The organism is Metabacillus mangrovi, from assembly GCF_009711125.1.
GTDB lineage: Bacteria > Bacillota > Bacilli > Bacillales > Bacillaceae > Metabacillus_B > Metabacillus_B mangrovi.
Genome location: NZ_WMIB01000001.1, coordinates 1 through 57,671 on the forward strand (window position 1 = coordinate 1; position 57,671 = coordinate 57,671).

A 57,671-nucleotide genomic window follows, 5' to 3' on the forward strand; every position below is an offset into this window, starting at 1 on the left:
GCTCATTTCACACCCTCGGGCCTGCAGAATGCAGGTCAGTTCTGCGTTGCGACAGGATGTCGTGCTTTTAGCAGAACATCCTTTAGAACGCCTCTCGGTCGGGTGCTCCAATGTGCCAGTCGGAGGCCCGCACGACGCGGGTCAGTTCTGCGCTGCGACAGGATGCCGCGCTTTTAGCAGAACTTCCTTAAAAAATTCCGCCTCCGCTTTTCATGTTGTCCAGCTTCGGGCGCTATGCCGCAGGCTCATATCACACCCTCGGGCCTGCAGAATGCAGGTCAGTTCTGCGTTGCGACAGGATGTCGTGCCTTTAGCAGAACTTCCTTTAGAACGCCTCTCGGTCGGGTGCTCCAATGTGCCAGTCGGAGGCCCGCACGACGCGGGTCAGTTCTGCGTTGCGACAGGATGCCGCGCTTTTAGCAGAACATCCTTAAAAAATTCCGCCTCCGCTTTTCGTGTTGTCCAGCTCCGGCGGCTAGGCCCTCGAGGTCATAAGCCATTTCACCTGCGGAAGGAAAAAGCGCCTTCCTCCGGTGAATTGTCTTATGCTTGTCGGGCCTGGGCAAGCCGCCTCCACTTTTCGTGCTTGTAATCCCTTTCTCCAATCGGGTATAATGAGCCTAAGTGACGTGGAACGGGCGAGCAAAACAGGGAGGATTTCAACGTTGAATTTGAAAATAGCAGAGAATATTAAAGTGATCGCTTTAGGCGGTGTAGGGGAAATCGGCAAAAATATGTATGTGGTCGAAGTGGACTCAGATATATTTATTGTAGATGCCGGTCTTATGCATCCTGAAGGGGAGATGCTTGGAATTGATGTCGTTATTCCAGACATATCCTATTTGATCGAAAACCGCAGCCGTGTAAAAGCCATGTTTTTAACGCATGGGCACGAGGAGAACATCGGCGGTGTTTTTTATGTCATGCAGAAATTATCCATTCCCGTATATGGAACGAAACTTACCCTGGCACTAGTTGTGGAAAAACTTAAAGAATATGGAATGAAGAATCAGTCTCTTCTGAGAGAAATTGATTCAGAGTCCAAAATTGAATTCGATTCCGCTGCCGTCACCTTTTTCCGAACTAACCACAGCATTCCAGACTCAGTAGGGGTAGCCATTCATACATCTTTGGGAGCAATCGTACATACTGGCGATTTTAAGTTTGACCAGACACCTGCCAGTAATCATGTAACAGACATCAGCAAGATGGCAACATTGGGCGATGAGGGAGTACTTTGCCTCATGTCAGACAGCACGAACGCAGAAAAGCCCGGATACAGTGCATCTGAATCCGTCGTTGGAACCGAGATCAGCGATGCTATGTACAATGCCGATGGACGAGTCATCGTTGCGGTATTCGCTTCAAACTACAGCAGGATCCAGCATGTTATCAATGCTGCCATTGAAAATGGACGCAAACTTGCGATTGTCGGCAAAAATATGCTGAATGTGATCCAGATGGCTGTCAAACTCGGTTACATCCATGTGCAGGAAGAATTGATTGTTTCGCTTCAGGAGCTCAGCAAGCTTCCGAGCCGGGAAGCGGCGATTTTAACGACCGGCACCCACGGTGAGCCGCTTGGAGCATTGAACCGGATGGCACGTCACTCCCATAAACAGCTTAACGTAACAGATGGGGACACTGTGATGATTGCGGCCACTCCGCAGCCTGGGCATGAACTGGAATTTTCAAAAACCATTGATCTGCTTTACCGTGCAGGTGCCAATGTCGTTTTCGGACAAAAACAGGTTCATGTTTCAGGGCATGGAAACCAGGAAGAGCTCAAGCTGATGCTGAACTTGATGAAGCCGAAATATTTTATGCCGGTAAACGGTGAATATAAAATGCAGGTGGCTCATGGCAAGCTTGCTCAACAGGTCGGGATCAGCAAAGAGAACATTCTTCTCATCGAAAAAGGCGACGTCGTTCAAATTAAGGAGAATGATGTGCGTGCCACTTCCAAAGTGACATCAGGAAACATTCTTATCGACGGCCTTGGTGTAGGGGACGTTGGCAACATCGTTCTGAGAGACCGCAGACTGCTCTCCCAGGACGGAATTCTGATTGTAGTGGTCACACTCGATAAAGCGAACAAGCAAGTCGTATCAGGACCTGAAATCATCTCCAGAGGATTCGTTTATGTAAGGGAATCTGAAGAACTGCTTGAAAAATCAGCGGAACTTGTAAAGAGTATTGCCGATAAATGCATGAAAGACCATCTGATTGAATGGTCTTCACTGAAACTGAACATCCGTGAAGCACTGAATCAGTATCTGTATGAGAAAACCAAACGCCGTCCGATGATCTTGCCGATCATTATGGAAGTGTAACATGAAGCCGGATCCCATGAATTGGGGTCCGGCTTGTTTTATATCACGATGCCGCTCCGATCCTTCCTTTCCTGCTCCTGCAAAAATGACAAACTGAAAGACAAACTGCATGAAAACGTGCCTCCTTTTCCATAATAAAGGCATAAGACTGAAAGGCAGGAGAGCATGATGGAATTTCCGAAGCAGCATGAACAGAATGAGGGCAGCCCCGATAAGCAAGAAGAAAAACAGGGCTCGATTGCAGAAAAAATCCAGCAGCTTGGGCAGACAAACGTTCCGCAGCTGTCGCAGGAAAGCAACATACATTGCTTGAGCATTGTTGGCCAGATTGAGGGTCACATTCAGCTTCCGCCCCAAAATAAAACGACGAAGTATGAACATGTGATTCCGCAGATCGTGGCGATCGAACAAAATCCGAAAATAGAAGGCCTTCTAATCATCCTGAACACAGTGGGAGGAGATGTCGAGGCAGGACTTGCCATTGCTGAAATGCTCGCTTCCCTTTCAAAGCCTACTGTATCCATCGTTCTTGGCGGAGGGCATTCAATCGGTGTACCAATAGCTGTTTCGTGCTCCTACTCTTTTATCGCAGAGACGGCTACGATGACCATTCATCCTGTCAGGCTGACCGGTCTAGTCATCGGCGTGCCGCAAACCTTTGAGTATCTGGATAAAATGCAGGACCGGGTTGTGAATTTTGTGACCAAGCACTCTGAAATATCAGAGGATAAATTTAAAGAGCTCATGTTTTCCAAAGGAAACCTGACACGGGACATTGGAACGAACGTCGTAGGGACCGATGCCGTTGAGTACGGGCTGATCGATGAAGTTGGAGGAGTCGGCCCAGCCATCAAAAAGCTCAACGAACTGATTGGACAGAATAAAGGAAAAGAAGACGGACAGGTGCTGCAATGATTTTATATACGACAATGCCGCATGAGCTGATTTTTGAAGGAACTGAAAAGGATGCTCCAAAGGAGCGGATGGCGGTTGTCAACGGGGTCGAAATGATTGTCCGTCCGTTCGATGATGCGACGTATGAAGTAGTAAGGGTGCTTAGCAGCAACCCTAACCATTACCTGCAGGATGACTGCATGCCCGGGCAAAAAATCCGTTCCGGCATGCTAGGATTTTAGCCGTCCGTAAGGTGTTCTGTGATATACTGAAGGTAATTGAAACAGGCAGCCTGGCGAGAGGCTGCCTGTTTCGTTTAAAGAGAGTTCAGAAATAAAAGTACAGGTGATCACATGGCAAAGAAAAAAAGAAGACAAAACAAGAAAAGCGGTTCCCGTCCGGTTTTCAAATATGAGATTACCGGTCTCGGGATGACCGCTGCTTCCATTATCGGGATGGCAAAGCTCGGGATTGCAGGTGCTGCCATCGTCCAGTTTTTCCGCTTTTTTGCAGGTGAGTGGTATATTCTCTATCTGCTTGCACTAGCGGCAGCGGGTGTATATGTATTTTGGTATAAAAAGAGCCCTGATCTTAAATCAAGGAGACTGATCGGTGCATACCTGATAACGGGTGCGGTTCTCCTGCTTACACATATCAGCCTTTTTGAAGGAGTACTGGCCCGTGGAGGAGCCGGTTCTTCAAGTGTCATCCGCAACACGTGGGAGCTTTATGTGATGCAGCTGAAAGGTGGGAACGCCTCCAGTGATCTCGGCGGCGGCATGCTCGGTGCTCTCCTGTTTGCCGCAACTTATTTCCTTTTTGCAGCAGCCGGCTCTAAGCTCGTTGCCTCAGGCATGATCATTGCGGGACTCCTGCTCATAACGGACAAGTCCCTGCAGGAGACACTGTTTAAGATTTTCGGACCGGTATTTGTTTTCTTTAAAAAGCAGTTTTTCGCATTTTTAAAGGATATGAGACAGCTTCCCGGGTCTATAAAAAAGAAAAAACAGAAGACGGCCCGGCCCGTCAACCATGAAAAGAAGACCCGCAGAGCCAGAACCTCTCCTGAAGAGGATGAGGATATTCCCGAAGAGGAAACCATCCCGGTTTCCAATTTCGACGATACCATTGAACCGATTATATCGAGCTTCGCCGACCGGGTAGAGCCGGTACAGGAACAGGAGCCTGACAAGGAAAAAGAAAAAGAAGAAGCAGAAAATGCTCCGCCTATCCAAATCAGCTTTTCAGAGCTGGAAAACAAGGATTACAAGCTACCGCCAGTTTCCCTGCTGAAGCAGCCCAAGCATAACGGCCAGGCTGCCGATAAGAAAAACATTTATGAAAATGCCCGGAAGCTCGAAAAGACCTTTCAAAGCTTTGGTGTAAAGGCAAAGGTAACGCAGGTTCATCTTGGCCCTGCTGTCACGAAATATGAGGTCTACCCGGATACCGGAGTAAAGGTAAGCAGAATTGTCAACTTGAGTGATGACCTTGCCCTTGCTCTGGCTGCAAAGGATATACGGATCGAGGCTCCGATCCCGGGGAAGTCAGCGATTGGAATCGAGGTTCCGAACTCGGAAGTCGCGATGGTGTCCCTCAGGGAAGTCATCGATAATCCAGTGAATGACCGTCCGGATGCGAAGCTTCTGATCGGACTTGGAAGGGACATATCCGGTGAAGCGGTCCTTGCCGAGATGAATAAAATGCCCCACCTGCTTGTGGCAGGTGCTACAGGAAGCGGAAAAAGTGTATGCATTAACGGAATCATCACGAGCATCCTGATGAGAGCAAAGCCGCATGAAGTTAAAATGATGATGATTGACCCGAAAATGGTTGAGTTGAACGTTTATAACGGCATTCCCCATTTGCTTGCCCCTGTAGTGACTGATCCGAAAAAAGCATCGCAGGCACTCAAAAAGGTAGTGAATGAGATGGAGAGGCGCTATGAGCTGTTCTCCCACACCGGAACGCGCAACATTGAAGGATATAACGAAAACATCAGGCGCGCGAATGCGGAAGAAGGAGAAAAACATCCTGAGCTCCCGTACATTGTAGTGATCGTAGACGAGCTGGCAGACCTGATGATGGTCGCTTCTTCAGATGTGGAGGATTCCATAACGAGGCTGTCGCAGATGGCAAGGGCAGCTGGAATCCATTTGATTATTGCGACCCAGAGGCCGTCTGTTGACGTAATAACGGGCGTGATTAAAGCAAACATTCCATCAAGAATCGCATTCAGTGTTTCCTCTATGACTGATTCAAGGACCATACTGGACATGGGCGGCGCCGAGAAACTGCTCGGCAGGGGGGATATGCTCTTCCTGCCGGTCGGGGCTTCAAAGCCTGTCAGGGTGCAGGGCGCCTTTTTATCCGATGAAGAAGTGGAAGAGGTAGTCGACTTCGTGATCGGCCAGCAGAAGGCTCAGTACCAGGAGAACATGATTCCGGCAGAAACAGCGGAGTCCGCAGCAGAAGTGAATGATGATCTGTATGAGGAAGCCGTTCAGCTTGTAGTGGATATGCAGACAGCGTCTGTCTCCATGCTGCAAAGACGGTTCCGGGTCGGTTATACAAGAGCCGCTAGACTGATTGATGCGATGGAAGAGCGGGGAGTTGTGGGACCTTATGAGGGGAGCAAACCACGCGAAGTGCTGATCAGTAAAACACAGCATGATGAAATGAGTTCCTGAACAGGAGGGGAAACCCTTCTGTTTTCTGCTTTCAATGTTTACATAATATTATTATGGATATTATTAAGGGTAAGTAAATAGTATTACGGTTATTCGACAAAATTATTAAAATTTTTATTTATTTATGAATCGAAACGTGATATATTATTTTCGATTAGAAAAGGTTAAACATCAGATGTCTGATCTTTTATAAACGGGGGCTTACTATGAGCATTAAATCAGACAACCGGCATCTGTACCTGCAGGTTATAGACCGGATTAAAGAAGATATAAAAAGCGGTGCCTATGAAGAGAAACAAAAGCTGCCCTCTGAGTTTGACCTTGCTAAAAACCTCGGAGTCAGCAGAGCGACTTTAAGGGAAGCACTGCGCATTCTGGAGGAAGAAAACGTGATCATCAGAAGGCATGGTGTCGGTACGTTTGTAAACTCCGTTCCGATGTTTACTTCCGGAATTGAACAGCTGAACAGTGTGACGGCTATGATCAAACAGGGAGGCAAGACGCCGGGAACCATCTTTTTATCCTCTTCGCTGATCGGACCGCGTGAAGAAGATGCAAATCGTTTCGGCGTTTCTGAAGAAGAAGAAATCTTCCAGGTTGAACGGGTGAGAACGGCGAATGGAGAACCGGTCGTTTACTGCCTTGACAAAATTCCAGGCACCCTGCTTCCGCACGATTTGCTTCATGAAAGTGAATCACTGTTTGAAATGATCGAAAAACTAACAGACCGCAGAATCGGCCATGCCATTACAGCGATCGAGCCGATCGGCTATCACGAAAAAATCTCCCCGATTTTGAATTGCGAACCGGAGACAGCCCTGTTGCTCCTGAAACAGCTGCATTATGATCTGAACGATCAGGCAGTCTTGTATTCTCTGAATTACTTCAGAGCAGATATGTTTTCCTTTCATGTAGTGAGAAAAAGAATTTAGCAGTTCAGCAGAGTTGGATAATCTGCTGGACGGCAGGATACAGGCGGTCTCAGTGTTAGCGAATACTGCCGTCTGACATCTGCCAAGAGGACGCCCTATTTTAGGAGGTGATGGTGGACAAGCTTTGCTCGTTATTTTCAAAAGTTTCGCAATCTTTTATCTATTATAGGGGGGAAATAGAAGATGAAAAAATGGGGTTTAGCACTATCTGCAGTTTTGGCTGCCGGAACGATTCTTGGAGCCTGCGGAAATAAATCTTCAGAATCAAACGGTTCAGCAGCAAGCGATTTCACAGTGGCCATGGTAACAGACGTAGGCGGAGTGGATGATAAGTCCTTTAACCAGTCTGCATGGGAAGGAATTGAGGAATTCGGGAAAGCAAACGACATGGAGAAGGGCAACAAAGGCTATAACTACCTTCAGTCCAAGAGTGATGCTGACTATGGAACAAACCTAAATACCCTCGTCCGTCAGAAATTCGATTTGATTTATGGAATCGGATACAAGCTGAAGCCTGCGATTGAAGATATCTCCAAGCAGCGCAAAGACTCTAAATTTGCGATCGTGGATGATGTAGTGGAGCAGCCGAATGTGGCGAGCATCACGTTCAAAGAACATGAAGGATCGTTTCTTGTAGGGGTAGCTGCAGGTCTGACAACGAAAACGAATAAAGTCGGATTCATCGGCGGAATCCAGGGCCCGCTAATCGGCAAATTTGAAGCCGGATTTGTAGAAGGGGTCAAAGCAGCGAATCCGAAAGCAGTTGTCGATGTTCAGTATGCAGGAGCATTTGATAAAGCGGATAAAGGAAAAGCGATCGCTTCTTCTATGTACGGTTCCGGTTCTGATATTATCTACCACGCAGCCGGTGCGACAGGAAACGGAGTATTCTCCGAAGCGATTGACCTGAAAAAGAAAGATCCTTCCCGTGAGCTTTATGTAATCGGAGTTGACAAGGATCAAAGCGAAGAAGGAAAAGGAAAAACGAAAGACGGCAAAGAGTTTAACATCACACTGACTTCCATGGTAAAACGAGTGGATGTAGCAGTTAAAGACCTTGCAGAAAAAACAAAGAAAGATGAATTCCCTGGCGGCAAGCTGATCGAATACGGTCTTGAAGAGGATGCGATCAGTGTAGCGAAGGGCGAGAATCTTTCTGAAGATGTTATGAAAAAAGTAGAAGAGTTTAAAGAGAAAATCAGCAAGGGTGAGATCGAAGTACCGACTGCTCCTGCTAAATAAATAGGATCTGAAAAGGCTGGATTTTCTTTCTGGCCTTTTTTAAAGCCTGCCGGTCTCTTTCTGAAAGTCTATTGGTCCGCCAATCGGTTTCCAGATGGAGATGAGGACTGAAGCCTCCATCATGAAAAAGGAGTGAAGCATCATGGAATATGTAATTGAGATGCTCGGAATCCGTAAAGAGTTTCCGGGAATTGTTGCTAATAATAATATTACCCTCCAGGTTGAAAGAGGCGAAATCCATGCTCTGCTCGGTGAGAACGGAGCCGGGAAATCAACTTTGATGAACGTTCTATTCGGCCTTTACCAGCCGGAGCGGGGAGAAATCCGCGTAAAAGGAAAAAAAGCAGAAATTACAAATCCGAACATTGCGAATGAGCTCGGAATAGGAATGGTACACCAGCATTTCATGCTTGTCAACAACTTTACCGTTACAGAAAATATTATTCTCGGAAATGAGCCTTCCAGAATGGGGAAAACCGATCTCAGGCAGGCCGAAAAACAGGTTCGGGAAATCTCGGAAAAATACGGGCTTGCCGTTGATCCTTCTGCTAAAATTGCGGATATTTCCGTAGGGATGCAGCAGCGGGTGGAAATACTGAAGACCCTTTACCGGGGTGCAGAAATCCTCATTTTTGATGAACCGACAGCGGTCCTTACCCCTCAGGAAATCAAAGAGCTTACAGCAATAATGAAAGCTTTGATTAGTGAAGGAAAGTCCATCATTCTCATCACTCATAAACTGAAGGAAATCATGGAAGTATGCCATAAAGTGACGGTGATCAGAAAGGGAGAGGGAATCGGGACACTGAATGTTTCAGAGACCAATCCAAATGAGCTTGCTTCCCTGATGGTAGGCCGTGAGGTGCTGTTTACAACGGAAAAAACGCCTGCTTCTCCAAAGGAAACGGTTTTGGAGATCAAGGAACTGACAGTCAAGGATTCTCGCCAGGTGACGGCCGTTGATGCTCTCTCGCTCGAAGTCAGAGCTGGAGAAATACTCGGCATAGCCGGTGTGGACGGGAACGGGCAGTCTGAATTGATCGAAGCGATCACCGGCCTGCGGAAACTCGATTCCGGATCGATTTTAGTGAACGGGAAAAACATTTCGAGGATGAGCCCGAGGAAGGTGGCTGAATCCGGAGTCGGCCATATCCCGCAGGACCGGCATAAGCATGGATTGGTCCTCGATTTTGCCATCGGGGAGAATATGGTCCTGCAAACCTATTATCAAAAGCCATACTCAAAAGCCGGCATTCTGCAGTTTAAGGAAATTTATAAAAAAGCGGAACAGCTGATCAGAGAATATGACGTCAGAACGCCAACTTCTACCACCCCTGCCAGAGCCCTTTCCGGAGGAAACCAGCAAAAAGCGATCATTGGCCGTGAAGTGGACAGGGATCCGGATCTGCTTATTGCCGCGCAGCCGACAAGGGGGCTGGATGTAGGGGCGATTGAATTTATCCATAGAAGGCTGATCGAGCAGCGTGACAAAGGAAAAGCCATTCTTCTGCTGTCGTTTGAGCTGGATGAGATCTTGAATGTCAGTGACCGGATCGCTGTCATTTATGAAGGCAAAATCATTGCTGTTGTGAGGCCGGAGGAAACAACGGAACAGGAGCTTGGACTCTTAATGGCCGGAAGCAGGCAGAAGAAAGAAGGGACGGCAACATGAAGGCTATCACGCGCTATATGAATTTATTAATCCCGGTAATCGCTGTTCTGCTCGGGCTGCTTATCGGAGCCATCGTTATGCTGGCCGCAGGCTATGACCCGGTTGCCGGTTACGGGGCTTTATGGAACGGAATTTTTGCAGACCCTTTTAATATCGGGGAGACCATCAGGCTGATGACACCGTATATTTTGACCGGTCTTGCCGTAGCGTTCGCTTTTAAAACAGGTTTGTTCAATATCGGAGTGGAGGGACAGGTTCTTGTAGGCTGGCTTGCTTCCGTATGGGTCGGTATTGCTTTTGATCTGCCAAAAATCATTCACCTGCCGCTTGCGATTCTGGCGGCGGCATTGGCAGGGGCGCTGTGGGGATTCATTCCGGGACTTTTAAAAGCACGCTTCCGGGTTCACGAGGTCATCGTGACGATCATGATGAACTACATTGCTCTTTACATGACGAATGCCATCATTCAATCCGTATTAACAAAGGGCAGTGATACAACCGAGGATATTAAGGCAAGTGCAAGCCTTAAGTCTGAAACGTTTGAAGGGCTTACGAATTTTTCTACAATGCATTACGGCATTTTCATATCGCTTATCGCTGCTTTTATCATGTGGTTCCTGCTTGAAAGAACGGCTAAAGGCTATGAGCTGAGAGCTGTAGGATTCAATCAGGATGCAGCTCATTATGCCGGGATGAGTGTAAACAAAAGCATCATTTTATCGATGGTGATTTCCGGTGCCTTTGCGGGAGCTGCCGGAGCAATGGAAGGTCTCGGAACGTTCCAGTTTGCTTCTGTAAAAAGCGGGTTTACGGGAATCGGGTTTGATGGAATTGCTGTAGCCCTGCTTGGCGGAAATGCGGCGATCGGCATTATTCTGTCTGCGTTTTTATTCGCCGGTTTGAAAATCGGTGCTTTGAATATGCCTTTTGAAGCCAACGTGCCAAATGAGCTTGTAGAGATTGTCATTGCCTTGATTATATTCTTTGTGGCTTCCAGCTACTTTATCCGCTGGCTGCTGCTCCGCTTTAAGAAGGGGGAGAAATAAATGACTTTACTTCAGGCTTTGCAGATCATCATTCCAGCCGCGTTATTTGTGGCAGCTCCTCTGATTTTAACAGCACTTGGCGGGGTATTCAGCGAAAAATCAGGCGTAGTAAACATCGGACTTGAAGGACTTATGGTGGTAGGTGCCTTCACCGGCATCGTTTTCAACTTGACGTTTGCAGAAGTGTTCGGGGCGATGACACCTTGGCTCGCGATCGTTGCGGCGATGGCTGCCGGCGCTCTGTTTTCCACTCTTCATGCCGTGGCCTCGATCAGCTTTCGCGCAGATCAGGTCGTCAGCGGTGTAGCGATTAACTTTCTTGCTCTCGGATTAACGCTTTTCCTCGTGAAAATCATGTATGATAAAGGGCAGACAGACAGGATCGAACAAAGCTTTGATATTATCGACATCCCGATCCTCAGCCAGATTCCGGTGATTGGACCGCTCTTTTTCAGCAATGGCTATATCACTTCCTATCTTGCGATCCTTTTATCCGTAGCGGTTTGGTACGTGATTTACAAGACCCCGTTCGGCCTTCGCTTGAGAGCGGTCGGAGAACATCCGCTGGCTGCCGATACAATGGGGATCAATGTGACGAGAATGCGCTATATCGGGGTTATTCTTTCCGGTGCGTTTGCGGGGATCGGCGGATCGATCTATGCCACAATTATTTCAAGGGACTTCAGCCACGCTACCATAAGCGGTCAGGGATTTATGGCCCTCGCAGCGATGATTTTCGGCAAGTGGCACCCGCTTGGTGCAATGGGGGCAGCTTTATTTTTCGGGCTCGCACAGGGAATCAGCATCGTGGGCGGATCCATTCCATTCTTAAAAGACATTCCGGAAGTATATCTTTTGATCCTGCCATATGTCTTGACTATTTTTGCTCTTGCCGGTTTCATTGGCAGAGCGGATGCTCCAAAAGCACTCGGTACATCTTATATTAAGGGAAAACGGTAAAAGCTGCTTCGGCAGCTTTTTTATTTTTGCTGATGGTAATTCCTGTCTGAATAATTTAAATCGGGTAACGGAACAATGACGTTATCGACTTAAAAGAGCAGGGTGAAGAAATGGCAGATACGAACAAGTTAAACTTACTAGCGTTATCATCAGTACCTCTCGTTATGACATTGGGCAACTCCATGCTGATACCCGTTCTGCCTGCTATTGAAAAAGAGCTGGGGATTTCGTCATTCCAGGTCTCGCTTATCATTACGGTTTATTCCATCGTAGCCATCCTTCTCATTCCAATCGCAGGTTATTTATCAGATAAAATCGGCAGAAAAGCTGTCATTGTTCCGTGTCTCCTGATTGCAGGTGCCGGCGGGGCACTGTCAGCGTGGGCTTCTGTCAATGCCGGCAACGCCTTTATGTGGATTATTGCTGGAAGGATCCTGCAGGGGATCGGTTCTGCAGGCGCGGCTCCTGTCGTGATCCCGCTGATAGGAGATTTATTTGAGGATGATGAACAAATCAGTTCAGGACTTGGATTGATTGAAACTGCGAACACCGCGGGAAAGGTGCTCAGTCCGATTATCGGTGCGGTACTCGCAAGCTTTGTCTGGTACTTGCCCTTTTGGTTTATTCCGTTCTTCAGTCTGGCGGGGGTACTGCTTGTTTTCTTTTTGGTTAAAGTGCCCAAAAAGAAGAAAGAACCGCAGTCATTTAAAGAGTTCCTGCATTGTGTTAAAGGCATTTTTCAAAAAAGCGGAAGATGGCTTTACGCTATTTTTGCAATTGGCGGTCTGATCATGCTGATTTTATTTGGGGTGCTGTTTTACCTCTCTGATACATTGGAGAAGAAATATGGGATTGACGGGATCGCTAAAGGATTTGTGCTCGCTGTACCGCTGCTGGCCCTGTCGATCTCTTCCTTCATCGCCGGCAAAAAAATCGGCAACAGCAAGCATTTGATGAAAATGCTGATTGTCATTGGAATGGCCCTGCTTGCACTATCCTTTGCTGCGATTCGCGTGCAGCACTCTCTTGCTTTTCTGATTGTTTTTCTGGTGATCGGGGGAATCGGGATCGGGATCGCTCTTCCTTCACTGGATGCTCTGATAACGGAAGGCATCGAACAGGAGCACAGAGGGACGATCACTTCCTTTTACAGCTCGATGCGGTTTATCGGCGTAGCGGCCGGACCGCCGCTCTATGCCGCCCTCATGGGAATCTCAGAGCATTGGATCTACTATGTGTCAGTGGGCTTCAGCCTTCTCGCTCTTCTCATCGTTCTCTTGTTTATTAAACCGGAGGATAAAGAGCAGGCTGCGAAATTAAAAACGACATAAACATCCCGGTTGGGCCCGAACATGCTGCACGCTTGCATGTTCGGGCTTTTTTTATTCCATCAGACTGGTCTGCGCTTGAGCTTTGCAGCACGGAGAACCATACGCCTGCGGTTCGCGGTGATCGCAAGGGGAATCGGATGATCCATTGCTGCGTAAAAATGGTTGACAGACAGATCTGTCCGCGTGTTTAATAGTTTATGTAGTGAATGGTTAATGAGGTGAACTAATTGGATGGGGAAAAATTGAAAGCATTTATACATAGATATGAGGAGGTCTATTTTTTTTCTGCTAAACGGGTCACGGCTCTGGTGACCGAGAAAGTACTCGAGGATATTACCATCGAGCAGTATCAGATTCTCAGGTACATAACCATGTACCCGAACTGCCAGGCCGTTATGCTGGCCGATTTGTGCGGGGTTAATAAAAGCGCGATCTCTGCAATGGTTGAAAGGCTCGTTCAAAAAGGATTCGTTGAACGGGTCCGTGATGAAAAAGACAGAAGAAATGTTTTTCTTGTCAGTACAAATAAAGGCAGAGATGTTTATGAAAAAGGGGAACAGCAGATTCAGAAATTTGTCGCAGATTACCTAACTGAGCTGACCGAAGCGGAGATTGATGGGTTTTTATCAGTGTTTGAAAAAATTTATGCCAGCATGGCTGAGAAAGAACGGGGTATGAAACATGATGAAAGGGATTATTAAGGCAAGATGGGTGCTGCTTGCAGCCTGGCTTGCTGCTGCGGTTATTCTGACGATTACCGCACCGAACATGGGAAATCTGGTAGCGGAAAAGGGGCAGATCTCCGTCCCTGACGGCTATTCATCATCTGTGGCAGGGGACCTGCTTGATGAGCAATCCTCTGAAACCGGATCTTCTCTGGCACTTGTTTTTCACAATGAGAAAAAGCTGACCTTGGATGAAAAATCAGAAATCCAAAAAGCCGCCGACCTTCTTGACAGCAAAAAGAGTGACCTCGGCATTGCATCAGTGACAACCCATTTCGATAATGAAGAGCTGGAAAAGCAAATGGTTTCTGGTGATGGGAAAACCATCCTTATAGCACTTTCGCTGGAAGAAGGCGGAAAGTCCGCTGCGGATAAAGCGGAAGATATCAAGAGAGAGCTTAAGACTTACAGTGTCGAGCATTACATGACCGGCAGCGAGCTTATCGATCAGGATGTTGTGGACAGTTCACAGGAGGGCCTCAAAAAGACGGAATACATTACTGTCGCCTTTATTTTAATTGTTCTTGTTCTCGTGTTCCGTTCGCTTGTCGCACCTGTCATACCGCTCATTACGGTTGGAGTGGCCTATATGGTCAGTCAGTCGGCTGTTGCCTATTTTGTAGAATATTTTAATTTTCCGCTCTCCACCTTTACACAGATTTTTATGGTGGCGGTGATGTTTGGAATCGGAACAGATTACTGTATCCTCCTCCTCAGCCGGTTTAAAGAGGAACTTGGAAATGGTTCAGAAAAAACGGAAGCGGTTATCAAAACGTTCAAAACAGCTGGAAGAACAGTGATATACAGCGGACTCGCAGTGTTCGCCGGGTTTGCTTCCATCGCTTTTGCAGAATTCAAGCTTTACCAGTCTGCGGTAGCGGTGGCAGTCGGAATTGCGTTTCTCATCCTCGCTTTGGTCACAATCGTGCCATTCTTTATGATGGTTCTCGGCAGCAGACTCTTCTGGCCGCTGAAAGGAAACATCGAGCATTCTGAAAGCCGTTCATGGGAATGGGCGGGGCGCTTTTCCTTCAAAAGGCCTTTGGTTGCGCTGCTGATCATTGCTGCAATGATTGCTCCCGCCCTTGTCCAGTACGATGGGAGTCTCTCCTTCAACTCACTTGATGAAATCGGGGATCAATATGAATCTGTAAAGGCGTTCAATATCATTTCAGACAGCTTTGGACCCGGAGAATCCCTTCCGGCAACGATTGTAATCAAAGATGATCAGGCTCTGAACAACAAAGAAAGCCTGGCTGTCATCGAAAAAATCAGTAAAGACCTTAATCAGATTGAAGATGTCGATAAAGTAAGAAGTGCCACAAGGCCCTTGGGGGATGAACTGGAAGACCTTGAGGTAGCCAGTCAGGCTGAGGAACTCGAGAAAGGCCTGAGTGAGGGGAACAAAGGTCTTCAGGAAATCGGGGATGGCCTCAATGATGCAGCAGAGCAGCTTTCAGGGTCCGAACCTCAGCTGAAAGAGGCGACTGCGGGGATTGACCAGCTTATCAGCGGCTCCAATGAATTAAAAAACGGAGTCAATTCTGTAGAAACAGCTTTAAAGGAAATCGAGAACGGCATGAACCAGGGTACAGCCGGTGCCATGGAAATTAAAAAACAAGTGGATGCTGCCAGGACCAGCGTAGACCAGCTGACTAAAGGAAGCAGTGCCATTCTTACGGGTTACCAGCAGGCTGAGACGCAGCTGGGTGAACTATCAAAGGGTCTTGCAGCCGTCAATCAAGGTGTAAAAGATTCACAGGAAGCGATCTCAGGCTTAAAGACACCTCTAAACAGTCTGGCTGAAAACCCTGCTTATCCGGGACTTCAAAATGATCCTGACTTCCAAACCGTTTACGGGACCGTTCTTGGATTGGAGGAAGGCATTACAGCACTCAGTGAGGCGTCTGAAACTCTTTCGGGAGGCTTGAACGCAGCACTTCCGGGAATCACAAAGGCAAATGCCGGACTGAGTGAAGTGAATAAGGGACAGCAGGAATTCAGTAAAGGACTCGGACAGCTTTCTGCAGGACTGGGTGAGCTTTCCAAAGGGTTGGAAGCTGCATCAGGCGGCCAGAACAAAGTGATTTCCAGCCTGCCCGCCATTTCAGACGGAGCGGGAGAGCTTGCTGAAGGGCAGACCGCCCTTAAAGAGGGATTAAGTCCATTTTCCGATCAGCTTGGGATCCTCACGAAAGGTCTTGATGACAGTGCTGAAGGTTTGAGCCAGGTATCAGGAGGTCTGAATGAGGCCAGCTCCTATCTTACAGGTCTGGCCAAGTCAAATACGGAAGGATTTTACCTGCCTGATGAGGTCCTTAAAAACGGCGAGTTTCAGCAGGTCTTTAACGAGTATATGTCCGAAGACAAAACGCTGACGACAATGGACATCATTCTGAAGGTAAATCCATATTCCAATGAAGCTCTTTCCAAAATGGACGAAGTCGAAGACTCTGTTAAACGGGCGGTAAAAGGAACGGAGCTTGAAAATGCCACTGTGGGAGTTTCCGGCGTTACAAGCACCTATGCCGACCTGAAGGAAATATCGGATTCGGATTACACCCGGACTGTACTTTTCATGATTGCTGCAATCCTCATCATACTCGCAGTATTGCTGAAATCGTTTGTGATGCCGGTGTATCTGGTCGGCTCGCTATTGATTACCTACTACTCAGCAAGTGCGATCTCAGAATGGATATTTACGGATCTGATGGGGTATGACGGCATAAACTGGGCCGTTCCTTTCTTCGGATTTGTCATATTGATGGCACTCGGCATCGATTATTCCATTTTCCTGATGGACCGGTTTAACGAATACAAGGACCTTGATGTCAAATCAGCCATGATTGCCGCCATGAAGAACATGGGTACCGTCATCATATCCGCTGCCATCATTCTTGCGGGTACGTTTGCCGCGATGCTGCCGTCCGGCGTGCTCTCGCTTCTGCAGATTGCAACACTTGTGCTGACGGGATTGATCCTCTACGCATTTGTGATCTTGCCGATTTTCGTACCTGTTATGGTTAAGGTATTTGATAAAGCAAACTGGTGGCCGTTCATGGGAAAACGGGATCAGTCATAAGAGGAAGATACGCCGGATGAGATCCGGCGTATTTTGCATACAGTCAAGGAATAGGCTATAACATTGCGGGATGTTTTCAACCTGCCGCAATAATAAAAGGTCTTCGTATTTCCTAAATGTTCCTCCAGTTGATATAATTACTGTTACGGTTGATTACATCAATAAATGGCTACACTACAAAGGAAAATCCTGAATCAGAGGAGTGAACGCATGGCTTACTTTACCGAAAACCAATCAAAGGTAAATGGAATGACGGTCCATACCATTAAAACGGATAAATACAAAACCAATACGCTCGTTTTGAAAATGATGGCTCCGCTGAAAGAGGAAGATGTGACAAAGAGAGCAATCCTTCCATATGTCCTGCAGAGGGCAACGGAAAGATTCCGGAAAACGTCCGAGCTGAGAAACTATTTGGATGAGCTGTACGGCGCCTCTCTTTTTGCCGATCTTTCCAAAAAGGTAGAAAACCATATCATTACCTTCCGCATGGAAGCAGCAAATGAAAAGTTTTTATCGGAAAAGACTCCTTTGCTCGAGGATGCGATCCGCCTGCTTTCGGATATCCTGCTGCGCCCGCTTGCTGCGAATGACCGGTTTGATCCTGAGATCGTTAAAGAAGAGACGAGGACGCTGAAACAGCGCATCCAGGCGGCATATGATGATAAAATGCGCTATTCCAATCTCAGGCTTGTTCAGGAAATGTGCGAAGGGGAGCCATATGCCCTGCATGTGAACGGTGAAATTGACCAGGCGGACAGCCTGACTCCGGAATCCATTTATGAATATTATCAAAAATCCTTAAAAGAAGATAAGCTGGATTTATACTTGATCGGAGATTTTGAAGAAGAGGAAGCACGGGGCATGATCGAGCGCCACTTCGATTTCCCTGCCAATGCCCATGCGTATCCGGAAAAAGAACCGCAGTCACGCAAAAGCATTGAACCAAAAGAAGTAATAGATGAAGAGGATGTAAAACAGGGGAAGCTTAACATTGGCTACAGAACCAATTGTGTTTACAGCGATCACGGCTATTATGCCCTTCAGGTGTTTAACGGGGTATTCGGCGGCTTCTCCCACTCCAAGCTTTTTATCAACGTGAGGGAAAAAGCAAGTCTCGCGTACTATGCAGCCTCACGGGTAGAATCGCATAAAGGGCTGCTTATGGTCATGTCTGGGATTGAAGTAGGCAACTTCGACCAGGCAGTAACAATTATAAAAGAACAGATGCAGGCGATGAAGAACGGAGATTTTACAGAGGACGACCTCGCCCAGACGAAGGGTGTCATCCGTAATCAGCTGCTTGAAACCATCGACACAAGCTATGGGCTCAGCGAACTGCTTTACCAGAATGCTGCAGCCAATACAGAACGCTCTTTTGAAGAGCTGCTGGACGGTATCTCTTCAGTGACAAAAGAAGAAGTAATAAAGGCTGCCGAACAAATTGAACTGGATACCATCTACTTTCTTAAAGGAACGGGGGCTTAAAAATGGCAAAACCGATGCAATTCGAACAGCTTCAGGAAGAGCTTTATCATGAAGTGATGGAGAACGGATTAAATGTGTATGTCCTTCCGAAAAAAGGGTTCAACAAAACATACGCAACGTTTACGACCCGGTACGGTTCCATTGATAACGAATTCGTTCCGCTCGGACAAAACGACATGAAAAAGGTACCGGATGGCATCGCCCACTTTTTAGAGCATAAGCTTTTTGAAAAAGAAGACGGGGATGTATTCCAGCAGTTCAGCAAACAAGGTGCGTCCTCTAATGCGTTTACTTCCTTCACCAGGACGGCCTACTTATTCTCAAGCACGTCTGATGCGGATCAAAACCTAGAAACGCTGATCGATTTCGTGCAGGATCCTTATTTTACAGAGAAATCAGTGGATAAGGAGAAAGGGATCATCGGCCAGGAAATCAATATGTATGAGGATAATCCCGACTGGAGGCTTTATTTTGGCCTGATCTCAAGCATGTATGAAAAGCACCCGGTAAAAATTGATATCGCTGGAACTGTAGAATCCATATCCCACATTACGAAGGATCTGCTCTACGAGTGCTATCACACCTTTTACCACCCAAGCAACATGCTCCTTTTCATCACAGGTCCGGTAGACCCTGCCGAGGTTTTGAAGCAGGTAAGGGATAACCAGCAGAAAAAAACCTTTGAAAAACCGGAACTGATCAAGCGGCCGGAGCTTTCTGAAAAAAGGGAAGTAAGCAAAAAAGACGAAAAACTCGCGATGAACGTCCAGTCCTCGAAATGCCTAATCGGCATAAAAGCACCGGAGACCGGCTTATCCGGCAAAGAGCTTCTGAAAAAAGAACTGACAGCAAACCTCGTGCTTGACGTTCTTTTCGGAAAAAGCTCAGATGCTTTTCAGAGCATGTACAGCAGCGGACTCATCGACGATACATTCAGCTATGATTATACCGAAGAGGAAAGCTTTGGCTTTGGCATGATCGGCGGCGATACCGACCAGCCTGAAGAGCTGGCAGCGAAGACGAAAGAGGTCCTTTTTGCAGCAAGGGAAGCGGGCATTGATGAAAAAAGACTGAAAACCGCCATCAAAAAAAGGATCGGTGCGTTCCTGAGGGCTGCCAATTCACCTGAATACATCGCCAACCAATTCACACGTTATGCTTTCAACGATATGAACCTTTTTGATGTGGTTCCTGTCCTTGAAGGCATCCAGAAAAAGGATGCGGATGAATTGCTTCAGATCCTGGCTGATGAAGACCAGCTCACCGTGTTCACGATCGTCCCAAAAGATAAAAAGACAAAAACCGCCGGCTGACTTCAGCCGGTATTTCTTTGAGGAGAGGAGAGGGCGGAATGAAACATGCGCTCATAACCGGCGCAAGCGGGGGAATAGGTTCTTCTGCCGCCATCAGGCTGAGCCGGGAAGGATACAGCCTTTATCTGCATTACTGCAGAAACGCCAAAAAAGCAGACGAATTAAAAGAAAAGCTGGAAGCAGAAGGGATACGATGCAGAACGATCCAATCCGACCTTTCAGCGCCGGACGGTCCTGACCGGCTGCTGAACCAGATCGAAGACCCGATTGACCTTGTCGTCTTATCAAGCGGGACGGCGCCATACGGGCTGATCACCGATCTGAGTGATCAAGAAGCAGCAGCCCAAATCCAGCTGCATGTCACAAGCCCATTTCTGCTTGTAAAAAAACTAACTCCCGGGATGGTGGCAAGAAAAGCCGGAAACATTGTGTTCATCACATCCATTTGGGGAGAAACAGGAGCCTCCTGCGAGGTCCTCTATTCGATGGCTAAAGGCGGCCAAAACCTGTTTGTCAAAGCGCTCGCGAAGGAACTCGCCCCAAGCGGCATCCGCGTAAACGCCGTTTCCCCGGGAGCAGTTTCAACAGACATGCTTGCCTCCTTTACCACGGAAGAACTATCGGCACTGCAGGAGGAGATCCCCGCAGGAAGAATCGGCAAGCCCGAAGAAGTCGCTGAAGCAGTTGCCTTTCTGGCCTCAGAAAAAGCCTCCTACATTACAGGTCACATTCTTTCAGTCAACGGAGGATGGAACTGAAAAACATGCATAAATTTCTCCCGTTCAGCAAAACTAACGTTGTAATTCATTTTGAGGACTGGAGGAATGACAATGTCCGTATTGAACAACTGGGATTCCTGGAAAAACTTCCTTGGGGACCGTCTTCACCATGCAGAAAACAGCGGAATGAGCCGCGAGACCGTTTCCGGCCTGGCATATGAAATCGGAGGATACCTGGCCAATCAGGTTGAATCCAAAAACGACCAGGAAAAAGTATTGGCTGATCTCTGGAGCGTAGCAAGCGAAGAAGAACAGCATGCAATCGCCAACATGATGGTGAAGCTTGTAAGCAACAACGGTACAGAAGGTCAAGGTACCCACTGAACCGGAAAGAGAGGCTGAAGCCTCTCTTTTTTTATGGAACGGGGCTTCCGTAGGATGCAGAATAAGAGGGCTGACCGGACTAGTCAAGATTGATGACGGATGGCAAGTAGCTGGAGGGATCGGACAAATTAGCGGCAGGAACGGACAAATTAAGATCGGTGACGGACAAAATAAGCAGCCTTCCGGACAGATAACTGGAGCTAACGGACAAATAACTGGGATCGGACAAATTAGCGGCAGGAACGGACAATTTAAGATCGGTGACGGACAAAATAAGCAGTTTGACGGCCAGATAAATGGGGCTAACGGACAAATAAATGGGAACGGACAAATTCGCGGCAGGAACGGACAAATTAAGATCGGTGACGGACAAAATAAGCAGTTTGACGGACAGATAACTGGTGCTAACGGACAAATAAATGGGATCGGACAAATAAGCAGCAGGAACGGACAAATTAAGATCGGTGACGGACAAAATATGCAGCCTGACGGACAGATAACTGGTGCTAACGGACAAATAAATGGAATCGGACAAATAAGCAGCAGGAACGGACAAATTAAGCGCTGTGACGGACAAATTAAGTGCGTTAACGGGAAATAATCCGCCTGCCAGCCACCCCTCATCCTCATCTGTATGCAGACTGCAATGCAGTAAAACCCCGCCTTCTCCACTGCCTGTTTGCTACTGTGAACTTCTTAGTATCCAAAGTCAGCCATTCTCCATGTTCTTCCTCCATTAAAAGGTTTAGGCAATTCTTCTTTCTAAATACAGAAAAATGCTTTATTATAAGTTTATAGGTACAGATCGCCTCAATCGAAAGGGGGATTCTTCTTGCAAAAGGAAGAATGGTACTTGGAGTATGAAATTCAGAAAAACCGGCCTGGTCTTCTTGGGGACGTATCGTCTCTTCTAGGGATGCTCTCTATTAACATCGTCACGATAAATGGTGTAGATGATTCCCGGCGGGGTCTGCTGCTTAAATGTGAACACAATGATCAAATCAAGCGACTTGAATCGATTTTACATACAATGGATACGATTACGGTTACCAAGTTAAGAAAACCGAAATTGCGCGACCGCCTGGCGGTCAGGCATGGACGATATATACAGCGTGATGCGGATGATAAAAAGACATTTCGCTTTGTAAGAGATGAACTGGGTCTTCTCGTTGATTTTATGGCAGAGCTGATGAAGCAGGACGGACATAAGCTGATTGGGATACGGGGGATGCCGCGTGTCGGCAAAACGGAGTCGATTGTCGCCTCCAGTGTATGCGCAAACAAACGATGGCTGTTTGTTTCTTCCACTTTGCTGAAACAAACGCTGCGGAGCCAGCTGATTGCTGACGAGTATGATTCCAACAACCTTTTTATCATTGACGGTATCGTGTCGACACGGAGAGGTACGGAACGCCATTTGCAGCTTGTACGGGAAATTATGCGCCTTTCGGCTACGAAAATTGTCGAACATCCAGATATTTTCGTGCAGAATACCGAATATTCGCTGGATGATTTTGATTACATTATTGAGCTTCGCAATGATCCCGATGAGGAGATTACATATGAGGATGCCGAGGAGCCGCAGATGTTTGACCAATCGGCGTTTTCTGGATTTGATTTTTAATTATGGAAGGTGTTATGTTTGAGTGAATTAGGAAACCGCCTGAAGCAAGCGAGGGAAGAGAAGCAGCTGACACTGGATGATTTGCAGTCATTGACGAAAATCCAGAAAAGATATCTGATCGGAATTGAAGAAGGCAATTACAAAATCATGCCGGGCAAATTTTACGTCCGCGCTTTTATTAAGCAGTACGCAGAAGCTGTCGGACTTGATCCGGACGAGCTTTTTGAACAATACCGGAGCGATGTGCCTGATAACGGCCACGATGAAGAACTTCCAGGCCAGCTTTCCAGAGTCCAGTCACAAAGAGAGCTTCCGGAAACGGCTTCAAAGGCCATTGATCTGCTTCCTAAATTGATTGTTATTGTATTAATCATTGCTGCAGCAGTAGTGCTGTGGATCATCGGCCAGAACTTTACAGGCGCCGAAAAGCCTAAAACCTCTCAGCCCGAAGCGGAGTCAATCGGCTCTGAAGTGAAAATGGATGATTCGCTTAAAGAGACTGAAAATGATAAAGAGGAGGAGAAGCCTGCCCAGGATCCTCCTGCTGAAAAGGCTGAACCCCCAAAAGAAGAGAAGCCTGCAGTATCAGTCAGCGGAAAAGCAACAGGGAGCGGTACTTCTGAGTACACGGTAACCGGTGCAGATCAATTGCAGATTGAATTAACAGGAAAAGGTTCTGCCTGGATTTCAGTAACAAGCGGAAAACAATCTCTTTATACCGGAACGCTGAAAAAAGGCACGACCGAAAAAGTAAACGCGGGCAGCCTAAAAGAAGCGAGAATCCGTATTGGAAATACAACAAATACAGATATTAAAGTAAACGGACAGCCGCTGAAATATGTCATTCAGCCTTCCGAACGCATGACCCAGACGATTACTCTTACTAAATCAGAAAAGCCATCAAGCTGATGGCTTTTCTTCCATTAAACGCATTGGAAGAGAAGGAGAATGAATGATGAATTTGCCTAATAAAATAACCGTTTCACGAATCCTGCTGATCCCGGTTTTCATGCTTATTATGCTTGCACCGCTGGACTGGGGGACCATCAGCCTGGCCGGCACTGAAATGCCTGTTACCCAGTTTGCCGGCGCCCTGCTGTTTATTTTAGCGTCCGTTACAGACTGGATAGACGGATACTATGCCCGTAAATACAATATGGTAACCAATCTTGGGAAGTTTCTGGATCCGCTGGCTGATAAGCTCCTCGTATCGGCAGCATTGATTATTCTCGTGGAGCTTCAGCTTGCTCCTTCCTGGATGGTTATCATTATCATAAGCAGGGAATTTGCAGTTACAGGGCTGCGGCTGATTTTGGCAAATGAAGGAGAAGTAGTGGCTGCCAACATGCTCGGCAAAATTAAAACATGGACGCAGATCATTGCGATTTCCCTTCTTCTGCTGAATAACTTCCCGTTCGAACCGCTCAATTTCCCGCTGGCGGATATTGCACTTTGGATTGCGGTCCTGTTTACAGTCATCTCGGGCTGGGATTATTTTGCGAAAAATAAAAAGGCCTTTCTGAACTCAAAATAATTAGCAAAGAGGGATTGTATGGATACAAAAACTGAAATTATTGCAGTAGGCTCCGAGCTCCTTCTTGGCCAGATCGCAAACACGAACGCCCAATTCATTTCATCTGAACTTGCCGAAATGGGGTTTAATACTTATTACCATACAGTTGCGGGCGATAACGCGGAAAGACTTACAGCTGCGATTGAAACAGCACGATCAAGATCAAATGTGATCATCTTCACTGGAGGACTCGGTCCGACGAAAGATGATCTGACAAAAGAAACAATCGCGGCAAACCTGAACCGGAGACTGGTGATGGATGAAGAAGCGATGGCATCGATCGAACGGTACTTTAAAAAAATAGACCGTAAAATGTCAGAAAACAACAGGAAACAGGCACTTGTGCTTGAGGGTTCCAGAATACTGAAAAACGAGACCGGCATGGCTCCCGGCATGGCTTTTGAATCGGAGGGAATCCACTATATTCTGCTGCCGGGCCCGCCATCTGAAATGCGCCCGATGTTCTCGAATTACGCCAGGCCGTATCTTTTGGAACAGCTTGGAGAACAGGAACAGATTATCTCCCGTGTCCTCCGGTATTTTGCAATAGGAGAATCCCAGCTTGAAGCAGAGCTTGAGGATTTGATCGATTCCCAATCCAACCCGACGATCGCGCCGCTTGCCGGGGAAGGGGAAGTGACCCTCAGACTGACATGCCGGCATAAAGAGGCGACCACAGCGGTTCAGCTTCTTAATGAGACAGAACAGAAGATAAATGAAAGAGTCGGAGAGTACTTTTACGGCTATGAAAATACGAGCATCATGCAGGTTCTTACCGATGAACTGATGGAGCGGAAGATTACGATTGCATCTGCTGAAAGCCTGACCGGCGGATTGTTTTCGGAACAGCTCACTACCGTCAAGGGGACATCAAGTGTTCTGATGGGAGGCATCGTCTGCTATACAAACGAGATGAAAGAGAACGTGCTGCGAGTTGATCCTGAAACTCTGGAAAAAGAAGGAGCAGTCAGTGAACAATGTGCAAGAGAACTTGCAGAGAACATCAGAAGCATCGCCGGAAGTGATATCGGTATAAGCTTTACCGGTGAAGCGGGTCCTGAACCAATGGAGGGTCATCCTGCAGGCACTGTGTTTATCGGGATTGCCTCCTCAGAAGAAACGGAGGTCCACAGGCTGGCCCTGGCTGGAAGCCGTGACGGGATCAGAAAAAGGTCTGTCAAATATGGATGCCGGCTATTGCTGAAGCACCTGCAAAAACATACAGCTCTCTGAAGCTGTATGTTTTTTTTGGACTTAAATTGGCTTTGATATTATAATTTTCCCTATAGCAAAAGAACATTTTTCATAGAGCAAATCAGAGAAATAATCGAATAAATGTTCGCCTTTTTTCTTGGCAAACGAGGTGAAATAGGATATAGTATTAGTAGGTTAAGAATATGAGGAGGAACGATAGATGAATGACCGTCAAGCAGCCTTGGATATGGCTTTAAAACAAATAGAAAAGCAGTTTGGTAAAGGTTCGATTATGAAGCTTGGAGAACAGACAGACCGTAAAGTTTCTACGGTGCCAAGCGGATCGCTCGCATTGGATGTAGCTCTGGGAATAGGCGGATATCCACGCGGCCGTATTATTGAAATCTACGGGCCGGAGAGCTCAGGTAAAACGACTGTAGCCCTTCACGCCATTGCCGAGGTTCAGCGCCAGGGGGGACAGGCTGCATTTATTGATGCCGAGCATGCCCTTGATCCGGTTTATGCGCAAAAACTTGGAGTTAACATCGATGAACTCCTTCTATCCCAGCCGGATACCGGTGAACAGGCACTTGAAATTGCCGAGGCCCTTGTCCGAAGCGGAGCAGTTGACATCCTGGTTATCGATTCAGTGGCAGCACTTGTGCCTAAAGCAGAGATTGAAGGAGAAATGGGAGACTCCCATGTCGGGCTTCAGGCTCGCCTGATGTCCCAGGCTCTCAGAAAATTATCCGGTGCCATCAGCAAGTCTAAAACGATCGCCATTTTCATTAACCAAATACGTGAAAAAGTAGGCGTTATGTTCGGGAATCCTGAAACTACACCGGGTGGACGGGCTCTGAAATTCTATTCTTCTGTCCGCCTCGAAGTGCGCCGTGCCGAGCAGCTCAAGCAGGGGAACGATGTAATGGGGAACAAAACAAAAATTAAAGTGGTTAAAAATAAAGTTGCTCCTCCATTCAGAACAGCTGAAGTTGATATTATGTACGGTGAAGGGATCTCCAGAGAAGGGGAAATCATCGACATGGGAACGGATCTCGATATCGTTCAGAAGAGCGGTTCCTGGTATTCCTTCAATGAGGACCGTCTCGGACAGGGACGCGAGAATTCGAAGCAGTTCCTGAAGGAAAATACCAATATTGCATCTATTATTCATAAGCAAATCAGGGACCATTATAATCTTGATGCAGAGGTTGAGGCTCCTGCTGAAGATGAAGAGCTGTTTGAACTGGAAGACTAAGAACGATCCGGAAAGAGGGGGAAACCCCTCTTTTTATTATGGGGAAAGTAGAGGGGTCAAGCGTGACGGCAGAGCGGGATGCTGAACGAAACACTATACACTGTAAAGTATATACTCACCCGCGGGACACAGCGGTTTGGAAGCAAAAGTTCTGCCTGCCAGCCTGAAACTGCGACGATTTTGGAGGAAACGGGCCAAACAGGCAGAATGACTGGCTTGACAAGTATTTTTTACAACTATACAATGAAATTGTGTATTTTGTTTTATTTTTAGTATTTTTTAACAAAGGCTTGATGATTTTGGCTAAAGCAACTTTTGATTGCTTTTAGCTTCAACTAAAATCATCCTGAAAAAAACTTGTGCAGTATATTGAGGAAATCTTTGAAACAATGTACGTGCCGACACATTATTTGCAAGTAATGTTCATAGCAAGAGGAGGTGAGATAATGGACGCAACACTTATCATCTCCATTTTGCTTGGCCTAATCGTAGGTGTCGTTGTTGGCTATTTTGTTCGCAAATCGATTGCTGAAGCGAAGATTGCCGGTGCAAGAAGTGCAGCCGAGCAAATTCTTGATGAAGGAAAACGCGAAGCTGAAGCAGCTAAGAAAGAAGCGATGCTTGAAGCGAAAGATGAGATTCACAAGCTTCGAACGGATGCCGAACAAGAAATTCGTGATCGTCGAAACGAGCTGCAAAAACAGGAAAACCGATTGTTGCAAAAAGAGGAAAACCTTGACCGGAAAGATGACTCCCTGGATAAAAGGGAAGGCATTCTGGACCGCAAGGAAAGCTCTTTAGCTGAAAGACAACAACATATTGAAGAGACGGAAAGCAAAGTGGATGAGATGATTCGCAGGCAGCAGTTAGAACTTGAGCGGGTATCTGGCCTATCAAGGGATTCTGCCAGACAGATCATTCTTGACAAGGTAGAAAATGAGCTTTCCCATGATCTCGCTGTCATGATTAAGGAGAGCGAGACCCGTGCGAAGGAAGAAGCGGATAAACGGGCAAAAGAGATTCTTTCACTGGCCCTGCAGCGCTGTGCTGCAGACCATGTGGCAGAAACGACAGTATCCGTTGTCAACCTTCCGAATGATGAAATGAAAGGCCGCATCATCGGGAGGGAAGGACGCAACATCCGGACGCTGGAAACTCTTACGGGTATTGATTTGATTATCGATGATACTCCGGAAGCAGTTATCCTCTCAGGCTTCGATCCGATCCGAAGGGAGACGGCAAGAATTGCCCTGGACAAGCTCGTTCAGGATGGCCGTATTCATCCTGCCCGGATTGAGGAGATGGTTGAGAAGTCCCGCCGTGAAGTTGATGAGTTCATCCGGGAAACCGGGGAACAAACAACATTTGAAGTCGGTGTGCATGGCCTTCATCCGGATCTGATCAAAATTCTCGGCCGTCTGAAATTCAGAACGAGTTACGGCCAGAATGTTCTGAAGCATTCGATGGAGGTAGCTTACCTTTCAGGACTGATGGCGGCAGAGCTTGGAGAAGATGTTACGCTCGCCAAACGGGCAGGTCTTCTTCATGATATCGGAAAAGCAATCGATCATGAAGTGGAAGGAAGCCACGTCGAGATCGGCGTTGAGCTGGCCGGCAAGTATAAGGAGCATCCGGTAGTTATCAACAGCATCGCTTCCCACCATGGAGATCAGGAGCCGACTTCGATCATCGCGGTCATTGTCGCTGCTGCTGATGCATTATCTGCTGCAAGACCTGGTGCAAGAAGCGAGACGCTTGAGAACTACATCCGCCGTCTTGAAAAGCTTGAGGAGATTTCCGAGTCTTATGAAGGCGTGGAAAAATCCTTTGCTATTCAGGCTGGCCGCGAGGTACGGATCATGGTCAAACCGGACAGCATCGATGACCTTCAGGCCCACAGACTGGCGCGTGATATCCGGAAGAGGATCGAGGAAGAACTCGATTATCCGGGCCACATCAAAGTCACTGTCATAAGAGAAACAAGAGCTGTTGAATACGCAAAATAACCCTTTCTGCAGCTTTAAACAAATGCAGGTGAGGGCAAAATAAAGCGGTGCATTGCGCCGCTTTATTTTTTTTTCAATCCCCTTAGGAAAGGAATCAAATGATGAAACTATTGTTTATTGGAGATATTGTCGGATCACCGGGACGGGAAATGCTGAAAACCTATTTGCCAAGACTGAAATCAAGTTACCGCCCCGACTGCACAATCGTGAATGGAGAGAATGCAGCCCACGGAAAAGGACTCACTGAAAAAAACTTCCATGAGCTTGTGGAAGCGGGTGCCCAGGTGGTTACAATGGGGAACCATACGTGGGATAAAAGGGAAATAACAGACTACATAGATAAGACTCCAAATTTGATCAGGCCGGCTAATTATCCAGAAGGGACTCCTGGTAAGGGCATGTTTTTTCAAAAAATGGGTAATAAAGAAATAGCCGTGATAAACCTGCAGGGACGCACCTTTCTGCCGGCCATTGACTGTCCTTTCAGAAAAGCGGATGAACTTGTAGAAGAGGCAAGAAAGAGAACACCCTATATTTTTGTGGATTTCCATGCAGAAGCGACGAGTGAGAAGCAGGCTATGGGATGGTATCTTGACGGAAGAGTATCAGCAGTAGTCGGAACTCATACGCATGTGCAGACCGCCGATGAAAGAGTTTTGGCAAAGGGAACCGCCTATATCTCGGATGCAGGGATGACCGGTCCATATGATGGCGTGCTGGGAGTTGCCCAGGAACCGGTGATCAGGCGCTTCTTAACCAGTCTTCCAGCAAGGTTTGACGTAGCGGAAGGAAGAACCCAGCTATGCGGGGCAGTCATTACTCTGGATAGCAAAACAGGGATGGCGCAGTCGATTAAACGGATTTTAATCAATGATGACCATCCATATTTTGATTGAATTTTTCGAAAAAACGGCTGTTAAGGCAGGAATACCACTTTGCACTAGTGAATATAAGTAGTATTGGAATGAATAGCCAATTGTTCAAAGTGAAGGGGATGCGTTTTGAACAGGATTTACCAGCGGTTGGCCCAATGATCTTCTGCGATCCTTGGAAATGAATAAGGGGGAAAACAGTAATGGAAATATTAAAAGTTTCAGCCAAGTCCAATCCTAATTCCGTAGCTGGAGCACTTGCAGGAGTTCTCCGTGAACGCGGAAACGCTGAAATCCAGGCAATCGGAGCGGGTGCACTTAACCAGGCAGTGAAAGCGGTAGCGATTGCAAGAGGTTTTGTAGCCCCTAGCGGAGTCGATTTAATTTGTATTCCGGCATTTACTGATATTTTGATTGATGGCGAAGAACGGACAGCGATCAAGCTGATTGTAGAACCGCGCTGAATAAATAAGGGAGGCTGACCGGCTACGGCATGACCATACCGCCAAACGGCATGGACATGCTGTGGGTTCGGCGGCCTCTTTATTTATATAAGAGAACAGCGGTTTGGATAAGGAGACAGGGATGCTGAAAATCTTTGATGCACATTGCGACATGCTCCTCAAACTATGGCAGAATCCGGCGGCCGATCCTTGGGATGGTGCCGGTCTTCATACCAATTTAAAGAAAATGGTTTCACATGGTGCCAAAATCCAGTCAATGGCTGTTTTTGCACCGCCCGAACTGCCGCTTGTTGATGCGTATCGGGCTGCCGAAGCCCAGATTCAAATTCTTAAAGACAAAATTCTCAAACATCATCCGCAATTTAAGCTGATCACTTCAAAAAACCAGGCAGATCAGCTGAAAAATGATGAAATCGGCCTGATTCTTGCTCTTGAAGGGTGTGACTGCCTCGGTCACCAGCCGGAAAAAGCCGCCGTTTTCCATAACCAGGGTGTAAGAATTTTTAACCTGACCTGGAACTATGCTAACTTTTTTGCAGATGGAGCTCTTGAAACACGGAATGCAGGACTCAGCAAATATGGAGAAAAGCTTGCAGAAGCGATTGGGGAGCTCGGCGGATGGATTGATGTATCTCATCTGAATGAAAGAAGCTTCTGGGACGTCCTTGAGAAGGGGAAGCATGTAGCAGCCACCCATTCCAATTGCCATGCTCTAATGCCGCATCCGAGAAACCTCAGAGATTCTCAGATTCAGGCGCTTATTGAAAGGGATGCTCCGATTGGCATCACCTTTGTTCCTGATTTTACAAGCAGGCAAAAGCCATCGATCGCAAAGCTTCTTCTGCACCTTGAACACATTTGTTCGCTGGGGGGAGCACATCACGCAGGCTTTGGGTCCGATTTTGACGGAATCGAAGAAACCATTCCCGGATTGGGCGGATATGAAGAATACGATCACCTGCTGAACGAGTTGTACAAAAGATATCCGGCAGATCTTGCGGATGGATTCGTATACAGGAACTTTGCGGACCGAATTCCATTTTAATTTTTCGGAAAAATTAAAAAACTTGTTGAGGTTTATCCTTTGCAAAGCTAAAATGAAAGCGTTTCGTACATAAAGCGAAAGAGAAGGGGGTCAATGGATGATTCATCAGCTGTCATGGAAAGTCGGCGGCCAGCAGGGAGAAGGGATTGAATCGACAGGAGAGGTTTTTTCCGTCGCTTTGAACAGGCTGGGCTATTATTTATATGGATACAGGCATTTTTCTTCGAGAATTAAAGGAGGCCATACAAATAACAAGATCCGGGTCAGTACGTCTCAGGTCAGGGCGATCTCTGATGATTTGGATATCCTGGTCGCTTTTGATCAGGAAACGATTGACGTGAATGCGGAAGAATTGAAAAAAGACGGCATAATCCTCGCTGATTCGAAGTTCGATCCGGTCCTGCCGAATCCGGAAACGGCCGTTCTTTATGCTATCCCGTTTACAGACCTGGCAGCTGAGCTTGGAACCCCGCTTATGAAAAATATGGTGGCGATTGGTGCAACGAGTGCGATTCTGGACTTGGATCCTTCCGATTTTTATGAAGTCGTAGAGGAGATTTATGGACGGAAAGGCCCGAAGATCGTCAATATGAACATGATGGCCATACAAAAAGGAGCGTCTTATTTACAGGAGGAGCTTACCTTTAGCAGAAAAGATCTCTTTTTAGAAAAGGCAGTCAAGAAAAAGCGCATGTTCATGATCGGAAATGATGCCATTGCACTCGGGGCACTGGCAGGCGGAGCGAGATTTATGGCTGCCTATCCGATTACACCTGCTTCAGAGATCATGGAATATTTAATCAAAAAACTTCCGGACTTCGGCGGGGCTGTTATCCAGACAGAAGATGAAATTGCCGCCTGCACGATGGCAATCGGTGCAAATTATGCCGGGACGAGGACGTTCACCGCTTCAGCAGGACCCGGCCTCTCTTTGATGATGGAAGCAATCGGTCTCGCAGGCATTACGGAAACGCCGCTTGTAATCGTAGATACCCAGAGGGGCGGGCCGAGTACCGGCTTGCCGACAAAGCAGGAGCAATCTGATCTGATGGCCATGATTTACGGTACACATGGTGAGATACCCAAAATCGTGATGGCGCCGAGCACAGTCCAGGAAGCCTTTTATGATACTGTAGAGGCTTTTAACTTAGCTGAAGAATTCCAATGCCCTGTAATCCTCCTTTCCGACCTGCAGCTTTCCCTTGGCAAACAGACAGTCGAGCCCCTCGAGTATAAGCATGTACAGATCAGGAGGGGAGCCCTGATTGAAGAGAACGGTATTCCTGAACAGACTGGAAAGCAGTATTTTAAACGCTATGAAAATACCGTTTCCGGTGTCTCTCCGCGCGTCCTTCCGGGAATGAAGAACGGCATTCATCATGTGACAGGGGTCGAGCATGATGAGACTGGAAAGCCTTCTGAGGCAGCCCCGAACCGGCAGCTTCAAATGGACAAAAGATTCCGGAAGATGGAGAATCTCGTTTTTCCGGTCCCGGTTTACAAAAATGTTAAGCATGCAAACGCTGATCTGCTGCTGGTCGGCTTTAATTCCACAAGGGGTGTGATCGAAGAAGTGATGGTGAGGCTCGAGGAGGAGGGAATCACGGCCAATCATGCCCATATCCGTCTCCTGCATCCGTTTCCTGCGGCTGAATTTTCCGCGATTGCCTCTTCAGCTGGACGTGTGGTTGTCATAGAAAACAATGCGACGGGCCAGCTCGCAAATATCATTAAGATGAATGCAGACTGCCGTGAAAAAGTGGTAAGCATTTTGAAATACGATGGGAACCCGTTTTTGCCAGGTGAAGTGTATGAAAAATGCAGGGAGCTGATCTGATGGCTACTTTCAAAGAATTCCGTAACGATGTCAAACCAAACTGGTGTCCGGGCTGCGGGGATTTCTCTGTTCAGGCAGCGATCCAGCGGGCTGCTGCCAATCAAGGGCTCGAGCCTGATCAGCTGGCTGTCATCTCTGGCATCGGCTGCTCCGGCAGGATTTCTGGCTATATCAACTCTTATGGCTTTCATGGGATACATGGCAGATCCCTTCCCATTGCACAGGGGGTGAAGATGTCCAATCGTGATCTGACTGTCATCGCATCGGGCGGCGACGGGGACGGGTTTGCGATCGGCATGGGCCACACCATTCATGCGATGAGAAGAAACATTGATCTAACGTATATCGTGATGGACAACCAAATCTATGGACTGACTAAAGGTCAGACTTCCCCGAGGAGCGAAGCAGGATTTGTCACGAAAAGCACACCAGGAGGATCCATTGAGCCGTCACTGTCCGTAATGGAGATGGCGCTGACAGCTGGAGCCACGTTTATTGCCCAAAGCTTCTCCACTGATTTAAAAGATCTGACTTCTTTAATCGAGCAGGGCATCAGTCATAAAGGATTCTCGTTTATCAACGTGTTCAGCCCATGTGTCACTTATAATAAAATCAACACATACGACTGGTTCAAAGAGAATCTGACAAAATTAAGCACGATTCCTGATTACGATCCATCAGACAGGGCAGGAGCTATGCAGACCCTCATGCGCCACGATGGCCTGGTCACAGGCCTCATCTACCAGGACTCCGGGAGGGCCTCTTATCAGGAGCTGGTTAAAGGATACAGCGCAAGCCCGCTTGCCGGAGCGGATCTGGAATTGGGAGAAGAGGCTTTTAATCGTCTGACAGCTGAATTTATGTGAACCTGCGTCTTAAACAAAGGCGCTTTTTTCTTATTTCACGGCAAAACGAAAAAAATTTCTGTCTTTTTTCCCTCGATGGGCAGGTGTCTTTCTCGTGTGGACTGAACTATTTACAACACTCTTCTGGAATGATACGCTTTCAATGGTTATACAGTATGACTGGACAGGAGAGTGTTCACGTTGAACGGAAAAATGAAAGCGCTTGTAAAGCACCGTGAAGGATTTGGTGCCCAGCTGCAGATGGTTGACATTCCTCACATAAAAGATGATGAAGTATTGATAAAGGTGAAAGCGACCTCCATATGCGGAACAGATGTCCATATTTACACGTGGGATCAATGGTCGCAGAGCAGGGTGAAGCCTCCCTATGTGTTCGGCCATGAGTTTTCGGGCGAGGTCGTAGAGATCGGAAGCAAAGTGACCAGTGTCGTCCCGGGTGACCATGTATCCGCAGAGACTCATCTCGTGTGCGGCCAGTGCCCTCAATGTCTGACTGGAAATGCACACATATGCAAGGATACGAAGATTATCGGTGTGGACACTAATGGCTGTTTTGCTGAATATGTGGCTCTTCCTGCATCCAACCTTTGGAAAAATCCGAAAGATATGCCCTGGGATACGGCCTCTATCCAGGAGCCGATGGGGAACGCAGTGCATACCGTCCTTGCAGGAGAAACAGCAGGTAAATCCATCGCCGTCATCGGATGCGGACCGATTGGCATTATGGCAGCAGGCGTTGCGAAAGCAGCAGGTGCCTCCCAAGTGATTGCGATTGATCTGAACAGCTACAGACTCGGCCTGGCCGAAGCGATGGGAGCCACAACACTTATTCATGCGGGAGAGACGGATCCCGTCCAGAGAGTCATGGAGCTGACTGGCGGGAACGGAGTGGATGTGGTCTGTGAAATGTCCGGACATCCGGTTGCGATGGACCAGGGCTTTAAAATGGTCACAAATGGCGGAAGAGTATCCATTCTCAGTCTGCCGGTGCAGCCTGTGCAAATCGATGTAACAAATGATATCGTATTTAAAGGGATTACCGTTCAGGGAATCACCGGCCGTAAGATGTACGGAACATGGCAGCAGGTGTCAAATCTTTTGAAATCAGGCCAGGTTAAAACAGAACCTGTCATCACTCATCATCTGAAGCTGGAAGATTTTGAACAGGGCTTCGACCTGATGATCCAGGGCAAATGCGGAAAAGTTGTGCTTCAGCCATCATAAACAGGAGGGATTTCAATGAAGGGCTTTGAATTTTTGCAAACAGAACTTGATGAAATGAAAACCCAGGGCACATTCAGAAAACTGGTACCGCTTCAATCCGAACAGGGATCAAAAGTAACCATTAACGGGAAAGAAGTCATTCAGCTTTCATCCAACAACTACTTAGGGCTGACCTCTCATCCACGCCTGCGCAAGGCAGCAGTTGAGGCCGCAGAAAGGTACGGAGCAGGAACTGGCTCGGTCCGTACCATCGCGGGCACTTTTTCCATGCATGAGGAATTGGAAATTAAACTTGCCGAATTTAAGCATACTGAAGCAGCACTTGTTTTCCAGTCAGGCTTCACAACGAATCAGGGCGTTCTTTCTTCGATACTGACAGGAGAAGATGTGGTGATTTCTGATGCATTGAATCATGCATCGATCATAGACGGCATCCGCTTGACCAAAGCTGCTAGAAAAGTGTACAAGCATGTCGATATGGAAGACCTCGAGAGGGCGTTAAAGGAATCTGCCGGTTACCGCGTCCGCCTGATCGTCACAGATGGGGTTTTTTCCATGGATGGCAACATCGCACCGCTGCCTGAAATTGTGGAATTGGCCGAAAAATACGATGCGCTCGTAATGGTGGATGATGCCCATGCTTCGGGTGTACTCGGCAAGAATGGGAGAGGGACGGTTAACCACTTCGGACTTGACGGCCGCGTACATATTCAGGTCGGAACACTGAGCAAGGCGATCGGCGTACTTGGGGGCTATGTAGCCAGCACCCGCACATTGATCGACTACTTGATCCATAAAGGCCGCCCCTTCCTGTTCAGCACATCTCACCCGCCGGCTGTGACAGCAGCGTGTACGGAGGCCATTGACGTTCTCCTTGAGGAGCCGGAACTGATTGAAACGCTGTGGGAAAACGCCCGTTTCTTTAAAGAGGGCCTGCAAAAGCTCGGTTTTGATACAGGAGTAAGCGAAACCCCTGTGACCCCGGTCATCGTAGGCGACGAAGCAAAATGCCACCAGTTCTCAGACAAACTGCTCGAGTATGGGGTTTTTGCACAGGGAATCGCTTTCCCGACAGTCGCGAAAGGACAGGCACGGGTCAGAACAATCGTGACTGCCCAGCATTCCCGTGAAGAACTGCAGGAAGCACTGGATCTTTTTGAAAAAGCGGCTAAAGAACTTGATATTCTGTAAAAAGGAGAAGGCATCGCGCCTTCTCTTTTTACTAGCAGGGGAGCGGTTTTATGAAAAGGCATGAAACACAGAAACTTGAGAATGGTAAAGAAGATTCCAGCGTATATTCTCCAACGGAAAAATTCGAACAGTCTCAGGGAGCGGGCCCGCTGAATAAGGAGGGACTTAAACGGATAAATGGCTTTCCAAAAGCCATTAAATTTATTGGCATCCTGTTGTTCGGAGGGCTTGGGCTGATGATCGCGATCGCTTTATTTTTGCAGATTTTTCTAAAATAGAGAAGGATTCGGATCGGCATCTATTGTACGGCTGTCTATTAGAAGTTATACTATAGTATTGAAAACTCTAATTTCTACAGTCGTCAGCCGATGCTGACTGCAGCGATAAAGCAGTAAGTGAAAGGAGCATTCTCCATGAACGAGAAACAGCGCGAGGAAAACAGCCAGGTAAACCCTGAAGCTAAAAAAACAGAAAAAGACTACAGCAAATATTTTCAGGCTGTATATATGCCGCCTTCATTAAAAGATGCAAAAAAACGAGGCAAAGAAGACGTTCAGTATCAAAGTGATTTTTCCATCCCCGAAGAATTCAAAGGCCTTGGAAACGGCAAGAAATTTTACATCCGTACATACGGATGCCAGATGAACGAACATGATACAGAAGTCATGGCTGGTATTTTTGCAGCCTTGGGCTATGAAGCTACCGATTCCACGGAAGATGCAGACGTCATCCTGCTGAACACGTGTGCGATCCGGGAAAATGCTGAAAATAAAGTGTTTGGGGAGATCGGGCATCTAAAGCCGCTCAAGCTCGAAAAACCGGGGCTGCTCGTTGGAGTTTGCGGCTGTATGTCACAGGAAGAATCGGTCGTAAACAAAATCATGCAGAAGCATCCGCATATCGATATGATCTTTGGGACCCACAATATCCACCGCCTGCCGCACATTTTAAAAGAAGCTTACCTTTCAAAAGAGATGGTCATCGAGGTTTGGTCTAAAGAAGGCGACGTCATCGAGAACCTGCCGAGAGTACGGAAAGGGACGACTAAAGGCTGGGTGAACATCATGTATGGCTGTGATAAATTCTGCACGTACTGCATCGTCCCGTATACACGCGGAAAAGAGCGGAGCCGCCGTCCGGAAGAAATCATTCATGAAGTGCGGCAGCTTGCCGCGCAAGGATATCAGGAAATCACTCTTCTCGGCCAGAACGTAAATGCTTATGGTAAAGACTTCAAAGATCTAGACTATGGCCTTGGGGATTTAATGGACGAACTGCGAAAAATCGATATTCCGAGAATCCGCTTCACAACAAGTCATCCCCGTGACTTCGATGACAGGCTGATCGAAGTTCTCGCTAAGGGCGGTAACCTGCTCGATCATATTCATCTGCCGGTTCAATCCGGAAGCTCGGAAGTGCTGAAGCTGATGGCAAGAAAATATACGCGGGAGCACTATATAGAGCTTGTCCGTAAGATCAGGACTGCTATGCCGAACGCGACCCTTACTACTGATATTATTGTAGGGTTCCCGAACGAGACCGATGAGCAGTTCGAAGAGACCCTCTCCCTATACAGGGAAGTGGAGTATGACAGTGCCTATACCTTCATTTACTCCCCGCGCGAAGGTACGCCTGCCGCAAAAATGCAGGATAATGTGCCGATGAGAGTCAAAAAGGAACGCCTTCAGCGTCTGAACAGCTTAGTGAAAGAAATTTCTGCCAAGAAAATGAAGGAATATGAGGGGAAGGTTGTCGAAGTATTAGTCGAGGGCGAGAGCAAAAACAACCCGGATGTTCTTGCCGGCTATACGGAAAAAAGCAAACTCGTCAACTTCCGCGGTCCAAGAGAAACGATCGGCAACATCGTGAAGGTAAAAGTCACGAAAGCCAAGACCTGGTCGCTTGACGGAGAGATGGCAGAAGAAGCGATTGAGGTGAAGTAGAGGATGACACAGTTTACTAAGGAAGAAATCGTGGCACGGGCAAGAGAATTAGCCCAGATGATCTCTGAAACAGAAGAAGTCGATTTTTTCAAAAAGGCAGAAGCGCAGCTGAACGGCAATGAAAAAGTCCGCAGTATGATCGCGAGCATCAAGAGCCTGCAAAAACAAGCGGTCAATTTCCAGCATTACGGAAAAACCGAAGCACTGAAGCAAGTCGAAGAAAAGATCGACCGCATCCAGGAAGAGCTGGACGAGCTGCCGATCATTCAGGAATTTAAAGACTCCCAGGTGGAAGTGAACGATCTGCTTCAGCTTGTTGCCAATACCATTTCCAACCAGGTAACCGACCGTATCATCGAAACAACGGGCGGCGACCTGCTCGCAGGCGAAACCGGCTCAAAAGTAAAAAACAGCCCCGGCGGAAGCTGCTGAATAAAATAGGGATAAAGACTGCCAGGAAACCGGCAGTCTTTTTTCTTTGGATTGAGAAAGCTGTTTGGTTTAGAGACGAAAACATTTCATTCTTGCGGTTTCTTGGTTAGCTGCCTGAGAGGTGAAAAGAGATTGGTACGTGAACATGTTAAGTTGGCACGTAACCTGTGGTTTCCGGCACGAAAGTCGATGGTTCCGGCGTGTAACCCGAGGATATGGGCACGTAAAAAGAGATTGGCACGTAATCTCTGGTTTTCGGCACGAAACTGGGTGGTTCCGGCACGTAAACGAAAGATCCCGGCACGTAAAAAAAGTTTGGCACATAAACATCTGATGTTGGCACGTAATCTCTGGTTTTCGGCATGAAACTGGGTGGTTCCTGCACGTAAACGAAGGATCCCGGCACGTAAAAAAGTTTGGCACGTTGCACTCAGTTTCGCTATCCAGCTCCGAGCGCTAGCCGTTCGGACGCTTCGCTCCTTCGGTCGAGGGCCCGCAGGAGGCGGGTCCGTTCTGCGTTGCGGCAGGATGCCGCGCCTTTAGCAGAACTTCCTTACTAGAAGCGCCCTTCCAACTAATGCATACCAATTATTTTCGTTGCACTTGGTTTCGCTATCCAGCTCCGGCGGCTAGCTCTTCGGCCGCTTCGCTCTCTCGGTCAGGGGCCCGCAGGATGCGGGTCAATTCTGCGTTGCGACAGGACGTCGCGCACTTAGCAGAATATCCTTAAAAGCGCCCCTCGGTCGAGAGCTCCACCGTCCTTCAGAGCTAAGCAAGCCGCCTTCCAAGTAATGCATACTAAATCTTTTCCGTTGCACTCAGTTTCGCTATCCAGCTCCGGCGGCTAGCTCTTCGGCCGCTTCGCTCTCTCGGTCAGGGCAAAAAGCGCCCTTCGGTCGAGAGCTCCACCGTCCTTCAGAGCTAAGCAAGCCGCCTTCCAAGTATGCATACTAAATCTTTTCCGTTGCACTTGGTTTCGCTATCCAGCTCCGGGCGCTAGGGCGCAGGGTCATTTCGCTCCCTCGGTCGAGGCAAAGTGCGCCTCTCGGTCGAGAGCTCCAATGTCCCAGTCGCCCAGAGCAAGCGCCCTTCGCTTTTATTTTTTAGGCACATTTTTTTGGGCTCATGCATACATATGAAGTAGGAACGTCATGGACTAAGCAGACATGTGTGCTTTGTTCCGTGTGAATAAAAGAAGGATCAATATGAACCCAGCATACGATGGAATGAATATTGATTGAGGAGGGTATGCTTGAATGTCTGAGTATAGAGAAATCATTACTAAAGCGGTTGTAGCGAAGGGGCGCAAGTTCACTCAATGCACGCACACGATCTCCCCGTCTCAAAGACCAACCAGTATTTTAGGCGGCTGGATTATCAACCATAAATATGAACCGCACAAAGTTGGTAAAACAGTCGAGGTTGCCGGTACGTACGATATTAATGTCTGGTATTCGTATGATGATAATACGAAGACAGAGGTCGTAACAGAACGGGTCAAGTATGTGGACACGATCAAACTCAAATACAGAGACAACAATTTCCTTGATGATGATCATGAGGTATGTGCAAAAGTGCTGCAGCAGCCAAACTGTCTGGAGGTTACGATTTCTCCGAACGGGAACAAGATCATTGTTCAGGCTGAGCGTGAAGTGATGGCCGAGGTGATCGGCGAGACAAAGGTTTGTGTCCTGGTGCATACAGGGGATACGAATGATGAGGATGAGTGGGAAGAAGATCTTGAGGATGAGTTCGAGGATTTAAATCCTGAATTTTTAGGCGGAGAAGCAGAAGAGTAAAAAACTAGGAAGCTGTCCTTCCTAGTTTTTTTGTGCCCATTTTTCCCCGGGGTAAAACGGAGGCTTGGTATGTTATAATAAAGAGTGTTTTTGATTAGGATAGGCAATGGGGGATATACATGGCTACTTACACGCCGATGATGCAGCAATATTTAAAGATTAAGGCAGAGTACGAGGATGCCTTTTTGTTTTTTAGATTAGGAGATTTTTATGAGATGTTCTTTGAAGATGCAGTGAATGCGTCTCAGGAACTGGAGATTACCCTGACGAGCAGGGATGGCGGATCCAGCGAACGGATTCCGATGTGCGGGGTTCCGTATCATTCTGCTCCCAATTACATAGAACAGCTGATTCAAAAAGGATATAAAGTGGCCATCTGCGAACAGACGGAAGATCCGAAGCAGGCAAAAGGTGTTGTTCGGCGCGAAGTGGTCCAGCTGATTACTCCCGGAACGGTCATGGAAGGAAAAGGCGTGTCCGAAAAGGAAAACAATTTCCTTGTCAGCGTCACGGTGCTTGAAGATGGATTCGGCTTTGCTGTTGCTGATGTGACAACCGGGGAAAACAGCGTGACCAAAACGGAAAGGTTCGATGAAGTACTGAATGAGATCTATTCACTTGGAGCGAAAGAAGCGGTCATCGAGAGCACGATGGCAGAAGATTTTCAAAAACAGATGAGGGACCGGTGCGGAGTTGCGGTCTCCTATGAAAATGAAGATTCGGTCGAAGGTGAAGCACTGTCCCTTCTGCACCCGATCAGCAGTCCTGACCTGAAAAGGTCTTTCGCGCGCCTGTTCCATTACATGATCCGGACACAGAAGAGGAGCCTAGAACACCTGCAGGAAGTGCAGCAGTATGAGCTCAGCTCGTTCCTTAAAATGGATCTGTATTCCAAGCGCAACCTGGAGCTGACAGAGACGATCCGCAGTACAGGTAAGAAAGGCTCTCTCCTGTGGCTTCTGGATGAGACGAAAACCGCGATGGGAGGAAGGCTGTTAAAGCAATGGATGGACAGGCCGCTGATCGACCGCAGGAAAATAGAAGAGCGGCTTGAAATGACCGAGGTGCTTTTGCAGAAGTTTTTTGAAAGAGAGGATATCCGTGAAGGGCTGAAGGAAGTGTATGATCTGGAGAGACTGGCGGGAAGGGTCGCCTATGGAAACGTAAACGCCCGTGACCTGATCCAGCTGAAAAAGTCCCTGCAGCGGATCCCTTCCCTTACAGAGCTTGTAAAGGCACTGGAGCATCCTTTTGCTGAGAAGCTTGCTGAAAAAATGGATCCTTGCGAAAGCCTGGAGGAACTCCTTGAAGCATCATTGGTCGAGCAGCCTCCGATCTCAGTCAAAGAGGGCAATATGATGAAGGATGGCTATAACAGCCAGCTTGATCAATACCGGGATGCGGGCAGAAACGGCAAGACGTGGATTGCCGAGCTTGAGGCTAGCGAAAGAGAGCGGACCGGGATCCGTTCCCTCAAAGTGGGTTACAATCGAGTTTTCGGGTATTACATTGAAATCACAAGAGCGAATCTTCATCTTCTGCCTGAAGGCACGTATGAACGAAAACAGACCTTGACGAATGCCGAACGGTTTATTACCCCGGATCTGAAGGAAAAAGAAGCGCTCATACTGGAAGCAGAAGATAATATGTCCCAGCTCGAGTATGAGCTGTTCCTTGGACTGCGGGAGCAGGTCCGTGAATTTATCCCGCGGCTGCAGTCACTTGCCAAATGCATCAGCGAGCTGGATGTGCTTCAGTGCTTCGCTGCGGTCAGTGATAAACGGCGCTATACACGACCTGTTTTTTCAGATGGTGAAATGGACATTACCGGCGGGCGCCATCCTGTTGTCGAGAAAGTCCTGCAGACACAGGAGTATGTACCGAATGACTGCAGAATGGGCAATGAGATGGAGCGCAGCATCCTGCTGATCACCGGCCCTAACATGTCCGGTAAGAGCACCTATATGAGGCAGGTGGCCCTGACGGCAATCCTTGCCCAGATCGGCTGTTTTGTTCCGGCAGAAAAAGCTGTATTGCCTGTGTTTGACCAGATATTTACACGAATCGGCGCTGCAGATGATCTCATTTCCGGCCAAAGTACATTCATGGTTGAAATGCTGGAAGCCAGGAATGCAATCGTTCACGCTACCGGGAAGAGCCTGATCCTGTTCGATGAAATCGGGAGGGGGACGTCCACTTATGACGGAATGGCTCTCGCTCAGGCGATGATTGAATACATTCATAACCATATCGGGGCTAAAACTCTTTTTTCTACTCATTATCATGAACTAACCGTCCTTGATCAGGCGCTCAAGTCCTTGTCAAACGTGCACGTCAGGGCAGTTGAACGGAACGGCCGGGTCGTGTTCCTTCATAAAATCGCAGAAGGGCCTGCTGATAAAAGCTACGGGATCCATGTAGCAGAGCTTGCAGAACTTCCTGCTGAACTGATCCAGAGAGCACAGGAGATCCTTGAGAAACTCGAGAAACAGCCGAAACCTTCTCAGGAAAATGCTCCAGAGCCTCCTGCTGCTGTTCATGATGAAGAAGCCCAGCTTTCATTTTTTGCAGAAGGAAATCCAAGGAAAAAGCGGAAGCAGGATGCCGGGGATCACAGCCTGAAATCTGCTCTGCTTGAGCTGAATCTGCTTGAAATGACGCCGCTTGAAGCCATGAATAAGCTTTTTGAGCTGCAGAAAAAAGCCAGATAACAGAAAGGAGCCAAAAGACCATGGGCAAGATTGTTCTGCTCGATGACCAGCTCAGCAATAAAATTGCCGCAGGGGAAGTGGTTGAAAGGCCCGCCTCTGTTGTCAAAGAGCTGACTGAAAACGCGATTGACGCAAACAGCACCGTCATTGAGATTCAAATAGAAGAAGCGGGGCTTGGATCAATCCGCATCATTGATAATGGCGACGGAATCGAACCGGAAGACTGTCTGAATGCTTTCCAGCGGCATGCGACAAGTAAAATTAAAGATGAAAATGATCTGTTCCGGATCCGCACCCTTGGATTCAGGGGGGAGGCATTGCCGAGTATTGCTTCTGTCGCACACGTCGAAATGAAGACGAGCAGCGGCAGGACAGAAGGAACGTATATAAAGCTTGCCGGCGGAAAGATAGAGGATCACACGGCCGCCTCCAGCAGAAAAGGAACGGATATCACCGTTTCCAATCTGTTTTTCAATACTCCAGCCCGGCTGAAATATATGAAAACCGTGCATACAGAATTGGGGAACATCAGTGATACCGTCAACCGTCTCGCTATGGCAAATGCCGGTATATCGTTCAAGCTTGTCCACAATGGCAAAACCCTGCTGCACACGAACGGGAATGGAGATGTCCGGCAGGTTATTGCGGCAATCTATGGACTGCCGGCTGCAAAAAAAATGATACCTGTCTCTATGGAGTCACTGGACTTTCAAGTTAAAGGATTTGCCGCGATGCCGGAAGTGACCAGAGCATCCCGCAATTACATTTCTACGATCATCAACGGCCGCTTTGTCAAAAATTATGCACTCACGAAAGCGATCATGGAAGGCTATCATACCCTTTTACCGATCGGACGCTACCCGATCATTTACCTGGATATAAGGATGGATCCGCTTCTCGTGGATGTGAACGTCCATCCATCAAAAATGGAAGTCAGGCTAAGCAAGGAAGCGGAGCTTTTTGAACTCGTATCAGGCGGAATAAAAGCAGCTTTTAAAAAAGAAACGCTCATCCCCGGTTCCGGTTTTCAGAAAGCGAAGCCGGCCATACAAAAGGATGAGCAGCAATATTTATCCTTCGAAGAAAAACGGGAGGAAAGCAAGCCTGACCCTGCGGTCACGGATTATCGAAAGGTACTGGAAAAAAGACCGGAAGAAGTGCCTGACGCACCGTCCTTTGGATGGCCTGAGCCTGTTGTTCCGGTTGAAACCACGGAGCATACAATCAGGGAAACCCCTGCAGATGAGGCTCCGGAAAAAGCAGAGCCGCGGGTGCCTCCTCTATATCCGATCGGACAGATGCACGGCACGTATATCCTTGCCCAAAATGAGACTGGTCTTTATATGATTGACCAGCACGCTGCCCAAGAGAGGATCAAATATGAATACTTCCGGGATAAAGTCGGCCGGGCGGAAAAGGAAGTACAGGAAATGCTTGTGCCGATAACCCTCCATTATTCGCATGACGAATCCATCCGGATCAGCGAGCATATCGGCTCGCTTGCAGAAGTAGGTGTCTTTCTGGAGCCGTTTGGCGGAAGCAGCTTTATCATCCGGTCCCACCCTCAGTGGTTTCCTGCCGGCAGGGAGCAGTTTGTGATTGAAGAGATGATCCAGCAGGTTCTGGACTTGAAAAGGCCGGATGTGAAAAAACTGCGTGAAGAGGCTGCCATTCTGATGAGCTGCAAGGCATCGATAAAGGCAAACCGTTACTTGAGGCAAGACGAAATGACCGCTCTTCTCGATGAGCTCAGAAGATCGGAAGACCCGTTCACCTGTCCGCACGGCAGGCCGGTGATCATCCATTTTACTACCTATGAGATGGAAAAAATGTTTAAACGAATCATGTAGCGTTTCCGTCACACTGTCTGAAGCTCCTGTGTACCCTGTTTGTATAAGATAAGGGAGGGGGAGTTTGATGAGAGCTGTGTTTGCACCGCCTCATTGTCCTTCGCACAGCCATGTTTTTCTGATCGAGACATCAACTGCTGAAGGGCACAGTCATGTTATGGACGGTTTTACAAAGCCGGTCAACGGAAATGCCTTTGACCGCCATACCCATTTTTACAGCGGCATAAGCTCTTATGAAGAGAAGCATTATCACAGGTTTTACGGCCAGACCGGACCCGCTGTACCCCTGCCGGATGGGACTCATTACCACAGTATGGAGGGCAGGACGTATTTCAACTATAACCAGCCGCCCGGTACGGTCACAGGCGGCGTGCAATATGCAGAGGGAGTGGTGGAGCGCCATTACCATCTGTTCAGCGGAATGACCGGAAATCCGGTGGGAATCGACCAGCCCGGATGGTATAGATGGCCCGTTTACTGGCGATAATGGGTACGCGGCCTGAAATCATGCTATACTGGGTTCTGGATTGCAGGAATTGAGAGAGTGATGAAGTTTGTCTGAAAAACAAAATGTGCTGGTCATTATCGGACCGACAGGGGTTGGCAAAACCAGTCTGAGTCTTGATGCAGCAGAGCGATACAACGGAGAAATTATCAGCGGGGATTCCATGCAGATCTACCGCGGCATGGATATTGGAACCGCAAAAATCAGAAAAGAAGAGATGAGGGGCATTCCCCATCATCTCATTGATATCAGGGATCCTGATGAAAGCTTCTCGGCAGCCGATTTTAAGGAGCTTGCCCGGGGGGCTGTAGAGGATATTGCTTCTAGAGGGAAGCTCCCGATTATCGCAGGGGGCACGGGACTTTATATTCAGTCGCTGCTGTATGATTACAGCTTTTCCGAACAGCCCTCTGACCCTGAATACCGGCAAGAGCTGGAGAAGGCAGCGGAAGAAAAAGGTGCGGAGTATGTCCACGGCCTGCTTCAGGCAGCGGATCCGGAATCAGCTGAGCGCATTCATCCGAATAACGAAAGACGAGTCATCCGTGCTCTGGAAATTTACAGAAGTTCAGGGAAAACGATGACGGAGCAGCTGGCGGCCCAGAAGCGGGAGGAACACTTCCAATCTGCAATTATAGGCTTGACGATGGACCGTGAAACCCTGTACTATCGAATTAACCGGCGGGTTGAAGCGATGATGGAACAGGGGCTTGAGGAAGAAGTATCCCGGCTCTACGGATCCGGGCTGCGGAATACCCAGTCTGTTCAGGCAATCGGCTATAAAGAACTGTACGAATTTCTTGAAGGCCGGGTCTCTCTGGATGAAGCATGCGAAAACCTGAAGCAGAATTCCAGAAGATATGCGAAACGGCAGCTTACCTGGTTCCGGAACAAAATGGACGTTCAATGGTTTGATTTGACTCCTCCGGCGGATTATGAAAAGAAGCTTGACGAAATTTTTACATACATTGCAGGAAAGCTTCATCTTTAATCGAATAGTAACTTTATAGAGACATGAGGAGGACAAAACATGAAACAAGCAATCAATATTCAGGATCAGTTTTTGAACCAGCTGCGCAAGGATGGAGTTTTTGTCACCGTATTTCTTCTCAACGGATTTCAGTTGAGAGGACTGGTAAAAGGATTTGACAATTTCACTGTGATGCTTGAAACCGAAGGCAAGCAGCAGTTAATTTATAAGCACGCCATCTCAACCTTTGCACCTCAGAAAAACATCCAGCTTGAAACCGAATAATTGACATTTGTCCTGTTACCGCATGCCGCCCGGCATGCGGTTTTTATTTAGGATCCGGTGAGTTTCCCTGCGCAGCTGCCAGTCTTACTGGAAGATGGAAGGCGGGCACTTGATTTGCAGGGGTTGTACACCGGCAGAGAGTGAATACATATTAGAAGATACAGGAAAACAATAGGCATCTGTCACGGCTGGTGCCCAGCCGGCGTATAGTAATGGAGAAAGCTGAGGTGAAACTCTTGGATCAGGCAGTTACTTACAAAAATAACGGACAGATCAATATCATATTAAACGGCCAGTCTAAATCAGCTAGGGAAGCAGAAGGGAAAGGCTATGACCTTGTCCTGCCGAAAGCGGATTTCAAGCATGCCATTCTCAGACAAATAGAAGATGAAATGAGCGCATTAGTCGGAATGGAGGAAATGAAAAAAAACATAAAAGAAATTTATGCCTGGATCTTTGTCAGCCAGAAACGGGAGGAGCAGGGCCTGAAGGCTGGAAAGCAGGCTCTTCATATGATGTTTAAAGGGAATCCCGGTACCGGGAAAACAACGGTGGCCCGGCTGATCGGCAAATTGTTCTGCCAGATGAATGTTTTGTCAAAAGGCCACTTGATCGAAGCGGAACGGGCAGATTTAGTAGGGGAGTATATCGGCCATACCGCCCAAAAGACACGGGATTTGATAAAAAGATCCCTTGGAGGCATCCTCTTCATCGATGAGGCATACTCTCTCGCCCGCGGGGGTGAAAAGGACTTTGGAAAAGAGGCCATCGACACGCTTGTAAAGCATATGGAGGATAAGCAGCACGAATTTATTCTGATCCTCGCAGGCTACTCCAGGGAGATGGACCATTTTCTTTCACTCAATCCCGGGCTGCATTCCAGGTTTCCTCTCGTGATCGATTTTCCGGATTATTCCGTAGACCAGCTGATGGACATATCCAGGAGAATGATCGAGGAGAGAGAATATGTCTGGAGCAGGGAAGCGGAGTGGAAGCTCAGAGATTATCTGATGACAGTTAAAAGCATGACCCAGCCGTCAAAATTCAGCAACGGAAGGTTTATCAGAAACGTGATTGAAAAATCGATCAGGGCACAGGCGATGCGGCTTCTTCTCGCTGACCGTTATACGAAGGAAGAATTGATTACAATTAAGGCCCAGGACCTGCAAATCCGGGAAGAAAAGCCGCTCTGAGCGGTTTTTTTTATGGAAATATAATGATTCCCGAAAGGATATTTGCAGATAATGTTGAAATTGTGTGAATCTTGTCAATAAACTGGTTTGTTTTTGATGAAAACGGGTAAATGGGTAGAGGGGAAGACTCACTTTTTAATGATATGATTAAAAAGAAATCTGAATGTTGCGAAAGATGGGAGGAAGGTTTTTGAAAAATTCTCGGTGGAACATCATGAAAATCCTTACGGCTGCAATGCTGCTGCTATTGGCGGGCTGCGGGCAGGGAGGAAGCGGGAAAGCGCAGATTGACTTTATGTGGTTCTCCGACGGCGGGGAAGGCGAAGTTATGAAGGATATTATTGAAGAATATGAAAAGCAGCATCCGGAAGTGGATATTAATCTTGTGGAAGTTGCTTTCAAGGATGTAAAAACAAAGCTTAAAACGATGATTGCAGGAGGCAAACCCCCGGCAATGGTAAGGATTAATGATACATATGAATTTGCTGATTATGCGATTGACCTGACGGATTATGTCGGAGATCAGGACAAGTTCACAAGCCAGTTTGAAGATTCCATAAAACCGTTCTACGTTATCAACGACCGGATTATCGCCGCTCCAATGGACATAACCGCGAACGGTATGTATTACAATAAGGACCTTTTTAAAAAGGCGGGAGTGGAAGTCCCTCAGTCACCGGATGAAATCTGGACGTGGGGAGAGTTCCGCGAAGCTCTTAGTAAAATCAAAGATTCCGGTGAAGCGCGCTACCCGATGGTGTGGGATTTTTCCGGCCACCGCTGGTCGACCATGATGTATGAATATGGCGGACAATTGTTCAGCGAAGATCTGAAAAAGGCAGAAGTCAACAGCCCTGAGGCCGTTAAAGCGCTCAAAGAATTTAAAGCGATGCACGAGGAGGGCCTCATGCCGGATTCGGTATGGCTGGGCGGGGAAAACCCGAACAATCTGTTCCGCTCTGGTACAGTTGCTGTTCATCTGGCGGGCAACTGGATGATGGGAAGCTATAAAGATATTACCCATTTTGACTGGGGAGTAACCTATCTGCCTCAGGAGGACAGGCGTTCATCAGTCCCGGGCGGAAAATACGTGATGGGCATGAAGGGTACGGGTGTCGAAAAAGAGACTGCAGAATTTATCAAATATCTATCTACAAAAGAAGTAAATGCGGAATACATTGAGCGTTCGCTTTTCCTCAGTGCGAGGAAGGATAATAAGAATTTAAGTTATCCGCTCGATGACAAGATGTTTGAAGTATTCACTGATGAGTTCAAAAACACAGCTCCGGAAGCAGCGCGTGACTGGTCATACCAGCAGGTTATATCCAAAAATGCGGGTGACCTGACGACAGGGATCTCCAAAGCGCTTAAAGGAGAGTCCACACCGCAGGAAGCACTCGATGAAGTGGCTAAAATCTTCAATGAGACAATTGCGCAGAACAGTGAAAAGCCATAAAGGAGGGTGAAAAACAATGGTGGTGGAAAAGTCAAAAGCGGTCTCGGTGCCGATTAAGAAAACAAAAGTCCAGTCAATGAAAAAAGAGCAGAGCAGAAGAAAATGGGCACCTTATCTATTCGTTCTTCCCAATTTGCTCATATTCCTGACGTTTATCATTATTCCGGCTCTGATGGGTCTGGTCTATTCATTCACAAGATACAATGGCGTTTCTGAGATGACCTTTATCGGACTGGAAAACTACGTCCGGCTATTCAACAATCCGGAATTCTGGAAGATCATGATGAACACCATCTATTATGCAGCATTGGTCGTTCCGCTCGTTTTTGCAATCTCACTCGGCATTGCCGTTTTGATGATTAAAGAAATGAGGGCGAGAGGCATTTTCAGAGCCATCATATTCTGGCCGACGATGATCTCATTCATTATTGTCGGTCTGTCCTGGAAATGGATTTTCGGAGACAGTTTCGGCATCATCACGTACTTGCTGGAAGCATGGGGCCTGCCTTCGGTAAAATGGCTGTCGGATCCCGCTGTAGCAAAAATCACCATCGTTATTGCGACGATTTGGGCAAGGGTCGGGTTTTTTATGGTCATCTTTATTGCAGGCCTTCAGGCGATACCCGCTTCTTATTACGAAGCTGCACAGATTGATGGGGCGAACCGCCGCCAGCTTTTCTGGAAAATTACGTTTCCGCTGTTGAAGCCGACGAGTCTGCTCGTGTTTATGCTGTTGATCGTCGAGTCTGTCAAAGCCTATCCGCTCATTTTCTCCCTTACCGGAGGAGGGCCGGCTAATGAAACGAAACTAATGGTCCAGTACATCTTTGAGTTCGGGTTCACGAAGAGTGAGGTCGGATATGCAAGCGCCATGTCGGTCATATTGTTCCTGCTGATCGGGATTTTCACCCTGATTCAATTCAAGTGGGCGAACGGAGGTAAAATCGATTGACACAGAGAGCCGGATTTTTTACGTATTTTGCTTTGATACTGCTGGCATTGCTTTTTATCGCCCCTGTATTTTGGATTTTCCTTTCTTCATTGAAAGGACCGATCGACTTGTATGCCTGGCCGCCTAAATTCCTGCCGGAGTCCTTTTCTCTTGAAAACTTTATCGCGGCGTTCAGCAAAGGGAATTTCGGGCTTTACTTCTTTAACAGCGCTGTTGTAGCGGTGGCAGCCACTCTTTTGACGCTTTTGATCAATACGATGGCCGGGTATGCGCTCTCAAAGTTCCGGTTCAAGGGAGATACCCTGATCCTGTTCCTGTTTCTTTCGACTTTAATGATTCCCATTGAGGTCATCATGACGCCGATTTTTACTGTCATCAGCAAGCTCGGACTGTATAACAATCTGCTCGGACTGATCATTCCGCCGGCTGCCACGCCGATGGGAGTGTTCCTGATCAGACAGTACCTTCTGACCGTGCCGGATGATCTGCTGGAAGCAGCAAGGATGGATGGAGCCGGTGAGTGGAGAATTTTCTGGACGATCATTGTTCCGATTGCAAAGCCGGTTATCGCGGTGCTGACGATTTTCTCCTTTATGTGGAGATGGGATGATTTTATCTGGCCGCTGATTGTCATCAGTGATCCATCCAAGTACACGATTCAGCTGGCACTGGCGAATTTCATCGGAGAGTTCAGGGTGGACTGGGGCAGCCTGCTTGCCATGTCTGTGGTCACAATGATCCCGATCCTGATAGTCTTCCTTATTTTCCAAAAACAGTTCATCAAAGGAATTGCTACGTCGGGAATGAAAGACTAATAGAAAAAAAGCGCAGATTCTGCGCTTTTTTTATTGTTCAAGATGGCGGTCGCGATCATAAAAGCTTCTGGTGGGCAGTCTCCATTGATACGTATAGGAAAGGATCCGGAGCAGGGTAATAGCCGCGAACAGGGTATACAGTTCGAGCGGGGACTGGCCCCACCCCAGCCCGATCGCCAATCCGCCGATAATGGCCCAGACAGCATAGATTTCAGAACGGAGGACGAGCGGTTTCCTGCGCGCGAGCACATCCCGGATGATTCCGCCGCCGCTCCCGGTTAAAACGGCTGCAACGATAACCGCGCTCAGGGGATGTCCCATGTTCGCAGCATACAGTGCACCCTGGATGGCGAATGCAGACAGACCGATCGCATCTGTAATGTTCCCCCACCTGTTCCAATGCTTGAGCAGCCTTTGCGGGAAAAGAAAGACCGCTGTGATAAAAAACAGGGCGATCTGAAAATACAGTCCCTGCTCCCATAATGCTGAGACCGGTACGCCGATAAGCAAGTTCCGTATCGCGCCCCCGCCAAACGCTGTCACAATTCCAAGTATATAAACGCCAAAGATATCGTACTCTTCTTCCATGGCCACAATGGCCCCGCTGATGGCAAAAGCTGCTGTGCCGATCATGCTTAATACTTCCCAAGTCATCGCTTTCTCCTTTTCATGTTCAACCGTATCGATTTTAGCTTCTGTTCCCCAATTTATCAATGATTTTTTTAAAAACCGGTGCAAAAATGGTATGATAAGTTTAATCTTACATTTAAGCGGCTGCAAAAGCATTTGCAAGTGTCCGCTAAAAAGGCAGGAATGACGATTGAACGAATTTTCACATACACAGCCTGAGAAGGCGATTATTGTCGGGTGCCAGCTTTCTTTCGTGTCGGATGAGCAGTTCCGCTATTCAATGGAAGAGCTGGTTTCCCTTATTAAAACAGCAAAAGGCCAGTCCATCGCTTCTGTAACCCAGAAACGGGACCGTCTTCATCCGGCTACCTGCATTGGGAAAGGAAAGCTTGAAGAATTGAAGGCGCTCACCGAAGAGTATGAACCGGATGCAGTGATCTTCAACGGCGAGCTTTCGCCGAGCCAGATCAGGAACCTGCAGCGGGAGCTAGATGTGAAGGTGATCGACCGCACGCAGCTCATTCTTGATATTTTTGCCCAGCGTGCCCAGACCCGTGAAGGAAAGCTGCAGGTTGAGCTTGCCCAGCTCGATTATCTGCTTCCAAGGCTAAGCGGGCAGGGGATCCATCTTTCCAGGCAGGGAGGCGGAATCGGCACGAGAGGTCCGGGTGAAACCCAGCTTGAGACAGACAGACGGTACATTAACAGGCGGATGGTGGAGATCAAGCAACAACTGCAGACGGTCATAAGCCACCGGGAAAGGTACCGGGAGAGGCGTAAACGGAATAAAGCGTTCCAAATCGCACTTGTGGGCTACACGAATGCCGGAAAATCCACCCTGTTTAACCGGCTGACAGAAGCAGACAGCTTTGAAGAGAATCTGTTATTTGCAACACTGGACCCGATGACCCGGAAAATCAAACTTCCGAGCGGCTATCAGGCTCTTCTGACAGATACGGTCGGGTTCATACAGGATCTGCCGACAACATTGGTTGCAGCCTTCCGTTCTACGCTGGAGGAGGCAAAAGAAGCAGATTTTATTCTCCATGTGGTGGATACGTCCAGTGAGGACAGCATAAACCATGAAAAGACGGTTTTCGGGCTGCTCAATGAATTGGAAGCAAGCCGCATTCCAAGACTGACCATCTACAATAAAAAGGACGAGATGCTTCCGGATTTCACACCCAATACGGCTGACCCCTACCTCATTATGAGTGCCTTGAACCCCGGGGATATCAGCGCATTAAGAGAGAAGATCGAAGAACGGGTCATACAGGAAATGGTTCCGTACAGCCTGGAACTTCCGCCTGATCAGGGAAGAATGATTTCTCAGCTGAAGCAGGATACGATCGTACAGACATTCTTTTTTAATGAAGACAAAGGGATCTATGAAATCAGCGGGTATGCCCAGGAAAACGATGCAAAAATTTCAGCACAGAATACTGCAGACAAGGATGAATGGTAAATGCTTGAACAGTTACACAATAAAGAAGTTCTTACAAAGCTGGTAAAAGAAACAGAGCAGCAGATTGCGGAGATTCACCGGAAGATCGATGAACGGATTGAATCCAATCAATACAGGGTGCTTCAGAGCTATCAGAAACATAAAGTAAGTGATTCTCACTTTATTCCTTCAACCGGCTACGGGTATGATGATAGCGGAAGGGATACGCTTGAGAAGATCTATGCAGAAGTATTCGGAGGAGAGGCGGCCCTGGTCCGCCCGCAGATTATATCGGGGACCCATGCGATTTCCATCGCACTCTTTGGCGTGCTAAGACCAGGTGATGAGCTGATCTATATGACAGGAAGGCCTTATGATACGCTTGAAGAAATTGTGGGCATCCGGGGCAGCGGCAGCGGGTCCCTTAAGGAGTTCGGCATCTCTTATCAGACCGTTGACCTCCAGGCAGACGGCAAGCCGGACTTGCAGGCTCTCAAAACGGCGATCAGCAGCAAAACGAAGATGGTCGGCATCCAGCGCTCGAAAGGGTATGCGAACCGTCCTTCCTTTACGATATCGGAAATCCGTGAAATGATCACATTTGTGAAATCCATCAATCCGGAAATCGTCGTTTTCGTTGACAACTGCTATGGTGAATTTATTGAAGAAATGGAACCTTGCCACGCCGGAGCGGATCTGATTGCCGGTTCACTGATCAAAAACCCTGGCGGGGGACTCGCTAAAACAGGCGGCTACATCGCCGGAAAAAAAGAATGGGTTGAGGCCTGTTCATTCAGGATGACTTCACCGGGCATCGGTGCAGAAGCCGGGGCTTCTTTATACAGTCTTCAGGAAATGTACCAGGGCTTTTTCCTTGCTCCGCATGTGGCGGGTCAGGCGTTAAAAGGCGCCGTTTTTACAGCGGCCCTTCTTGAAAAAGCGGGTATGAGAACGTCTCCTTCATGGGATGCACAACGGACAGACTTGATTCAAAGTGTTATTTTTGATGATCCAGAGCGGATGATTGCCTTCTGCCAGGCCATACAATATGCTTCCCCAATCAATTCCCACGTCACTCCGTATCCAAGTTATATGCCCGGCTACGAGGATGATGTGATCATGGCAGCGGGAACATTCATACAGGGAGCGAGCATAGAGCTTACAGCTGATGGGCCGCTAAGACCGCCTTATACTGCTTATGTTCAGGGCGGGCTGACTTATTCGCATGTAAAAATCGCGGTTTGCTCAAGCCTTGACAGGTTGTTCAGCCAGGAGCTCATCAAACTTTAAAGGACGGGAGACCCCGTTCTTTTTTGTGCATTTTTCCCGGAGTTATCCTGTATAAGGAAGAATGCTAGGTAAATAGAATTTTAATGTTAGGTATTCTTACATTAACTTGACACATTATATAACATTGCATATAATAGCATTAAGATTTGATAAGGAGGAAAAAGGAATGGGTGATACAATTCGACGCTCAATGCCTTTGTTTCCAATCGGGATTGTCATGCAGCTTACGGAATTGTCTGCAAGACAGATCCGTTATTATGAGGAGCATGAACTGATTTTCCCTGCCCGTACAGAAGGGAACCGGCGCCTGTTTTCGTTTAACGATGTCGATCAGCTGCTGGAAATCAAGAGCCTGATTGAACAGGGTGTCAATCTTGCGGGTATTAAACAAATCTTTAAACGGAAAGATTTGCCGGCACCTGCACAGGCTGAGCCTGTCAAAGCAGAAAAGCCGGATCTTACAGATGAAGAGCTGAGGAAGCTCCTTAGAGCCGAAATGGTTCAAAGCGGAAATTCCCGCAGGACCTCACTGAGGCAGGGAGATATGTCCAGGTTCTTCCACTGATTATGTGAGCATCAATTAAAAATATATTGTATTCAATTGGGAGGAAATGATTATGTCAAAGTATACCAAGGAAGACATCGTAAAGTTAGTAGACGAAAACAACGTCAAGTACATCCGCCTGCAATTCACGGATATCCTGGGCACGATCAAAAACGTTGAAATTCCGGTAAGCCAGCTTGAAAAAGCGCTGGACAACAAAATGATGTTCGACGGATCTTCCATTGAAGGCTTCGTACGTATTGAAGAATCCGATATGAACCTATACCCGGACCTTGATACATTCGTCATTTTTCCTTGGACATCCGAAAAAGGGAAAGTTGCCCGCTTCATCTGTGACATTTACAATCCGGATGGCACTCCGTTCGAAGGAGATCCGCGTGCGAACCTCAAACGCGTTCTTGGAGAAATGGAAGAGCTTGGCTTTACAGATTTCAACCTTGGGCCTGAACCTGAATTCTTCCTCTTCAAATTGGATCAAAGAGGCGAACCGACTCTTGAATTAAATGATAAAGGCGGATATTTTGACCTTGCTCCAACAGATCTTGGTGAAAACTGCCGCCGCGACATCGTGCTGGAGCTTGAAGAGATGGGCTTTGAAATTGAAGCATCCCACCATGAAGTGGCTCCTGGACAGCATGAGATCGACTTTAAATATGCGAGTGCAATCAGAGCATGTGATGACATCCAGACATTTAAGCTTGTTGTTAAAACCATCGCCCGCAAGCATGGCCTGCATGCTACGTTCATGCCGAAGCCGCTGTTCGGTGTTAACGGATCCGGTATGCACTGCAACCTTTCTCTCTTCAAAGAAGGAAAAAATGCTTTCTATGATGAGAATGGAGATCTGCAGCTGAGTGAAACAGCACGCCAGTTCATCGCCGGCATCATCAAGAACGCGACGGGCTTCACAGCTGTGACGAACCCGACAGTTAACTCTTACAAGCGTCTTGTACCAGGCTACGAAGCTCCTTGCTATGTGGCATGGTCCGCCCGTAACCGCAGCCCGCTGATCCGGATCCCTGCATCCCGGGGCATCTCTACACGTGTAGAAGTCCGCAGCGTTGACCCTGCAGCGAACCCATACCTTGCAATGGCAGTTCTTCTGGCAGCTGGACTTGATGGAATCAAGAACGGCCTGACTCCGCCAAAGCCGATCGACCGCAACATCTATGTGATGAACAAAGAAGAGCGCCTGGAAAACGGCATCGTCGATCTTCCATCCACACTGGCTGGAGCACTCGATGCGCTTAAAGCCAATGACGTAATCGTAAAAGCGCTTGGAGAGCATTTGTTCGAGCACTTTATCGAAGCGAAAGAAATCGAATGGGATATGTTCCGTACGCAAGTGCACCCTTGGGAGCGAGAGCAGTACATGAGCATGTACTAAGACCCAAAACCCCCTTGGCACAATTGGTGTCAGGGGGTTTTTTTGCAGTTTGGTTAGTCCAAAACCAGTGTAGCTGAAAGAGGCTTTATGTAGAATGCTGTCGAATTACTTAGAGGAAAAAGGGAAGTTAAAAAGGTTTTAAAGGATACATGAGACAAGAAAAATGAATAATGAACTGGGAGAAAATTGATGTCTCAAAATGACATTGTATTAGTTACTACAGCAACCATCATACAGGATGAAGAAGTTTTAATCATAAAGGAGAATAAACCTGCCGCATTAAATAAGTGGACCTTTCCGGGTGGTCATATTGAATATGGCGAGGACATTCTTTATGCTGCTCAAAGGGAAGTAAAAGAGGAAACAGGATACGACATAAATCTGATTGGTACTACTGGCGTATATAATTTTTTAAGCAACATCAGCAGTCAAGTAATCATGTTTCATTTTATTGGTGAAATTACGGGTGGCCGGTTACATCTTGATGAGGAGGGGATTACCGGCAGTATGTGGATTAAACTGAGCGACTTTGCTCAATTTAAGGATGATGAATTAAGAGAACCACAGGTAATAAAGCAAATCATAAGGAACTTACTAAATGAAGAGGTGCATCCAATCAGTATTTATCATGAAAAACTAGCCAGGTAATTCAATTCAGCACCGGCATGCTGGTGAATGATCATGTCCTTATGAAAAGCGCGGAACTGCGCCTCCTGAAAGGGAATATCAGAGAAGCATTCAAATCATTTGACCAGAATAGAAACGTATAGTAAGATAGTTGACGAGTCAATGATTGACCTATCAATTATATAAAAGTCTATATAGTAAGGGAGGATGCCATTGAGAGAATGCTGTGCTGAGGACGAGGAATTGTTTCACAGACTTTATGAGATCAATAAAAGCATCGTTCCTAAATTTGAACGCTGCACTGGGCTGAGCCAGTCCCGCCTGGAAATCCTTCATAAACTTTACGAAAAAGAGGAAATGACTCAGCGGGAGTTGCAGAAGGCTGTCTTGATCGATCATGCAGCTGTCACGAGACACATTAAGCAGCTTGAGGATAGGGGAAGTGTTTCCCGCCGCAAAAACCCTGAGGATACCCGCTTTACCTACGTGAAGCTGACGGATGAGGGCCGAAGAAAAATGGCTGCTTACCGGGAGGAGAAACAGAGATTTGTTTCGAATGTGCTTAAAGGCTTCACAAAGGAAGAACGGAACAGTCTTAAGGGCATGCTATCCAGGCTGCAGCAGAATATAGAAGAAATTGATTGAGGAAACCAACATCTTAGATGAACAAAAGGAGAATGGATTATGAAAACTAATGACTTTACTCAAATCGTCACAGGGCGCCGCTCAATCCGCAGCTACGACCCTGCTGTAAAAATCAGCAAAGAGGAAATGACAGAGATTTTGACAGAAGCAGCACTTGCACCATCATCTGTTAACATGCAGCCTTGGCGCTTTCTCGTTATTGATTCT

The 57,671-nt window shown here is 47.6% G+C and carries 51 protein-coding genes (1 of these 51 running past the window's edge); 49 read left to right on the top strand and 2 right to left on the bottom strand.

Annotated elements, in window-relative coordinates; genetic code table 11:
• Positions 1-665 precede the first annotated feature (665 nt).
• The 16 genes from GKZ89_RS00005 (at position 666) to GKZ89_RS00080 (ending at position 20,811) form a co-directional block, all read left to right on the top strand.
• Positions 666-2,333 (top strand): ribonuclease J, encoded by a 1,668-nt coding sequence (locus GKZ89_RS00005; RefSeq protein WP_241680086.1) that lies wholly within the window; start codon positions 666-668, stop codon positions 2,331-2,333.
• Between the two features lie 168 nt (positions 2,334-2,501).
• Positions 2,502-3,248 (top strand): ClpP family protease, encoded by a 747-nt coding sequence (locus GKZ89_RS00010; RefSeq protein WP_155110339.1) that lies wholly within the window; start codon positions 2,502-2,504, stop codon positions 3,246-3,248.
• Positions 3,245-3,469 (top strand): YlzJ-like family protein, encoded by a 225-nt coding sequence (locus GKZ89_RS00015; RefSeq protein WP_155110340.1) that lies wholly within the window; start codon positions 3,245-3,247, stop codon positions 3,467-3,469. Before GKZ89_RS00010 ends, GKZ89_RS00015 begins: the two co-directional genes overlap by 4 nt.
• 111 nt (positions 3,470-3,580) lie before the next feature.
• The gene (locus tag GKZ89_RS00020; protein WP_155110341.1) at positions 3,581-5,917 is read left to right on the top strand and encodes a DNA translocase FtsK; all 2,337 of its coding nucleotides are present in this window, start codon (positions 3,581-3,583) and stop codon (positions 5,915-5,917) included.
• 206 nt (positions 5,918-6,123) lie between these two features.
• Positions 6,124-6,849 (top strand): GntR family transcriptional regulator, encoded by a 726-nt coding sequence (locus tag GKZ89_RS00025; RefSeq protein ID WP_155110342.1) that lies wholly within the window; start codon positions 6,124-6,126, stop codon positions 6,847-6,849.
• A 183-nt stretch (positions 6,850-7,032) separates the two neighbouring features.
• Entirely contained in the window at positions 7,033-8,091 is a 1,059-nt protein-coding gene (locus tag GKZ89_RS00030) for a BMP family lipoprotein (protein WP_155110343.1), read from the top strand.
• 142 nt (positions 8,092-8,233) lie between these two features.
• Entirely contained in the window at positions 8,234-9,763 is a 1,530-nt protein-coding gene (locus tag GKZ89_RS00035) for an ABC transporter ATP-binding protein (protein ID WP_155110344.1), read from the top strand.
• On the top strand, positions 9,760-10,809 hold the full coding sequence (locus GKZ89_RS00040) for an ABC transporter permease (protein ID WP_155110345.1): 1,050 nt from the start codon (positions 9,760-9,762) through the stop codon (positions 10,807-10,809). The genes GKZ89_RS00035 and GKZ89_RS00040 overlap by 4 nt, the downstream gene beginning before the upstream one ends.
• Positions 10,810-11,769 carry an ABC transporter permease gene (locus GKZ89_RS00045; protein ID WP_155110346.1) on the top strand — a complete coding sequence of 320 codons (960 nt, stop codon included), beginning with the start codon at positions 10,810-10,812 and terminating at the stop codon, positions 11,767-11,769.
• A 110-nt stretch (positions 11,770-11,879) separates the two neighbouring features.
• A complete protein-coding gene (gene bcbE / locus GKZ89_RS00050) occupies positions 11,880-13,100 on the top strand; it encodes a bacillibactin exporter BcbE (protein WP_241680087.1) in 1,221 nt (406 codons plus the stop codon).
• A 227-nt stretch (positions 13,101-13,327) separates the two neighbouring features.
• Positions 13,328-13,801, top strand: a complete 474-nt coding sequence (locus GKZ89_RS00055; RefSeq protein ID WP_155110347.1) for a MarR family winged helix-turn-helix transcriptional regulator — start codon at positions 13,328-13,330, stop codon at positions 13,799-13,801.
• The gene (locus GKZ89_RS00060) at positions 13,782-16,907 is read left to right on the top strand and encodes an efflux RND transporter permease subunit (protein WP_338324864.1); all 3,126 of its coding nucleotides are present in this window, start codon (positions 13,782-13,784) and stop codon (positions 16,905-16,907) included. The genes GKZ89_RS00055 and GKZ89_RS00060 overlap by 20 nt, the downstream gene beginning before the upstream one ends.
• A gap of 210 nt (positions 16,908-17,117) precedes the next feature.
• Positions 17,118-18,395 (top strand): EF-P 5-aminopentanol modification-associated protein YfmF, encoded by a 1,278-nt coding sequence (yfmF, locus tag GKZ89_RS00065; RefSeq protein WP_155110348.1) that lies wholly within the window; start codon positions 17,118-17,120, stop codon positions 18,393-18,395.
• Between the two features lie 2 nt (positions 18,396-18,397).
• Entirely contained in the window at positions 18,398-19,708 is a 1,311-nt protein-coding gene (yfmH, locus tag GKZ89_RS00070) for an EF-P 5-aminopentanol modification-associated protein YfmH (protein WP_155110349.1), read from the top strand.
• Positions 19,709-19,746: 38 nt separating this feature from the next.
• Positions 19,747-20,466, top strand: a complete 720-nt coding sequence (gene ymfI, locus GKZ89_RS00075; RefSeq protein ID WP_155110350.1) for an elongation factor P 5-aminopentanone reductase — start codon at positions 19,747-19,749, stop codon at positions 20,464-20,466.
• Between the two features lie 72 nt (positions 20,467-20,538).
• Positions 20,539-20,811, top strand: coding sequence for a DUF3243 domain-containing protein (locus tag GKZ89_RS00080; protein ID WP_155110351.1), 273 nt, complete (start codon positions 20,539-20,541; stop codon positions 20,809-20,811).
• Between the two features lie 79 nt (positions 20,812-20,890).
• Here GKZ89_RS00080 and GKZ89_RS00085 read toward each other — a convergent pair whose 3' ends face one another.
• Positions 20,891-21,388, bottom strand: a complete 498-nt coding sequence (locus tag GKZ89_RS00085) for a hypothetical protein (RefSeq protein ID WP_155110352.1) — start codon at positions 21,386-21,388, stop codon at positions 20,891-20,893.
• A 255-nt stretch (positions 21,389-21,643) separates the two neighbouring features.
• Between GKZ89_RS00085 and GKZ89_RS00090 the strand changes: the two genes are divergently transcribed.
• The 26 genes from GKZ89_RS00090 to GKZ89_RS00215 all read left to right on the top strand — a co-directional run bounded on the left by GKZ89_RS00090 (position 21,644) and on the right by GKZ89_RS00215 (position 50,876).
• On the top strand, positions 21,644-22,435 hold the full coding sequence (locus GKZ89_RS00090) for a YmfK family protein (RefSeq protein WP_155110353.1): 792 nt from the start codon (positions 21,644-21,646) through the stop codon (positions 22,433-22,435).
• A gap of 18 nt (positions 22,436-22,453) precedes the next feature.
• Positions 22,454-23,344, top strand: coding sequence for a helix-turn-helix domain-containing protein (locus tag GKZ89_RS00095; RefSeq protein ID WP_155110354.1), 891 nt, complete (start codon positions 22,454-22,456; stop codon positions 23,342-23,344).
• A gap of 46 nt (positions 23,345-23,390) precedes the next feature.
• On the top strand, positions 23,391-23,969 hold the full coding sequence (pgsA, locus tag GKZ89_RS00100) for a CDP-diacylglycerol--glycerol-3-phosphate 3-phosphatidyltransferase (RefSeq protein ID WP_155110355.1): 579 nt from the start codon (positions 23,391-23,393) through the stop codon (positions 23,967-23,969).
• Between the two features lie 18 nt (positions 23,970-23,987).
• Positions 23,988-25,241 carry a competence/damage-inducible protein A gene (locus tag GKZ89_RS00105; RefSeq protein WP_155110356.1) on the top strand — a complete coding sequence of 418 codons (1,254 nt, stop codon included), beginning with the start codon at positions 23,988-23,990 and terminating at the stop codon, positions 25,239-25,241.
• A 181-nt stretch (positions 25,242-25,422) separates the two neighbouring features.
• A complete protein-coding gene (gene recA / locus GKZ89_RS00110; RefSeq protein ID WP_155110357.1) occupies positions 25,423-26,460 on the top strand; it encodes a recombinase RecA in 1,038 nt (345 codons plus the stop codon).
• A 446-nt stretch (positions 26,461-26,906) separates the two neighbouring features.
• Positions 26,907-28,466, top strand: coding sequence for a ribonuclease Y (gene rny, locus GKZ89_RS00115; RefSeq protein ID WP_155110358.1), 1,560 nt, complete (start codon positions 26,907-26,909; stop codon positions 28,464-28,466).
• Positions 28,467-28,567: 101 nt separating this feature from the next.
• Entirely contained in the window at positions 28,568-29,362 is a 795-nt protein-coding gene (locus tag GKZ89_RS00120; protein ID WP_155111053.1) for a TIGR00282 family metallophosphoesterase, read from the top strand.
• 179 nt (positions 29,363-29,541) lie between these two features.
• Complete coding sequence (gene spoVS, locus GKZ89_RS00125; RefSeq protein ID WP_009330666.1) at positions 29,542-29,802, top strand: stage V sporulation protein SpoVS; 261 nt, start codon at positions 29,542-29,544, stop codon at positions 29,800-29,802.
• 121 nt (positions 29,803-29,923) lie between these two features.
• Positions 29,924-30,847, top strand: a complete 924-nt coding sequence (locus tag GKZ89_RS00130) for a dipeptidase (protein WP_155110359.1) — start codon at positions 29,924-29,926, stop codon at positions 30,845-30,847.
• A 97-nt stretch (positions 30,848-30,944) separates the two neighbouring features.
• The gene (locus GKZ89_RS00135; RefSeq protein ID WP_155110360.1) at positions 30,945-32,684 is read left to right on the top strand and encodes a 2-oxoacid:acceptor oxidoreductase subunit alpha; all 1,740 of its coding nucleotides are present in this window, start codon (positions 30,945-30,947) and stop codon (positions 32,682-32,684) included.
• Positions 32,684-33,550 (top strand): 2-oxoacid:ferredoxin oxidoreductase subunit beta, encoded by an 867-nt coding sequence (locus tag GKZ89_RS00140; RefSeq protein WP_155110361.1) that lies wholly within the window; start codon positions 32,684-32,686, stop codon positions 33,548-33,550. Before GKZ89_RS00135 ends, GKZ89_RS00140 begins: the two co-directional genes overlap by 1 nt.
• 180 nt (positions 33,551-33,730) lie before the next feature.
• The gene (gene tdh / locus GKZ89_RS00145; RefSeq protein WP_155110362.1) at positions 33,731-34,774 is read left to right on the top strand and encodes an L-threonine 3-dehydrogenase; all 1,044 of its coding nucleotides are present in this window, start codon (positions 33,731-33,733) and stop codon (positions 34,772-34,774) included.
• 15 nt (positions 34,775-34,789) lie between these two features.
• Entirely contained in the window at positions 34,790-35,965 is a 1,176-nt protein-coding gene (locus GKZ89_RS00150; protein WP_155110363.1) for a glycine C-acetyltransferase, read from the top strand.
• Positions 35,966-36,015: 50 nt separating this feature from the next.
• Positions 36,016-36,243 carry a hypothetical protein gene (locus tag GKZ89_RS00155; RefSeq protein ID WP_155110364.1) on the top strand — a complete coding sequence of 76 codons (228 nt, stop codon included), beginning with the start codon at positions 36,016-36,018 and terminating at the stop codon, positions 36,241-36,243.
• A 135-nt stretch (positions 36,244-36,378) separates the two neighbouring features.
• Positions 36,379-37,908 carry a tRNA (N6-isopentenyl adenosine(37)-C2)-methylthiotransferase MiaB gene (gene miaB, locus GKZ89_RS00160; protein WP_155110365.1) on the top strand — a complete coding sequence of 510 codons (1,530 nt, stop codon included), beginning with the start codon at positions 36,379-36,381 and terminating at the stop codon, positions 37,906-37,908.
• A 3-nt stretch (positions 37,909-37,911) separates the two neighbouring features.
• Entirely contained in the window at positions 37,912-38,340 is a 429-nt protein-coding gene (gene ricA / locus GKZ89_RS00165) for a regulatory iron-sulfur-containing complex subunit RicA (protein ID WP_155110366.1), read from the top strand.
• A gap of 1,256 nt (positions 38,341-39,596) precedes the next feature.
• Positions 39,597-40,139: an outer spore coat protein CotE gene (cotE, locus tag GKZ89_RS00170; RefSeq protein ID WP_155110367.1), complete on the top strand. Its 543-nt coding sequence runs from the start codon at positions 39,597-39,599 to the stop codon at positions 40,137-40,139.
• Positions 40,140-40,258: 119 nt separating this feature from the next.
• Positions 40,259-42,850 carry a DNA mismatch repair protein MutS gene (gene mutS / locus GKZ89_RS00175; RefSeq protein WP_155110368.1) on the top strand — a complete coding sequence of 864 codons (2,592 nt, stop codon included), beginning with the start codon at positions 40,259-40,261 and terminating at the stop codon, positions 42,848-42,850.
• A 20-nt stretch (positions 42,851-42,870) separates the two neighbouring features.
• Positions 42,871-44,700: a DNA mismatch repair endonuclease MutL gene (mutL, locus tag GKZ89_RS00180; protein ID WP_155110369.1), complete on the top strand. Its 1,830-nt coding sequence runs from the start codon at positions 42,871-42,873 to the stop codon at positions 44,698-44,700.
• Between the two features lie 67 nt (positions 44,701-44,767).
• On the top strand, positions 44,768-45,187 hold the full coding sequence (locus tag GKZ89_RS00185) for a YmaF family protein (protein WP_155110370.1): 420 nt from the start codon (positions 44,768-44,770) through the stop codon (positions 45,185-45,187).
• Positions 45,188-45,254: 67 nt separating this feature from the next.
• Positions 45,255-46,196, top strand: a complete 942-nt coding sequence (miaA, locus tag GKZ89_RS00190; protein ID WP_155110371.1) for a tRNA (adenosine(37)-N6)-dimethylallyltransferase MiaA — start codon at positions 45,255-45,257, stop codon at positions 46,194-46,196.
• A 39-nt stretch (positions 46,197-46,235) separates the two neighbouring features.
• Positions 46,236-46,460 carry an RNA chaperone Hfq gene (gene hfq / locus GKZ89_RS00195; protein WP_155110372.1) on the top strand — a complete coding sequence of 75 codons (225 nt, stop codon included), beginning with the start codon at positions 46,236-46,238 and terminating at the stop codon, positions 46,458-46,460.
• Positions 46,461-46,672: 212 nt separating this feature from the next.
• Positions 46,673-47,653, top strand: a complete 981-nt coding sequence (gene spoVK, locus GKZ89_RS00200; RefSeq protein ID WP_155110373.1) for a stage V sporulation protein K — start codon at positions 46,673-46,675, stop codon at positions 47,651-47,653.
• 190 nt (positions 47,654-47,843) lie between these two features.
• Positions 47,844-49,109, top strand: coding sequence for an ABC transporter substrate-binding protein (locus GKZ89_RS00205; protein WP_241680088.1), 1,266 nt, complete (start codon positions 47,844-47,846; stop codon positions 49,107-49,109).
• 16 nt (positions 49,110-49,125) lie between these two features.
• On the top strand, positions 49,126-50,061 hold the full coding sequence (locus GKZ89_RS00210; protein WP_206672147.1) for a carbohydrate ABC transporter permease: 936 nt from the start codon (positions 49,126-49,128) through the stop codon (positions 50,059-50,061).
• Positions 50,058-50,876 (top strand): carbohydrate ABC transporter permease, encoded by an 819-nt coding sequence (locus GKZ89_RS00215; protein ID WP_155110374.1) that lies wholly within the window; start codon positions 50,058-50,060, stop codon positions 50,874-50,876. The genes GKZ89_RS00210 and GKZ89_RS00215 overlap by 4 nt, the downstream gene beginning before the upstream one ends.
• Before the next feature lie 30 nt (positions 50,877-50,906).
• On the opposite strand, the gene GKZ89_RS00220 is transcribed toward GKZ89_RS00215, so the two are convergent.
• Positions 50,907-51,530, bottom strand: coding sequence for a trimeric intracellular cation channel family protein (locus GKZ89_RS00220; RefSeq protein WP_155110375.1), 624 nt, complete (start codon positions 51,528-51,530; stop codon positions 50,907-50,909).
• A gap of 166 nt (positions 51,531-51,696) precedes the next feature.
• Here GKZ89_RS00220 and hflX point away from each other — a divergent pair, with 166 nt between their 5' ends.
• From hflX to GKZ89_RS00255, 7 genes are all read left to right on the top strand, one after another.
• Positions 51,697-52,971: a GTPase HflX gene (hflX, locus tag GKZ89_RS00225; protein ID WP_155110376.1), complete on the top strand. Its 1,275-nt coding sequence runs from the start codon at positions 51,697-51,699 to the stop codon at positions 52,969-52,971.
• Entirely contained in the window at positions 52,972-54,240 is a 1,269-nt protein-coding gene (locus GKZ89_RS00230; RefSeq protein ID WP_155110377.1) for a methionine gamma-lyase family protein, read from the top strand.
• Positions 54,241-54,406: 166 nt separating this feature from the next.
• A complete protein-coding gene (locus GKZ89_RS00235; protein WP_155110378.1) occupies positions 54,407-54,805 on the top strand; it encodes a MerR family transcriptional regulator in 399 nt (132 codons plus the stop codon).
• Between the two features lie 52 nt (positions 54,806-54,857).
• Positions 54,858-56,192: a type I glutamate--ammonia ligase gene (glnA, locus tag GKZ89_RS00240; RefSeq protein ID WP_155110379.1), complete on the top strand. Its 1,335-nt coding sequence runs from the start codon at positions 54,858-54,860 to the stop codon at positions 56,190-56,192.
• Between the two features lie 189 nt (positions 56,193-56,381).
• Entirely contained in the window at positions 56,382-56,840 is a 459-nt protein-coding gene (locus GKZ89_RS00245) for an NUDIX hydrolase (RefSeq protein ID WP_155110380.1), read from the top strand.
• Positions 56,841-57,026: 186 nt separating this feature from the next.
• On the top strand, positions 57,027-57,464 hold the full coding sequence (locus GKZ89_RS00250) for a MarR family winged helix-turn-helix transcriptional regulator (protein ID WP_430696416.1): 438 nt from the start codon (positions 57,027-57,029) through the stop codon (positions 57,462-57,464).
• A gap of 36 nt (positions 57,465-57,500) precedes the next feature.
• Positions 57,501-57,671 carry the 5' portion of a nitroreductase family protein gene (locus tag GKZ89_RS00255; RefSeq protein WP_162356426.1) on the top strand. The gene runs 459 nt beyond the window's last position, so the window shows 171 of its 630 coding nt (coding positions 1-171); its start codon is at positions 57,501-57,503; its stop codon lies off the right edge, out of view.

Excerpts from the sequence above, each read along its gene's own strand:
- GKZ89_RS00010 (WP_155110339.1), top strand. The coding sequence starts at position 2,502 with ATGGAATTTCCGAAGCAGCATGAACAGAATGAGGGCAGCCCCGATAAG.
- GKZ89_RS00015 (WP_155110340.1), top strand. The coding sequence starts at position 3,245 with ATGATTTTATATACGACAATGCCGCATGAGCTGATTTTTGAAGGAACT.
- GKZ89_RS00020 (WP_155110341.1), top strand. The coding sequence starts at position 3,581 with ATGGCAAAGAAAAAAAGAAGACAAAACAAGAAAAGCGGTTCCCGTCCG.
- GKZ89_RS00025 (WP_155110342.1), top strand. The coding sequence starts at position 6,124 with ATGAGCATTAAATCAGACAACCGGCATCTGTACCTGCAGGTTATAGAC.
- GKZ89_RS00030 (WP_155110343.1), top strand. The coding sequence starts at position 7,033 with ATGAAAAAATGGGGTTTAGCACTATCTGCAGTTTTGGCTGCCGGAACG.
- GKZ89_RS00035 (WP_155110344.1), top strand. The coding sequence starts at position 8,234 with ATGGAATATGTAATTGAGATGCTCGGAATCCGTAAAGAGTTTCCGGGA.
- GKZ89_RS00040 (WP_155110345.1), top strand. The coding sequence starts at position 9,760 with ATGAAGGCTATCACGCGCTATATGAATTTATTAATCCCGGTAATCGCT.
- GKZ89_RS00045 (WP_155110346.1), top strand. The coding sequence starts at position 10,810 with ATGACTTTACTTCAGGCTTTGCAGATCATCATTCCAGCCGCGTTATTT.
- bcbE (WP_241680087.1), top strand. The coding sequence starts at position 11,880 with ATGGCAGATACGAACAAGTTAAACTTACTAGCGTTATCATCAGTACCT.
- GKZ89_RS00060 (WP_338324864.1), top strand. The coding sequence starts at position 13,782 with ATGATGAAAGGGATTATTAAGGCAAGATGGGTGCTGCTTGCAGCCTGG.
- yfmF (WP_155110348.1), top strand. The coding sequence starts at position 17,118 with ATGGCTTACTTTACCGAAAACCAATCAAAGGTAAATGGAATGACGGTC.
- yfmH (WP_155110349.1), top strand. The coding sequence starts at position 18,398 with ATGGCAAAACCGATGCAATTCGAACAGCTTCAGGAAGAGCTTTATCAT.
- ymfI (WP_155110350.1), top strand. The coding sequence starts at position 19,747 with ATGAAACATGCGCTCATAACCGGCGCAAGCGGGGGAATAGGTTCTTCT.
- GKZ89_RS00080 (WP_155110351.1), top strand. The coding sequence starts at position 20,539 with ATGTCCGTATTGAACAACTGGGATTCCTGGAAAAACTTCCTTGGGGAC.
- pgsA (WP_155110355.1), top strand. The coding sequence starts at position 23,391 with ATGAATTTGCCTAATAAAATAACCGTTTCACGAATCCTGCTGATCCCG.
- GKZ89_RS00105 (WP_155110356.1), top strand. The coding sequence starts at position 23,988 with ATGGATACAAAAACTGAAATTATTGCAGTAGGCTCCGAGCTCCTTCTT.
- recA (WP_155110357.1), top strand. The coding sequence starts at position 25,423 with ATGAATGACCGTCAAGCAGCCTTGGATATGGCTTTAAAACAAATAGAA.
- rny (WP_155110358.1), top strand. The coding sequence starts at position 26,907 with ATGGACGCAACACTTATCATCTCCATTTTGCTTGGCCTAATCGTAGGT.
- GKZ89_RS00120 (WP_155111053.1), top strand. The coding sequence starts at position 28,568 with ATGAAACTATTGTTTATTGGAGATATTGTCGGATCACCGGGACGGGAA.
- spoVS (WP_009330666.1), top strand. The coding sequence starts at position 29,542 with ATGGAAATATTAAAAGTTTCAGCCAAGTCCAATCCTAATTCCGTAGCT.
- GKZ89_RS00130 (WP_155110359.1), top strand. The coding sequence starts at position 29,924 with ATGCTGAAAATCTTTGATGCACATTGCGACATGCTCCTCAAACTATGG.
- GKZ89_RS00135 (WP_155110360.1), top strand. The coding sequence starts at position 30,945 with ATGATTCATCAGCTGTCATGGAAAGTCGGCGGCCAGCAGGGAGAAGGG.
- GKZ89_RS00140 (WP_155110361.1), top strand. The coding sequence starts at position 32,684 with ATGGCTACTTTCAAAGAATTCCGTAACGATGTCAAACCAAACTGGTGT.
- GKZ89_RS00150 (WP_155110363.1), top strand. The coding sequence starts at position 34,790 with ATGAAGGGCTTTGAATTTTTGCAAACAGAACTTGATGAAATGAAAACC.
- GKZ89_RS00155 (WP_155110364.1), top strand. The coding sequence starts at position 36,016 with ATGAAAAGGCATGAAACACAGAAACTTGAGAATGGTAAAGAAGATTCC.
- miaB (WP_155110365.1), top strand. The coding sequence starts at position 36,379 with ATGAACGAGAAACAGCGCGAGGAAAACAGCCAGGTAAACCCTGAAGCT.
- ricA (WP_155110366.1), top strand. The coding sequence starts at position 37,912 with ATGACACAGTTTACTAAGGAAGAAATCGTGGCACGGGCAAGAGAATTA.
- cotE (WP_155110367.1), top strand. The coding sequence starts at position 39,597 with ATGTCTGAGTATAGAGAAATCATTACTAAAGCGGTTGTAGCGAAGGGG.
- mutS (WP_155110368.1), top strand. The coding sequence starts at position 40,259 with ATGGCTACTTACACGCCGATGATGCAGCAATATTTAAAGATTAAGGCA.
- mutL (WP_155110369.1), top strand. The coding sequence starts at position 42,871 with ATGGGCAAGATTGTTCTGCTCGATGACCAGCTCAGCAATAAAATTGCC.
- GKZ89_RS00185 (WP_155110370.1), top strand. The coding sequence starts at position 44,768 with ATGAGAGCTGTGTTTGCACCGCCTCATTGTCCTTCGCACAGCCATGTT.
- hfq (WP_155110372.1), top strand. The coding sequence starts at position 46,236 with ATGAAACAAGCAATCAATATTCAGGATCAGTTTTTGAACCAGCTGCGC.
- spoVK (WP_155110373.1), top strand. The coding sequence starts at position 46,673 with ATGGAGAAAGCTGAGGTGAAACTCTTGGATCAGGCAGTTACTTACAAA.
- GKZ89_RS00210 (WP_206672147.1), top strand. The coding sequence starts at position 49,126 with ATGGTGGTGGAAAAGTCAAAAGCGGTCTCGGTGCCGATTAAGAAAACA.
- GKZ89_RS00220 (WP_155110375.1), bottom strand. The coding sequence starts at position 51,530 with ATGACTTGGGAAGTATTAAGCATGATCGGCACAGCAGCTTTTGCCATC.
- GKZ89_RS00230 (WP_155110377.1), top strand. The coding sequence starts at position 52,972 with ATGCTTGAACAGTTACACAATAAAGAAGTTCTTACAAAGCTGGTAAAA.
- GKZ89_RS00235 (WP_155110378.1), top strand. The coding sequence starts at position 54,407 with ATGGGTGATACAATTCGACGCTCAATGCCTTTGTTTCCAATCGGGATT.
- glnA (WP_155110379.1), top strand. The coding sequence starts at position 54,858 with ATGTCAAAGTATACCAAGGAAGACATCGTAAAGTTAGTAGACGAAAAC.
- GKZ89_RS00245 (WP_155110380.1), top strand. The coding sequence starts at position 56,382 with ATGTCTCAAAATGACATTGTATTAGTTACTACAGCAACCATCATACAG.
- GKZ89_RS00250 (WP_430696416.1), top strand. The coding sequence starts at position 57,027 with ATGCCATTGAGAGAATGCTGTGCTGAGGACGAGGAATTGTTTCACAGA.